This is a genomic window from Pseudoalteromonas sp. SCSIO 43095 (genome assembly GCF_023650455.1).
GTDB lineage: Bacteria > Pseudomonadota > Gammaproteobacteria > Enterobacterales > Alteromonadaceae > Pseudoalteromonas > Pseudoalteromonas tetraodonis.
In genome coordinates this window covers 346,029-403,699 of record NZ_CP087995.1, presented here as the reverse complement: position 1 = coordinate 403,699, position 57,671 = coordinate 346,029, and the positions used below count along the sequence as shown (strand labels likewise).

58 protein-coding genes, 1 other RNA gene and 2 pseudogenes (2 of these 61 cut by a window edge) are annotated in these 57,671 nt (G+C 41.7%); 26 read left to right on the top strand and 35 right to left on the bottom strand.

All coding sequences use genetic code 11. The features are described from left to right. Positions 1 to 686: the 5' portion of an enoyl-CoA hydratase/isomerase family protein gene (locus tag LOC50_RS01890; protein WP_250653514.1), read on the bottom strand. Its footprint begins 49 nt before the window's first position; the window shows 686 of its 735 coding nt (coding positions 1–686); it begins with the start codon at positions 684 to 686; the stop codon falls past the left edge of the window. 442 nt (positions 687 to 1,128) lie between these two features. Between LOC50_RS01890 and LOC50_RS01885 the strand changes: the two genes are divergently transcribed. From LOC50_RS01885 to tnpA, 5 genes and pseudogenes are all read left to right on the top strand, one after another. After that, positions 1,129 to 1,995 carry a DMT family transporter gene (locus LOC50_RS01885; RefSeq protein WP_250653513.1) on the top strand — a complete coding sequence of 289 codons (867 nt, stop codon included), beginning with the start codon at positions 1,129 to 1,131 and terminating at the stop codon, positions 1,993 to 1,995. Continuing rightward, complete coding sequence (locus LOC50_RS01880) at positions 1,992 to 2,696, top strand: glycerophosphodiester phosphodiesterase (RefSeq protein ID WP_036981359.1); 705 nt, start codon at positions 1,992 to 1,994, stop codon at positions 2,694 to 2,696. Before LOC50_RS01885 ends, LOC50_RS01880 begins: the two co-directional genes overlap by 4 nt. Before the next feature lie 58 nt (positions 2,697 to 2,754). Continuing rightward, positions 2,755 to 3,975, top strand: coding sequence for a methyl-accepting chemotaxis protein (locus LOC50_RS01875; protein WP_250653512.1), 1,221 nt, complete (start codon positions 2,755 to 2,757; stop codon positions 3,973 to 3,975). A gap of 70 nt (positions 3,976 to 4,045) precedes the next feature. Then, positions 4,046 to 5,179: a tRNA epoxyqueuosine(34) reductase QueG gene (gene queG, locus LOC50_RS01870; protein ID WP_016899494.1), complete on the top strand. Its 1,134-nt coding sequence runs from the start codon at positions 4,046 to 4,048 to the stop codon at positions 5,177 to 5,179. Positions 5,180 to 5,399: 220 nt separating this feature from the next. Continuing rightward, positions 5,400 to 5,639, top strand: a pseudogene (tnpA, locus tag LOC50_RS01865) (IS200/IS605 family transposase); the annotation flags it as partial. On the opposite strand, the gene LOC50_RS01860 reads toward tnpA, so the two are convergent. Beyond that, positions 5,640 to 5,897, bottom strand: coding sequence for a hypothetical protein (locus LOC50_RS01860; RefSeq protein ID WP_250653511.1), 258 nt, complete (start codon positions 5,895 to 5,897; stop codon positions 5,640 to 5,642). Between the two features lie 110 nt (positions 5,898 to 6,007). Beyond that, positions 6,008 to 6,496 carry a GNAT family N-acetyltransferase gene (locus LOC50_RS01855; protein WP_013464075.1) on the bottom strand — a complete coding sequence of 163 codons (489 nt, stop codon included), beginning with the start codon at positions 6,494 to 6,496 and terminating at the stop codon, positions 6,008 to 6,010. A gap of 88 nt (positions 6,497 to 6,584) precedes the next feature. Between LOC50_RS01855 and LOC50_RS01850 the strand changes: the two genes are divergently transcribed. The 7 genes and pseudogenes from LOC50_RS01850 to LOC50_RS01820 all read left to right on the top strand — a co-directional run bounded on the left by LOC50_RS01850 (position 6,585) and on the right by LOC50_RS01820 (position 12,298). Beyond that, the gene (locus tag LOC50_RS01850) at positions 6,585 to 7,154 is read left to right on the top strand and encodes a glutathione peroxidase (protein ID WP_138627708.1); all 570 of its coding nucleotides are present in this window, start codon (positions 6,585 to 6,587) and stop codon (positions 7,152 to 7,154) included. Positions 7,155 to 7,230: 76 nt separating this feature from the next. Further along, the gene (locus LOC50_RS01845) at positions 7,231 to 7,512 is read left to right on the top strand and encodes a peptidylprolyl isomerase (protein ID WP_008114778.1); all 282 of its coding nucleotides are present in this window, start codon (positions 7,231 to 7,233) and stop codon (positions 7,510 to 7,512) included. Between the two features lie 69 nt (positions 7,513 to 7,581). Then, entirely contained in the window at positions 7,582 to 7,860 is a 279-nt protein-coding gene (locus tag LOC50_RS01840) for a glutathione S-transferase family protein (RefSeq protein WP_069440108.1), read from the top strand. 301 nt (positions 7,861 to 8,161) lie between these two features. Beyond that, positions 8,162 to 8,479: pseudogene (locus LOC50_RS01835) on the top strand (glutathione S-transferase family protein); the annotation flags it as partial. Positions 8,480 to 8,490: 11 nt separating this feature from the next. Next, on the top strand, positions 8,491 to 8,841 hold the full coding sequence (locus LOC50_RS01830) for a DUF2750 domain-containing protein (RefSeq protein ID WP_013464070.1): 351 nt from the start codon (positions 8,491 to 8,493) through the stop codon (positions 8,839 to 8,841). An 89-nt stretch (positions 8,842 to 8,930) separates the two neighbouring features. Next, the gene (locus LOC50_RS01825; RefSeq protein ID WP_138627620.1) at positions 8,931 to 9,611 is read left to right on the top strand and encodes a site-specific integrase; all 681 of its coding nucleotides are present in this window, start codon (positions 8,931 to 8,933) and stop codon (positions 9,609 to 9,611) included. A gap of 113 nt (positions 9,612 to 9,724) precedes the next feature. Then, positions 9,725 to 12,298, top strand: coding sequence for a M1 family metallopeptidase (locus LOC50_RS01820; protein ID WP_250653510.1), 2,574 nt, complete (start codon positions 9,725 to 9,727; stop codon positions 12,296 to 12,298). Positions 12,299 to 12,361: 63 nt separating this feature from the next. Here LOC50_RS01820 and LOC50_RS01815 read toward each other — a convergent pair whose 3' ends face one another. Together LOC50_RS01815 and LOC50_RS01810 are read right to left on the bottom strand one after the other, a co-directional pair. After that, positions 12,362 to 12,727, bottom strand: coding sequence for a hypothetical protein (locus tag LOC50_RS01815; protein WP_036981345.1), 366 nt, complete (start codon positions 12,725 to 12,727; stop codon positions 12,362 to 12,364). 376 nt (positions 12,728 to 13,103) lie between these two features. Next, entirely contained in the window at positions 13,104 to 13,973 is an 870-nt protein-coding gene (locus LOC50_RS01810; RefSeq protein ID WP_250653509.1) for a TolB-like translocation protein, read from the bottom strand. 115 nt (positions 13,974 to 14,088) lie between these two features. Here LOC50_RS01810 and LOC50_RS01805 point away from each other — a divergent pair, with 115 nt between their 5' ends. The 3 genes from LOC50_RS01805 to yjjG are packed head-to-tail and all read left to right on the top strand — an operon-like array spanning position 14,089 to position 16,274. Beyond that, the gene (locus tag LOC50_RS01805; RefSeq protein WP_008114793.1) at positions 14,089 to 14,988 is read left to right on the top strand and encodes a phosphoribulokinase; all 900 of its coding nucleotides are present in this window, start codon (positions 14,089 to 14,091) and stop codon (positions 14,986 to 14,988) included. A gap of 60 nt (positions 14,989 to 15,048) precedes the next feature. Then, a complete protein-coding gene (gene yjjX / locus LOC50_RS01800; protein WP_069440104.1) occupies positions 15,049 to 15,588 on the top strand; it encodes an inosine/xanthosine triphosphatase in 540 nt (179 codons plus the stop codon). 11 nt (positions 15,589 to 15,599) lie between these two features. After that, positions 15,600 to 16,274, top strand: coding sequence for a pyrimidine 5'-nucleotidase (gene yjjG / locus LOC50_RS01795; protein ID WP_013464063.1), 675 nt, complete (start codon positions 15,600 to 15,602; stop codon positions 16,272 to 16,274). Between the two features lie 103 nt (positions 16,275 to 16,377). Here yjjG and lpxC read toward each other — a convergent pair whose 3' ends face one another. The 16 genes from lpxC to mraZ form a co-directional block, all read right to left on the bottom strand. Then, the gene (gene lpxC, locus LOC50_RS01790; RefSeq protein ID WP_013464062.1) at positions 16,378 to 17,289 is read right to left on the bottom strand and encodes a UDP-3-O-acyl-N-acetylglucosamine deacetylase; all 912 of its coding nucleotides are present in this window, start codon (positions 17,287 to 17,289) and stop codon (positions 16,378 to 16,380) included. Between the two features lie 106 nt (positions 17,290 to 17,395). Further along, on the bottom strand, positions 17,396 to 18,649 hold the full coding sequence (gene ftsZ / locus LOC50_RS01785) for a cell division protein FtsZ (protein WP_016899499.1): 1,254 nt from the start codon (positions 18,647 to 18,649) through the stop codon (positions 17,396 to 17,398). A 21-nt stretch (positions 18,650 to 18,670) separates the two neighbouring features. Continuing rightward, on the bottom strand, positions 18,671 to 19,903 hold the full coding sequence (ftsA, locus tag LOC50_RS01780; protein WP_250653508.1) for a cell division protein FtsA: 1,233 nt from the start codon (positions 19,901 to 19,903) through the stop codon (positions 18,671 to 18,673). 13 nt (positions 19,904 to 19,916) lie between these two features. Continuing rightward, positions 19,917 to 20,678: a cell division protein FtsQ/DivIB gene (locus LOC50_RS01775; protein ID WP_013464059.1), complete on the bottom strand. Its 762-nt coding sequence runs from the start codon at positions 20,676 to 20,678 to the stop codon at positions 19,917 to 19,919. Position 20,679: 1 nt separating this feature from the next. Beyond that, complete coding sequence (locus LOC50_RS01770) at positions 20,680 to 21,600, bottom strand: D-alanine--D-alanine ligase (protein ID WP_016899500.1); 921 nt, start codon at positions 21,598 to 21,600, stop codon at positions 20,680 to 20,682. Continuing rightward, on the bottom strand, positions 21,597 to 23,006 hold the full coding sequence (gene murC, locus LOC50_RS01765; protein WP_250653902.1) for a UDP-N-acetylmuramate--L-alanine ligase: 1,410 nt from the start codon (positions 23,004 to 23,006) through the stop codon (positions 21,597 to 21,599). Before murC ends, LOC50_RS01770 begins: the two co-directional genes overlap by 4 nt. 42 nt (positions 23,007 to 23,048) lie before the next feature. Further along, positions 23,049 to 24,125, bottom strand: a complete 1,077-nt coding sequence (gene murG, locus LOC50_RS01760) for an undecaprenyldiphospho-muramoylpentapeptide beta-N-acetylglucosaminyltransferase (protein ID WP_069440100.1) — start codon at positions 24,123 to 24,125, stop codon at positions 23,049 to 23,051. Continuing rightward, positions 24,122 to 25,297 (bottom strand): cell division protein FtsW, encoded by a 1,176-nt coding sequence (ftsW, locus tag LOC50_RS01755; protein WP_008465286.1) that lies wholly within the window; start codon positions 25,295 to 25,297, stop codon positions 24,122 to 24,124. The genes murG and ftsW overlap by 4 nt, the downstream gene beginning before the upstream one ends. Beyond that, the gene (gene murD / locus LOC50_RS01750) at positions 25,294 to 26,628 is read right to left on the bottom strand and encodes a UDP-N-acetylmuramoyl-L-alanine--D-glutamate ligase (RefSeq protein ID WP_250653507.1); all 1,335 of its coding nucleotides are present in this window, start codon (positions 26,626 to 26,628) and stop codon (positions 25,294 to 25,296) included. The genes ftsW and murD overlap by 4 nt, the downstream gene beginning before the upstream one ends. Next, complete coding sequence (gene mraY / locus LOC50_RS01745; protein ID WP_008110692.1) at positions 26,629 to 27,711, bottom strand: phospho-N-acetylmuramoyl-pentapeptide-transferase; 1,083 nt, start codon at positions 27,709 to 27,711, stop codon at positions 26,629 to 26,631. Beyond that, entirely contained in the window at positions 27,705 to 29,093 is a 1,389-nt protein-coding gene (locus LOC50_RS01740; protein WP_008110694.1) for a UDP-N-acetylmuramoyl-tripeptide--D-alanyl-D-alanine ligase, read from the bottom strand. The genes mraY and LOC50_RS01740 overlap by 7 nt, the downstream gene beginning before the upstream one ends. Next, the gene (murE, locus tag LOC50_RS01735; RefSeq protein ID WP_250653901.1) at positions 29,090 to 30,568 is read right to left on the bottom strand and encodes a UDP-N-acetylmuramoyl-L-alanyl-D-glutamate--2,6-diaminopimelate ligase; all 1,479 of its coding nucleotides are present in this window, start codon (positions 30,566 to 30,568) and stop codon (positions 29,090 to 29,092) included. The genes LOC50_RS01740 and murE overlap by 4 nt, the downstream gene beginning before the upstream one ends. After that, on the bottom strand, positions 30,561 to 32,378 hold the full coding sequence (locus LOC50_RS01730) for a penicillin-binding transpeptidase domain-containing protein (protein ID WP_036981320.1): 1,818 nt from the start codon (positions 32,376 to 32,378) through the stop codon (positions 30,561 to 30,563). The genes murE and LOC50_RS01730 overlap by 8 nt, the downstream gene beginning before the upstream one ends. After that, positions 32,375 to 32,701 (bottom strand): cell division protein FtsL, encoded by a 327-nt coding sequence (gene ftsL, locus LOC50_RS01725; RefSeq protein WP_008110697.1) that lies wholly within the window; start codon positions 32,699 to 32,701, stop codon positions 32,375 to 32,377. The genes LOC50_RS01730 and ftsL overlap by 4 nt, the downstream gene beginning before the upstream one ends. Beyond that, positions 32,698 to 33,636, bottom strand: a complete 939-nt coding sequence (gene rsmH / locus LOC50_RS01720; protein ID WP_250653506.1) for a 16S rRNA (cytosine(1402)-N(4))-methyltransferase RsmH — start codon at positions 33,634 to 33,636, stop codon at positions 32,698 to 32,700. The genes ftsL and rsmH overlap by 4 nt, the downstream gene beginning before the upstream one ends. A 28-nt stretch (positions 33,637 to 33,664) precedes the next feature. Beyond that, positions 33,665 to 34,123 (bottom strand): division/cell wall cluster transcriptional repressor MraZ, encoded by a 459-nt coding sequence (mraZ, locus tag LOC50_RS01715; protein ID WP_008110699.1) that lies wholly within the window; start codon positions 34,121 to 34,123, stop codon positions 33,665 to 33,667. A 575-nt stretch (positions 34,124 to 34,698) separates the two neighbouring features. Between mraZ and LOC50_RS01710 the strand changes: the two genes are divergently transcribed. From LOC50_RS01710 to LOC50_RS01700, 3 genes are read left to right on the top strand one after another with little or no spacing between them, the layout of a single operon-like run. Further along, positions 34,699 to 35,016 carry a hypothetical protein gene (locus LOC50_RS01710; RefSeq protein ID WP_008110700.1) on the top strand — a complete coding sequence of 106 codons (318 nt, stop codon included), beginning with the start codon at positions 34,699 to 34,701 and terminating at the stop codon, positions 35,014 to 35,016. A 5-nt stretch (positions 35,017 to 35,021) separates the two neighbouring features. Beyond that, entirely contained in the window at positions 35,022 to 35,462 is a 441-nt protein-coding gene (locus LOC50_RS01705; RefSeq protein WP_016899505.1) for a hypothetical protein, read from the top strand. Positions 35,463 to 35,475: 13 nt separating this feature from the next. Beyond that, positions 35,476 to 35,718 (top strand): hypothetical protein, encoded by a 243-nt coding sequence (locus LOC50_RS01700; protein WP_214552568.1) that lies wholly within the window; start codon positions 35,476 to 35,478, stop codon positions 35,716 to 35,718. Between the two features lie 22 nt (positions 35,719 to 35,740). Here LOC50_RS01700 and LOC50_RS01695 read toward each other — a convergent pair whose 3' ends face one another. Beyond that, the gene (locus tag LOC50_RS01695) at positions 35,741 to 36,586 is read right to left on the bottom strand and encodes a pirin family protein (protein WP_250653505.1); all 846 of its coding nucleotides are present in this window, start codon (positions 36,584 to 36,586) and stop codon (positions 35,741 to 35,743) included. 252 nt (positions 36,587 to 36,838) lie between these two features. Between LOC50_RS01695 and LOC50_RS01690 the strand changes: the two genes are divergently transcribed. Beyond that, positions 36,839 to 39,865, top strand: coding sequence for a bifunctional diguanylate cyclase/phosphodiesterase (locus tag LOC50_RS01690; RefSeq protein WP_250653504.1), 3,027 nt, complete (start codon positions 36,839 to 36,841; stop codon positions 39,863 to 39,865). A gap of 23 nt (positions 39,866 to 39,888) precedes the next feature. Here LOC50_RS01690 and LOC50_RS01685 read toward each other — a convergent pair whose 3' ends face one another. Then, the gene (locus tag LOC50_RS01685; protein WP_036981309.1) at positions 39,889 to 40,836 is read right to left on the bottom strand and encodes a YihY/virulence factor BrkB family protein; all 948 of its coding nucleotides are present in this window, start codon (positions 40,834 to 40,836) and stop codon (positions 39,889 to 39,891) included. A 123-nt stretch (positions 40,837 to 40,959) separates the two neighbouring features. On the opposite strand from LOC50_RS01685, the gene LOC50_RS01680 reads away from it, so the two are divergent. Then, the gene (locus LOC50_RS01680; RefSeq protein ID WP_250653503.1) at positions 40,960 to 42,063 is read left to right on the top strand and encodes a mechanosensitive ion channel family protein; all 1,104 of its coding nucleotides are present in this window, start codon (positions 40,960 to 40,962) and stop codon (positions 42,061 to 42,063) included. A gap of 639 nt (positions 42,064 to 42,702) precedes the next feature. Then, a complete protein-coding gene (locus LOC50_RS01675) occupies positions 42,703 to 43,686 on the top strand; it encodes an IS110 family RNA-guided transposase (RefSeq protein WP_036981290.1) in 984 nt (327 codons plus the stop codon). Between the two features lie 433 nt (positions 43,687 to 44,119). Here the strand turns inward: LOC50_RS01675 and rnpB are convergent. Beyond that, an RNA gene (gene rnpB / locus LOC50_RS01670) (RNase P RNA component class A) lies at positions 44,120 to 44,485 on the bottom strand. A 42-nt stretch (positions 44,486 to 44,527) separates the two neighbouring features. After that, complete coding sequence (gene rsmI, locus LOC50_RS01665) at positions 44,528 to 45,385, bottom strand: 16S rRNA (cytidine(1402)-2'-O)-methyltransferase (protein WP_036981305.1); 858 nt, start codon at positions 45,383 to 45,385, stop codon at positions 44,528 to 44,530. Positions 45,386 to 45,445: 60 nt separating this feature from the next. Between rsmI and LOC50_RS01660 the strand changes: the two genes are divergently transcribed. The 4 genes from LOC50_RS01660 to dolP all read left to right on the top strand — a co-directional run bounded on the left by LOC50_RS01660 (position 45,446) and on the right by dolP (position 49,012). Beyond that, positions 45,446 to 47,326 carry a penicillin-binding protein activator gene (locus LOC50_RS01660; RefSeq protein ID WP_036981303.1) on the top strand — a complete coding sequence of 627 codons (1,881 nt, stop codon included), beginning with the start codon at positions 45,446 to 45,448 and terminating at the stop codon, positions 47,324 to 47,326. A 9-nt stretch (positions 47,327 to 47,335) separates the two neighbouring features. Then, positions 47,336 to 47,707, top strand: coding sequence for a YraN family protein (locus tag LOC50_RS01655; RefSeq protein WP_036981301.1), 372 nt, complete (start codon positions 47,336 to 47,338; stop codon positions 47,705 to 47,707). A 152-nt stretch (positions 47,708 to 47,859) separates the two neighbouring features. After that, positions 47,860 to 48,453, top strand: a complete 594-nt coding sequence (locus LOC50_RS01650; RefSeq protein ID WP_008110721.1) for an SIS domain-containing protein — start codon at positions 47,860 to 47,862, stop codon at positions 48,451 to 48,453. Then, the gene (gene dolP, locus LOC50_RS01645) at positions 48,446 to 49,012 is read left to right on the top strand and encodes a division/outer membrane stress-associated lipid-binding lipoprotein (RefSeq protein WP_138623825.1); all 567 of its coding nucleotides are present in this window, start codon (positions 48,446 to 48,448) and stop codon (positions 49,010 to 49,012) included. Before LOC50_RS01650 ends, dolP begins: the two co-directional genes overlap by 8 nt. An 894-nt stretch (positions 49,013 to 49,906) precedes the next feature. Here the strand turns inward: dolP and LOC50_RS01640 are convergent. The 10 genes from LOC50_RS01640 to LOC50_RS01595 all read right to left on the bottom strand — a co-directional run bounded on the left by LOC50_RS01640 (position 49,907) and on the right by LOC50_RS01595 (position 57,414). Continuing rightward, positions 49,907 to 50,344: a ClpXP protease specificity-enhancing factor gene (locus LOC50_RS01640; RefSeq protein WP_250653502.1), complete on the bottom strand. Its 438-nt coding sequence runs from the start codon at positions 50,342 to 50,344 to the stop codon at positions 49,907 to 49,909. Beyond that, complete coding sequence (gene sspA / locus LOC50_RS01635) at positions 50,344 to 50,970, bottom strand: stringent starvation protein SspA (RefSeq protein ID WP_008110861.1); 627 nt, start codon at positions 50,968 to 50,970, stop codon at positions 50,344 to 50,346. Before sspA ends, LOC50_RS01640 begins: the two co-directional genes overlap by 1 nt. Positions 50,971 to 51,049: 79 nt before the next feature. Beyond that, positions 51,050 to 51,793, bottom strand: coding sequence for a cytochrome c1 (locus tag LOC50_RS01630; RefSeq protein ID WP_250653501.1), 744 nt, complete (start codon positions 51,791 to 51,793; stop codon positions 51,050 to 51,052). Further along, entirely contained in the window at positions 51,790 to 53,055 is a 1,266-nt protein-coding gene (locus LOC50_RS01625) for a cytochrome b (RefSeq protein ID WP_008110864.1), read from the bottom strand. The genes LOC50_RS01630 and LOC50_RS01625 overlap by 4 nt, the downstream gene beginning before the upstream one ends. Next, complete coding sequence (petA, locus tag LOC50_RS01620) at positions 53,055 to 53,645, bottom strand: ubiquinol-cytochrome c reductase iron-sulfur subunit (protein ID WP_008110867.1); 591 nt, start codon at positions 53,643 to 53,645, stop codon at positions 53,055 to 53,057. The genes LOC50_RS01625 and petA overlap by 1 nt, the downstream gene beginning before the upstream one ends. Positions 53,646 to 54,196: 551 nt before the next feature. Beyond that, the gene (locus LOC50_RS01615; RefSeq protein WP_058154141.1) at positions 54,197 to 54,541 is read right to left on the bottom strand and encodes a four helix bundle protein; all 345 of its coding nucleotides are present in this window, start codon (positions 54,539 to 54,541) and stop codon (positions 54,197 to 54,199) included. 177 nt (positions 54,542 to 54,718) lie between these two features. Continuing rightward, complete coding sequence (rpsI, locus tag LOC50_RS01610) at positions 54,719 to 55,111, bottom strand: 30S ribosomal protein S9 (RefSeq protein ID WP_024600778.1); 393 nt, start codon at positions 55,109 to 55,111, stop codon at positions 54,719 to 54,721. 8 nt (positions 55,112 to 55,119) lie between these two features. Continuing rightward, positions 55,120 to 55,548: a 50S ribosomal protein L13 gene (gene rplM, locus LOC50_RS01605; protein WP_002957960.1), complete on the bottom strand. Its 429-nt coding sequence runs from the start codon at positions 55,546 to 55,548 to the stop codon at positions 55,120 to 55,122. 542 nt (positions 55,549 to 56,090) lie between these two features. Continuing rightward, on the bottom strand, positions 56,091 to 56,900 hold the full coding sequence (gene mutM, locus LOC50_RS01600) for a bifunctional DNA-formamidopyrimidine glycosylase/DNA-(apurinic or apyrimidinic site) lyase (protein WP_214553028.1): 810 nt from the start codon (positions 56,898 to 56,900) through the stop codon (positions 56,091 to 56,093). Positions 56,901 to 56,913: 13 nt separating this feature from the next. Next, positions 56,914 to 57,414: a hypothetical protein gene (locus tag LOC50_RS01595; RefSeq protein ID WP_250653500.1), complete on the bottom strand. Its 501-nt coding sequence runs from the start codon at positions 57,412 to 57,414 to the stop codon at positions 56,914 to 56,916. 117 nt (positions 57,415 to 57,531) lie between these two features. On the opposite strand from LOC50_RS01595, the gene LOC50_RS01590 reads away from it, so the two are divergent. Then, a protein-coding gene (locus LOC50_RS01590) for a manganese-dependent inorganic pyrophosphatase (RefSeq protein ID WP_055013427.1) crosses the window boundary here: on the top strand, positions 57,532 to 57,671 show its 5' portion. Its footprint extends 784 nt past the window's final position; 140 of the gene's 924 nt are visible here — the first part of the coding sequence; its start codon is at positions 57,532 to 57,534; its stop codon lies beyond the right edge, outside the window.

The window sequence follows — 57,671 nt, the reverse complement described above, 5'->3', positions numbered from 1 at the left end:
AAAGCCGCATCTTGTGCAGCCATAACATCGAGTATTGGTTTGTTCATTTGGCTTTTATTTTGAGAGTATATCCAGCGATTTTTATTAAAGCTTTGCGCAAACTCTAACACACCCGTTTGCAAGGCTTGCTCATCAGCAAAGGTGGCCTCTACTACGTTATGTTGTAATAATTTTTGCGCATCAACACGCTCACCGGTCATGGCTAAACGATTAAAAAACTGCTGATTTATGGCTTTATTAATAATCGGAAACATAGACGGTACAAACGGCACTAATACATCGACTTCGGGGAAACAAAAGAAGCCTTTGTCTGATTTCATAAACCGAAAATCACAGGCACATGCCAACACCGAACCATTACCATAAGTGTGGCCGTTTAGCGCGGCAATAATAGGCATAGGAAAAGTAACGATACGTTTAAACAAGGCACCTATCGAGTTCATGAAATCGGCAATTATTTGTGGTGTGTTGTCAGGGTTGGCCATCCACTGTAGATCAATGCCTAACGACCAACTTTTATCGCTACTTGAGGTTAGCACCACTGCTTTAATATGCTCGTTAGCCTCAATCGTATCTAGGTGTTGATTAAACTCGATTATAAAGGTTGGATTATGGCGGTTTTCTGCTGTATTCATAGTAAGGATAGCCGTGCTTCCTTGCGTGGTAATTTCTAATAATGCTGTCATTAGACCCTCATTTAGTACTTTTAGCTGCGCTTTTAGCACTTTTCATTACTTTTATAATTGTGAACTACCCATCGACGCCGCTTCGCGTCGAACAATGGGTTTTCTCGGAAAATTTCGATAAATACAAATAACATAAAAATGCATACGAACATAAAACAATCGACATAAGTGATAGTAAAACTTAGTGTTTCTTATATCCCCGCCCTCGGATCGGGCGAGGGTTTACGGCGAAACTGCTAAAAAATCGCTAATGCTTAAGCTTGTTAAAATTAAAGAATTCATAACACCCTCCAATATAAGTAAGGTAACTATGCCAGTGGGTAAATAGATAATAGTGTGAAGTGTCATTAACTTGGCTGACATTTGTCATGAAATAGAAAAATTCATCTTCTGAGTGTAAAAGCAATGCTAATATAGCCAAAAAAAGTGACCAGGAAATTTAATGCAGTCCCAACAACAAAGCTTAATTTACTTACACATTGCCGTACTTTTATTTGGCGGCACCGCCTTATTCGCAAAGCTAATTGGTTTGAGTGCATTAGATATTACCGCTTATCGTGCGGCTATCGCTGGGCTGGCAATTTGTGTGCTACTGTCTTTGCAAAAAAAACCAATTAAGCTGCATCGCGCTAAAGATTATGTGATTGCCATTTTATTAGGCGTTGCCGTAGGTATTCACTGGGTAACCTATTTTGCAGGCATGCAATTGGCGGGAATTACCGTGGGCATGTTAGCCTTTTTTACCTATCCCGTGATCACGGTATTTTTAGAGCCCCTATTTAATAAAAGTAAGCCCAAAACAAAAGATATAATAAGTGCTGTGGTGGTGATTTTTGGCATTTATTTATTGATCCCTAACGTTAATTTAGGCGATGACATCACTTTAGGTGTTTTGACGGGCGTGGTATCAGCATTATTTTTTGCTCTTCGTAATATTACTCACAAACGCTACTTTAGCGAGTATGGTGGACCGCAAACCATGTTTTACCAAACCTTAGTCGCAAGCCTGATGCTATGTGCTTTTATTGAAGTGCCCATAACAGAAATTAATGATACTGATTTAATATTGCTGCTTATTGCCGGTGTGGTGTTTACTGCGATGCCGCATTCGTTATTTGCAGCGAGTTTAAAACATTTATCAGCAGCAACCGCTGGATTGATTTCTTGCTTACAACCTCTTTATGGCACAATACTGGCTATAATTATTCTGCACGAACGCCCCTCAGTGATGACCCTGATTGGTGGCGCACTGATTGTTAGTGCTGCGTGCTTTGAAACTTGGTCAATTTCACGGAAAAAGCAGCCATGAAAATATTTGCACATAGAGGCGCAAGCACACACTTCCCCGAAAATACGCAAAGCGCCATTTTAGCGGCGTTAAAAGCGAATGTAGATGGCATTGAGGTTGATGTACAAAGCGCGCTTGATGATTACGTTATTATTCATGATACCTACCTCGATAGAACCACTAATGGCAAAGGCAAAGTGTGCGACTTTAGTGCCCAGCAAATTAAACAGTTTGATGCCGGAAATGGCGAACAAATCCCTACTTTGCAGCAATTAATAAACTGGAATAATAACCAAACCTTACTCAATTTAGAGTTAAAACATACCTTTGAACTTGAAAAGTTTGTAACCGTGCTTGAAAGTAACATTACGAACAAAAAAATAACCGCAGACAATATTTTAGTTTCATCATTTAATCATCATCAACTACACTGGCTAAAGAGCCGTTTACCGTGGCTTAAAATTGGCGCACTTACTGCATCAATTCCATTGCAGTATGCAAAGTTTGCACAAGACTTACAGGCCTATAGCATTCATATTGACAAAAACTTTATGAACAAACCGTTTGTTGACGATGCCAAAATGCGCGGTTTACAAGTATTTGCTTACACCGTAGATGAAGTCGAAGATATTAAACTGATGCTTGCCTGTGGTGTTGATGGTATTTTTACTAACGATCCTGAACGAACTAAGCATTATTTAGCGCAATTAAATGAATTATAACTAATTATTTAATTGCCATTTATGCTATAAAAACAATAATTTAGTAGGCCACTATTTAATGAGTAGCTACATGCGTATTTATAATTTTTTAGAACAAACACTGTTTTATACTTTAACCCGAAAAATAATTGGGAATTTAAGTTTTGTTTTTTTATTTCAAGCCATTACTTTGTTTTGGTTGCACAGTAGCTTAACCGAAAACCAGCAAAGCACTGGCTTATTTTGGGTACTTGCGCTACTTATTATTGCAGGCTTTATTTTTACTATTTTTTATATGCGCTTTTTAATTGTGCGCCCGGTAAAAGCAATGCGCGATACGCTCATTAATATTAATCAACAAGATGCGAATTTAGCAGCCAAATTACCCCATTTCACGTTTGATGAATTTAGAGACTTAAGTGAGCAATACAATCAATTTACTACCCATTTAAATAGTTTATTAAGCACGACCTATACCAGCGCCCAAGAGAGTGTGCAGAGTAACAGCCAAGTAACGCAATCAATGCAACACACTGAACAATTGAGTGAGCAGCAAATTAATTTAAGCCACACCATTATTAATGCCAGTAACCAAATTACCCAAAGCCTGCAGGCTATAGTAAGCAACACTGATAACGTACATCAGGTCAATAATGAACACCTTAATTTTGTAAAGCTCTCTGCTGGTGAGCTATCAAAACTAGTTGAGCAGGTAAGGCTTATTAATGAAATGCTGGGTAGTTTTTCTAAAACGATTGCAGGCTTGAAAGAGAACAGCGAAAACATTCGCAGTATTTTAAAAATGGTTGAAGAGTTTTCGGATCAAACTAACTTATTAGCACTTAATGCAGCCATAGAAGCAGCACGCGCTGGTGAAGCGGGGCGAGGTTTTGCCGTGGTTGCCGATGAAGTTCGTACCCTATCGGTTAAAGTAAGCGACGCAACACGCCAAATTAGTGATTTTATTACCCAAATGAATGAGCTCGTTAATGAAACGAATAAAGAGTCAGAGCAATTAATAAACCACTCAAATAATGCGCAAACATCAATTAACACCACCTCTGATGGGTTTGGTAAAATGCTCAATGAGTTTGAACATAATCAACAACAATTGCAGCAAATAGCCAATGCCGTACACTTGCTCGAAGATACCCAAAACCAAACGCATGAATCGGTTGAGCAAATTGTGGCGCTAGGCGAACAAGCCAAGCAACAAATAGATACAGCACTGCATGATTCTGAACAATCACAAAAGCTAAGCCAACAAACCCAACAACAGTTAAAACGCTTTGTAGATTAGGCAATAACAATTTCACCCAAGCCGCGATTATGCTAAATTAAGCGGCTTGTCATTTAACTGTGTGAAGTATGTGAGCGACGTAAAACCAAACTATGAACAGCTAGCCCAGCAAATAAAATTATGGGGCCAACAACTTGGCTTTAGTGAAGTGGGCATTACTGACATTGATTTAACTAAGCATGAAGCACAGCTTCAGCGCTGGCTTGATGCAGGGTATCATGGTTCAATGGATTACATGGCTGCACATGGAATGAAACGCGCCCGCCCTAGCGAGCTAGTCCCTGGCACGCAACGAGTTATTTCAGTAAAAATGAATTACCTGCCGCCAGATTCAGGCTTTGCCAAAAACCTTAAAAATACCGAGAAAGCCTATATCAGCCGCTATGCGCTTGGCCGTGACTATCATAAGTTAATGCGTAATCGGCTCAAGCAATTAGGTAAAAAAATTGAACAACAGGTAGGTGACTATGGCTTTAGGCCTTTTGTTGATTCAGCCCCTGTACTTGAACGTCAACTCGCTGAAAAAGCGGGATTAGGCTGGCGCGGAAAGCATTCTTTACTGATAAATAAAGAGGCGGGCTCTTGGTTTTTTTTAGGCGAGTTATTTGTAGATTTACCACTGCCTATTGATGATGAAAACACGTTCGAAGGTTGTGGTAAATGTGTTGCCTGCATAACCCTTTGCCCTACCGGCGCTATTGTAGAACCTTATGTGGTAGATGCACGTAAATGCATATCTTATTTAACCATAGAGCATCAAGGGGCTATTCCAGAGCAATACCGAACCTTAATGGGTAACCGCATTTATGGTTGCGATGATTGCCAGTTAGTGTGCCCATGGAATCGCTATGGACAAATTACCGACGAGCAAGACTTCCACCCCCGTACGCAATTAAAAAATAAAGACTTACTCGCGTTATTTGCCTGGGATGAAACTACCTTTTTAACAAATACCGAGGGCAGCCCTATTCGGCGCATTGGCCATGAGCGTTGGTTACGAAATATAGCGGTTGGCTTAGGCAACGCAGATTTTAGCCCAGCGATTATTCATGCACTTGAAGATAAGCGCAAAACGGTCAGTGACATGGTGAATGAGCACATAGAATGGGCACTTACCCAGCAACATGATAAACAAAGACAAAAGCTGCGCAAAACAGCACGGCTAATACGGATTGTTGAAAAAGGCCTACCCAGAGACGCGTAAGCCTATTGCCTAAAAGACGCGACATAAAGTCGCTGCTACAAGCTATCTGCCTAATCGTAGCAAGGAATTTACCCCGCGCCTCGCAGCCCGTAACCCGCACCTTTAAGCTTTGTCTGAAATCACTCTCTTTACGAGCTCTTTGCCCTCTTTGTGCATAATTTACTAATATCTGATTTAACACAGAGAAGAAAATGAGAAGCCACAATTAAAGTACAGATCCGAGATGGAGGTGGACAAAGATCACATACACATATTGCTAACGATTTCTCCAAATATCAGCGTTGCGAGTTACGTTAGGAGAATTAAACAATCTACAACGCAAAGTCTATGGTCGAGATTTAAATGGTTTAAAAAGCAATTCTGGGTTAAAAAGACAGTTTGGTCTGACGGATATTTTGTTTGCTCTGTTGGAAATGCGGCTGCTGATACAATTCGAAAATACATTCAAGAGCAGGGCTAACTATTCCGATTCATCCCATCGACGCCGCTTCGCGTCGAACAATGGGTTTTCTCGGAAAATTTCGATAAAAAATGATTGAGAAGTCGCTTTCTCAACAACTATCGATACAACATCAGTTGGCACGCCTTGAGAAAATATCAACAAGTCATAAATGTCTATGTCTGTATTTTCATCAAACATAGCAAAGTGGACTAATAACACTTTTAAGCGCATAGCAATCATGCTACTGCTATCAATAATAAGTATTTTTCTCGCCATTTAGACACACTTTAAAGAGTTAATTAAACACCTTTTCAGCATAGTCTAGAATTTTTGGTTTAGCATAATCACCTACGTAAAAGTGAATTTTGCTTCCTTTTGTTATGGTACTAGGTTAAATGCTTACCAAAAATAGTTAGGCTGTACAGCTGATTGTCCATTCTTGCTACGTTAGGCAGCTCTCCCCATACTGCAAAATCAAAATGCTTAAATAATTTAATGCTCGGTTCGTTGTGACTAAAAATAAACCCAAGTAATACTTCGATATTAAGCTGCTTGGCTTGTTGTTGTGCAAATTGCATCAGCTTTTTACCCAACCCTTTTCCTTGGGCTGCTGCCGTAATGTAAATGCTTAACTCAACGGTGCCATCGTAAGCTGGGCGGCCATAAAACGATTTATAACTAAGCCACGCTAATACTTGGTTGTTCTCACAGTAAACAAAAATAGGCCGTTGAGCAGTATGGCTATCAAACCAAGGTTGTTTATCAGCGACGGTCACCTCTTCGGTATCGGCGGTGACCATTCGACTAGGGATAGTTTCATTGTAAATAGCAACAATGGCAGTTAAATCATCAGGTTTTGCTAAACGTATAGTCATAGAAAATAAAGTAAAATTGATCAAATTAGCCTATAGTAGCGTATGATAAGTTACATAAGTACTCTAATAACGCACTTAAGGTAATAGCATGATAAAAAAAATAATACTTGGTTTAACCCTCGCGTTAAGTTATGTTTCGCTAAATACATATGCCGCAGACTTGCCCACCCCTTCATTAGATGCAAACACCTGCAATGACTTCACGAATGTTTCACTTAGAAAGTTGCGCTCAACTGAAACCATTAACTTATGTGATTTTAAGAACCAGCCTCTTTTAATTGTTAACACTGCGAGTAACTGCGGTTTTACGCCGCAATTTGAAGGTTTAGAAGCACTTTATAATAAATACAAAGACGAAGGCTTGGTGGTATTAGGCTTTCCATCAGATGATTTTTTTCAAGAAGAGAACGATGAAAAAGATACCGCAAAAGTGTGTTATGTAAATTATGGTGTTACCTTCCCTATGCTGGCCACCAGCGCAGTACGTGGTAGTGACGCAAACCCTATTTTTAAGCATTTAAACGCTCAAACCAGTTCACCAAACTGGAACTTTTATAAATACGTGGTATCGGCCGATCGCAAAACGATTACGCGCTTTAACAGCCGCGTAGCACCGGATTCAGCAAAACTAGAAAGCGCAATCAAAAGTGCATTTTAACTTTGTGTTTTCAGTTTAACCTTACTAAGATGTTGCTATCAAATTTAAAAAACTAAACTTACAGGTAGGAGAACTTATGGCAGTTGCAAGTGCAAGGCACATACTCGTAGACAGTGAAGCACAATGTTTAGACCTTAAAGATAAAATTGAGCAAGGTGAAGACTTTGCAGAACTCGCTAAACTGCACTCTAATTGTCCATCAGGTCAAGATGGTGGTGCATTAGGTGAGTTTGGCCCAGGTATGATGGTGCCTGAATTTGATAAGGTGGTATTTTCAGCGCCGCTAAATCAAGTACAAGGCCCTGTACAAACACAGTTTGGTTACCATTTATTAGAAGTAACCAGCCGCTCAGAGTAAGTAAATCGATTTATTAATAAAGCCGCATCAGCGGCTTTTTATTTATGTGGAGTTGGCAAAAGCCCCATTATGCAACTATTTGGCTCTATTCCTTCCCCTTATGTTCGCCGTATTAGAATCTGGGCAGAACAAAACAATTGTGCGCTTGAATTTATTAATCTAGATATTTTTTCTAAAGGCGATCGGCCGTTGGTAGTCACAAAAAATCCAGCAGCCAAAATCCCTATATTGGTCGATGACACGCTTACCCTAAGTGATTCAAATACCATACTGCGTTATTTACTTGAAAAAACCAAGCAACCCCCACTTACATGGCCTCAAGAGCATTTTTTAATTAGGGCCTGTTGATCTTTCAAGGTTAAATTTACAGCAGTCTGTTTGGTATTTAGGCAAGGCAGAGCCTATGTGGTGTGGTTATTCCCCATAAATAGGCGATAACGTAGCATTAATGCCAAACAGGCGCTGCCCGAAGGGTTCTGCCTAGGGGCGATTAACTCTTTGTTGCCTACATGGATGTAGGTAAGGGGCGTGAGCAGGACGCGGAAGCTTTGCTCGGTTTTTACTTAGCCCACTAGGTTACAAACCTCGCGCCGCGATTAAATCGCCCCTAGTTTGAAGAAATTTTAATCCGTAAAGGTCAACAGGCCCTAGCATCAATGCCTGCAATGATTCATTGGTTGAATTACTGTTATGCCAACGTTCTGGATTTGATACGCAAGCCGATAAGCTGTTTTTTAATCTGCAAAATGAGCGAGTTGCGCAAACATTACACTATTTAAATGATCATTTATGCGATGATGAATTTAAAAGCTGTGAATGTCTCAACATCAGTTTATACTGCTTACTTGATTGGATATGCTTTCGTGAACTCACTGATTTTAGCGCGCAGCCGCAATTAGTTAAGTTTTATGAAGCGTTTAGTCAGCGTCAAGCGGCTAAAAATACCAACCCTCGACTTAAATTTTAAAAGGTGGATACATGAGCGATATCGAAATTGAATCACAACTAGTTAGCTTTGTAGAAAAAGTACGTGTTAGTGAGCAGATCTGGGCACTGGGTGCCGATGATGGTGGCTTTGTTGTATGTGAGTCAAATCAGTTTGACGACACCGATGTACTTTTACTGTGGGAATCACAAGACGCAGCACAAGCACAATGTAAAGAAGAGTGGCAAGACTACAGCCCTGTAGAAATAAACCTTGATGAGTTTTTAGATGATTGGGTTGAAGACCTTAAATCTGATGATGCTCTGGTTGGCTTAAATTGGAATGACGATCAGGTGTGTGTAGAAATTGAACCAGTTGGTTTAGCTCGCGCGCTAAGCGAATAAGTTTTAGGCGTTAGTTTGCTGACATTATCCCAACTAACAGCAATGGTTAGTTGGGGTATAAAAATAATAAAAACTGTCAAGGTAATACGTTGAAAACCCATCTTGGTCGTCGTCCATTTTCAGCTATGGAGCTGCATACGCTCTATAACGGATATATTTATAGTGATACACGGCTTGCCCGCGAACAAGCTAAACACTGGCATTTTTGGCTGCCCTTAATTGCTTATTACAGTGGCGCTTACAGTGATGAAATTGGCTGCTTAACCCTTGATGACCTAATACTTAAAAATAATATACTCTGTTTTAGTTTTCATACCCACGGTAAAATTAAGCCACGTTTAGTGCCTGTTCATCATGCCCTTATTAGTGCCGGATTTAATGACTATTTAGCTTATGTAGAAGCGCAAAACCACTCCCGTTTAATGTTTGATCTTCCCGCTAAAACAGGGCGCTATAGCGAAAAAGTGCGCATATGGTTTTCAGGAGAGGGTGAACGCGCAGGATATTTGCAAAAATGTGCAATTCCTTCGGTGGATCAATTCGGTATGAAAACCGCCATTAGTAGTTTACGGCTTAACTTTGAACAGCAAATTCGTATTTATGCCCTGCAAGCAGGCAACAAAGACTGCTTTAATTACTTAATGGGCTTTAATGATTACCCTCATGATAACTTTAACGATATAGCCTTGTTAAATAAGGTGCTACAACAGATCCGGGTTATCAATTCCCATATTCATTGGCAGCGGTTTTTAGCCCGAGATAGCCACTGACAAACTTTGTTACTCTTTTCCTTAGCGATCTGCGCTTACTCTAATAAAAAAGCTGTTAAGATGAAGAGCCGTCTATATGACTGTTTCTAACAACAAAAAATCTAGGGATAACTATGTTTTTAAAAAGCCTCTTAACCGTGAGTGTTGCGCTTGCGATGAATGCTGCTCACGCTAACGAATTCGTCATTGAAAAACTCGCAAAGCCAAGTTCACAAAAAGTCGCTTTAACGCTCGACCCAAGTCAGGATACCTTTACAGGAATGACCGAGATCAGCTTAGAAGTGCTCAAACCAACACACTACATTGAACTTAATGGTGTTGATTATGCAACTAAAATGGTGCAACTACTAGGTGAGCAAAACTGTGATTTAAACAGCGAAATGCTTAAAACAGGTAAAGTTAAATTTAGCTGTGAAGAGCAAATTCAGCCAGGTAAATACACCTTAAAAATAGATTTTTCAGCGCCTTATAACCGCCAGAGTGTGGGGTTATATAAAACCCTAGATCAAGGCGTTCCATATTTGTTCACGCAATTTGAAATGAGTGATGCGCGCCGTGCATTTCCGGTATTTGACGAACCAAGCTATAAAATTCCGTTTCAGTTAACCATTACCGCCCCCACCTCACAAAAAGTGTATTCAAATACACCTGAGCTAAAAACGACGGTGAATGGCGATATGACCACCCATTACTTTGATAAAACGCCACCAATTCCATCTTACTTAGTTGCTATGGCTGTAGGTCCATTTGAAGAGCTAAAAATTAAAGGCATGCCTATTCCTGGGCGTGTGATCACCCCACAAGGTAAAATTCATTTAGCGCAATATGCAAAAGAGAACATGCCTAAAGTACTGGGCGCACTTGAAGACTACTTTGGTATTCCTTATGTATATAAAAAGCTAGATTCAGTGGCTGTTCCAGAGTTTCCGTTTGGCGCTATGGAAAACTCAGGCTTAGTGACTTACCGCGAAGATATTCTTCTGGTTGATTTAGAAGCTGCAACGCGTAGTAAAAAACAACGTAATGTCTCTATTATTGCCCATGAATTAGCTCACCAATGGTACGGTAACTTAGTGACTATGAAGTGGTGGAACGACTTATGGTTAAACGAGGCGTTTGCAAGCTGGATGGCGGCAAAAATTACTAAGCAGCTTAATCCTGAGTTTGAATCACACCTAGATTTACCACAAAACAACGTAATGGCGTTAGATGCACGTTTAAGCACTAAGCCAATTCGTAAACCAATTAAAACCGAAGCCGATATTATGGATGGTTTAGGCCTTGCCTACAGCAAAGGCAGCTCAGTACTGGCGATGGTTGAAAACTGGATTGGCGAAGAGGCATTTCAAGCTGGTATTCAGAACTACTTAAAAGAATTCTCCTATAAAAATGCAGAAGCTGCCGATTTATGGGAAGCACTTGGTAAGGCTTCAAATAAAGATGTAGCGAGCGTTTTAAAATCGTTTATTGAACAGTCGTCATTCCCGCTAATTAACGTTAAGCAGCAAGGTAAGAGCATCACGATTTCGCAAAGTCGTTTTGCCAATGCCGGTGTTGAAGCCCCTGCTCAACTGTGGAATGTACCGGTTGCGATTAAATATGGTGCTGGCGATAAAGTACAAACAGCCAATGTATTATTAAATAAACAAAGCCAAACGCTAGCATTAGACTTTGAACCAGAGTGGATTTATCCAGATCAAGGCGCGCTAGGTTATTACCGTTGGGTAATGGATGATGCGCAATTTAATGCGCTAATAGATAATGCAGCTACGGTATTAAACGACCGTGAACGCTTAGCCCTATTATCGGCAACAGATGCCCTACTTGATGCCGGTGTCATTTCAGCGGCTAAGCTGATGCAAACGCTTGAAGTTTTTGCCAGCGATAGTCATCCTCGCGTGGCTAATACTGCTTTAGGTTATTTAGCGTCACAGCAGCGTACTTTTAAAGACGATAGCAATAAAGATTTATGGCCTACGTTTATTCAAAATGCGGTGATGCCTGCCGCTAAAAAATATGGCCTAGAAGCAAAAATGGGCGAAGATGGTGCAGTAGCTCAACTTCGTGCCGCGGTGGTATCACGCTTAGGGTTTGATGGTGAAGATAAAAATGTGATCAATAAAGCCAAACAGCAAACACAAGCTTACCTAAACGATCCACAAAAGGTAGACCCTTATTTAGCAGCTACTTATTTACGTCTTGCGGCTTTTCATGGGGATAAGGCGTTGCTAGATCAGTTTATGACAACCTTTAAAACCACCAAAGATCCACAAGTGCGAACCAATATGCTGGCAGCAATGGGTTACTTTGGTAAACCTGAACTACAAAAAGCGGTACTGGCGTATAGCTTAACAGACGAAGTAACGGCTTCTGATATGCGTACTATTTTATCGGGTCAAAGTTACACCGATGAACGCCAAGCACTGTTTATTGATTGGATTTATAGCAACTACGATAAAGTAACAGCAAGTTTGCCACCATTTTTTGTGCCTAACTTACCTTACTTTACTACCGCCAGCTGTGACGCTGACAGTTTAGCTACAACGCAAAGTTTCTTTGACGCTAAACTGGAAGCTGTACCCGGTTATGCGCGTACGTTAAGTAAACTTGCAGAGAGCACCAATGACTGTATTGCACTTAAAAACCGCGAACTGAAATCAGTCAATAGCTTTTTAAATAGTAAATAAACTAAAGGTTAAAGGTTAAAGATTTTATCTTGCACCTTTTGCCTTTAGCCCTGCACCACTCTATTAACCGCCAATAATCATCGTTAGCTTTGCTATAAACTCTTTCGCTGCTTGCTCAGAGTTAATTTTAAAGGCTACCCCATAATGAATAGGCTGCGTACTTTTATAAATACGGGTAGGAAAACGGGTCATTTCACTGCTATGAAAATAGCCTTGAGTACGCACAACCCCATCAATATCAGTAAAGTCATCGCTAAACACTTCAAATGCAGGGCGGATCACAATTTTACCTTTACCTGTTTCCGCATGGGTGTAAAACGCCTCTTTAGAGTTTACTAGCATATACTCAGCTATGTTTTTTATTTTAAAGTTACTTCTACACTCTAGTTTGATCAGCTGCTCGGTTAACTCGTCTGCACTAAATGCCACGTGACTTTCCTTTTTATTTAATAGTTAGGGTCTGATGACCTTTCAAGGTTGAATTTGCAGCAGTCTGTTTGGTATTTAGGCAAGGTAAAGCCTATGTGGTGTGGTTATTCCCCATAAATAGGCGATAATGCAGCATCAATGCCAAACAGGCACTGCCCTTCGGGTTCTGCCTAGGGGCGATTTACTCTTTGTTGCCTACATGGATGTAGGTAAGGGGCGTGAGCAGGACGCGTAAGCTTTGCTCAGTTTTGACTTAGCCCACTAGGTTACAAACCTCGCGCCGCGATTAAACCGCCCCTAGTTTGAACAAATTGTAATCCGCAAAGGTCAACAGACCCTAGACTAACTCATGCATGAGTGAAAGTCCGAAATTTATTTATTCACTACACACAAAAGCTAATTGCTGATTTTTATAACTCAACCGGCTTATTTCAGTATCGCAATATTGGCTTAAATCAAGCCACTGCGATATAGCAGAGCCACGTGTTAATTTGCGCTGGTAAACACGGTTTTTAATTGCGTAAGCAATGGTATTTTCATCTTTTAAGATGAAATCTTGTACTTGGTTTGGCAGTCTAAGTATATCGGTAACTTGCTTAGTTTGTGGTTCAAAACGCGCTAAATGATGCTGCCCGTGTTTACTATGGCTAAATAAAAACTCAGCCTGCGCTTTATTATAAATAAGCGTACGACCAATATCGCTTGCTACCACCTCACCTTTTGCCGCAGCAACCGAGGTATATTGCAGCGTGTGTGGTTCGCCTAAAATAAACATCACTAAATCGTTGTTACTTCCCCAAGCGTGATAGCCTACAGGTTCAATCCAATCAAAAATACGACTTGCAGCCAACTCGGGTGCCAACGGATATTGCCATAGCTTTTGTTTACCATCGTCTTCAACGACAATCGCCGATAAGTGCTGCCCATCCGGTGTTAAAGTGGGCGAGTATTCACTTTGTGGCGTATTAGTGACCATAGACGTTTGTTTTGATGATAAGTTGTAAAGCGCAATATCTGTTTGACTCTGGTCATTACTGATTATTTCTCGGGTATAGTATAGGCCGGTGTCGGTTAAATGGGGTTGATTGTTATAGCTCGTTTTATCACTAACAATGCTTACACGTATACCATGCGGAGTATTTAAATCGGCGAGCAAAATTTGGCTTTTAGGCATACTTGCCTGAGCAATATCTAGCGTTAAAGCATTTATAGCTATAAGCCCTAACAATGGTTTAATCAGTTTCATGCTTTCTCTCGTTTTAATTTTAAGCACCTCATGATAACGTTATTTACTGATGACGTCACTTGACCTAAGTCAGTCAACTCTTTATAACTAACGGGTCATAAAAAAGAGAACAAACATGTCAGCTAAACACCCTATTATTGCAATCACCGGCTCATCTGGAGCGGGCACAACGACCACCACTAACGCCGTGAAGCATATTTTCCGTAGCCTTGATATCAATGCGGCATTTATCGAAGGTGATAGCTTTCATCGTTATACACGTCCTGAAATGGACAAAAAAATTCGTGAAGCACAGCAAGAAAGTAAACACATTAGCTATTTTGGCCGAGAAGCTAACGACTTTGGCGCCTTAGAAGACTTATTTACTAAATACGGTGAAACCGGCGAAGGAAAACTTCGTCGTTATTTACACACCTTTGATGAAGCCGTGCCTTATAACCAGTTACCTGGGACATTTACCCCATGGCAAGAACTTGAGCAAAATACAGACCTGATGTTTTACGAGGGTCTACATGGCGGTGTAGTTGATGAAGATCATGATGTTGCTAAACATGTTGATTTACTCATAGGCATGGTGCCTATTATTAACCTTGAATGGATCCAAAAACTCATTCGCGACACCTCAGAACGCGGCCATTCTCGTGAAAAAGTCATGGATTCTATTGTGCGCAGTATGGATGACTACATTAATCATATAACGCCGCAATTTTCTCGTACCCATATTAACTTTCAGCGAGTCCCCACCGTTGATACTTCCAACCCATTTAGCGCGAAAGATATCCCCTCCCTTGATGAAAGCTTTGTTGTGATTCGCTTTAGAGGGATTGATGATGTTGATTTTCCGTATTATTTGCGGATGATTGAAGGCAGTTTTATGTCGCGTATAAACACCTTAGTGGTGCCTGGTGGTAAAATGGGTCTCGCGATGGAACTGGTGCTCACGCCTCTGATAAAAGATATTATTTTGAAAAAACGCGCCTTAGCAAAGTTAGCACCGCCTGAAATTCCTATTTAGACTCTTTTTTGTGAACTCTAACTCACGTACACTGCTGATTTTAAGTATGACGAGTTTAATATGTCGCAATCAATTAAAATTATTGTTGGGTCTAAAAACCCAGTAAAAATCAATGCCGCTAAACATATTTTTGCGATGTATTTTCCTGAGCATGTAATCGAATGTAGTGGCGTTCACGCGCCCTCAGAAGTACCCGATCAACCCTTAGGTGAAGAGCAAACTTGCTTAGGGGCTCAAAATCGCGTTAATTACTGTAAAAGCCACTATCAGGCAGACTACTATATGGCGATGGAAGGTGGTGCAGCGCAATTTAGTTATGGTGCAGCAACCTTTGCCTATGTAGTTATTGATAATGGCACACAGCAAGTTACAGGCCGAAGCAGTAACTTACCCCTGCCCGCTGTGTTTTATAAAGCATTGCTTCAAGGTGAAGAGCTTGGTGACGTGATGGATAAAGCTTTTAATACCACCAATATTAAACAGCAAGGGGGTGCTATTGGCTTATTAACTGATCATCATGCAACACGAGAAAGTACCTATACTCAAGCGCTGACACTCGCCATGGCGCCTTTCCTTAATCCCACTCTATATAATCAATAACGGATGTTTTAATGAAGTATAACTACGTATTATTTGATGCCGACGAAACCTTATTTAGCTTTAATGCCTTTGCTGGCCTTAAAAACATGCTAGCAACCTATGACATGGATTTTACCGAGGCAGATTATGCCCATTATCAAAACACCAATAAGTCACTATGGATTGCTTATCAAAACAACGAGATCACCTCAAGTCACTTACAAGTAACTCGTTTTAGCGAACTGGCAAATAAACTAGATGTGCCAGCTCAACAGCTCAATGACGATTTTTTATCAGCAATGGCCGAAATTTGTATGCCTTTACCTGGCGCCGTTGAATTATTAAATGCCCTTAAACCCCATGCCAAGCTGGGCATTATTACCAATGGTTTTTCTCAGTTACAAGCACGTCGCCTAGCGCATACGGGGCTGCAAGATATGTTTGACTGGTTAGTTATTTCTGAGCAAGTTGGCATTGCTAAACCTGCAAAAGAGATATTTGAGCACACCTTTAACTTAATGGGTAATCCACCGAAAGAGCAAATTTTAATGGTCGGTGATACCGCCAGCAGTGATATTCTTGGCGGTCAAAATGTGGGCATTGACACTTGTTGGCTGCAACATCCTGGCGTGAACTTGCCTGAGGGAATTAAACCAACATATCAGGTAACCCAGCTTAAACAGTTGCAAACTATATTAGGACTTTGATAATAAAAGCCTGAGTGTAATTTAGCTGTTTAGCTAATTAACAAACAAAAAAATGACGCTAATAAGCGTCATTTTTTATAACTGTATATAAGTAATTAACTAATTAGGCGTTAGCTAGCTCAAGGCCGGGTGCAGGCATGGTCACAGGCGTTTCAAAGGTTGCCCACTCCCATGCTGACTCAGTTGCCATAATTTTGCGTAGTAACTTATTATTTAAATCATGACCTGATTTAAATGCGGTTACTTTGCCTAAAAGATTGTGACCTGTCATAAACATGTCACCTACACAGTCTAGTATCTTATGCTTGACGAACTCGTCTGCGTAACGCAAACCGTTCGGATTTAAAACTTTAAATTCATCAAGTACCACTGCGCTATCCATGCTGCCACCTAGTGCTAGGTTGTTCGCATGCATGTATTCAATGTCTTTCATAAAGCCAAAAGTACGCGCACGGCTTATCTCTTCAGTAAAACTTTGTGCCGTAATATCTAAACCAACACGTTGGCGGCTTTCATTGATTGCAGGGTGATCAAAAGCAATTTCGAAATCGATGTGGAATCCGTCGTAAGGTTCTACTTCGGCCCATTTATCACCTTCTTCAATACGTACTTTTTCTTTTATACGAATAAAGCGTTTTGCAACATTTTGCTCTTCAATGCCGCCTTTTTGTAATAAATAAATGAATGGCAATGCACTTCCATCCATTATTGGTACTTCTGAGCTATCAAGTTCAACAATTAAATTGTCGATACCCATTGCCGCAACCGCCGCAATTAAGTGCTCAGTAGTCGATAAGCGAACGCCATCTTTGTTAATTAAACAGGTACACAATTGCGTATCACCAACGGCTTCAGGTGTTGTTTCAAAATCAACAACCGGATCAAGGTCGACACGACGAAATACAATCCCAGTATTTGCGCTCGCAGGTCGGAGAGTTATTGTGACCTTCTCACCTTTATGAAGTCCAATTCCTATGGCTTTGACTACTTGTGCAATCGTACGCTGTTTAATCATAGGTTCGCTCACTTTAGTATATATTACAGTTAGACGGCGCAGTGTAACATGAATACGGTATAACTACAATATTCGTTCACATTTCGCACAAAAATACTGTTTTTTATTAATCTGCTTGTTTACGTAAAAAAGCAGGGATGTCGAAATAATCGCCACCTTCAGACTTATCTGTTTTCTTAGCGCTGCTTGACGACGTATTCGCTGAAGAACTTGAAGAGCTCGTCGATGTGCTTTGCTCTTTTGATTCTGTTTGCGTAGTCGTTGCAGGCTCTTCTGTACTTGCGCCTTGGCTTGCAAAGCTAGGAACATACATGCTGCTGTTTGTTTGCGTGCTTGAACTGGCTACATCAGAACCTGATGCTTTTTTAAAGCCGTTATCTACAATACCAAACTGTGGACGACGATCGCCGCCTAAGCCAGTTGCAACAACCGTTACACGTAGCTCATCTGTCATTTCAGGGTCGATTACCGCACCCACAACTACCGTTGCATTTTCAGACGCTAACGCCTTAACGTGATTACCTACGATTTCAAATTCTTCAATCGCGATATCCATGCCGGCAGTAATATTGACCAAGATACCTTTAGCACCGGTTAAATCAACGTCTTCTAGTAATGGGCTTGAAATAGCCGCTTCTGCTGCTTCTTGTGCACGATCAGGACCCGAGGCAGATGCAGTCCCCATCATGGCTGTACCCATTGCAGACATAACAGTACGTACGTCGGCGAAATCCACGTTAATTAGACCCGAGCGTGTGATTAGCTCAGCAATACCCTGTACCGCACCAAATAATACGTCATTTGCTTTAGCAAACGCATCCAGTAAAGTTGTTCCTTTACCTAATACTTTTAGTAATTTGTTATTTGGAATAGTAATTAACGAGTCCACGATTTCAGACAATTCGTTAATCCCCTGCTCTGCAGCAGCGGCACGTTTTTTACCTTCAAAATCAAATGGACGCGTTACTACTGCCACGGTTAGAATGCCCAGCTCTTTAGCTATTTTAGCCACGACTGGCGCAGCACCGGTCCCTGTACCGCCACCCATACCTGCCGCTATAAATACCATATCGGCGCCTTCAAGGCTGGCACGGATGGTTTCGGCGTCTTCTTCAGCCGACTGACGGCCTACTTCAGGGTTTGCACCCGCACCTAACCCAGAGGTTATTTGCGTACCTAATTGTACCGTTACATCCGCGGCTGAATTACGTAATGCTTGTGCATCCGTATTCGCTGCAATAAAACGAACGCCTTCTATTTGTTGTTTTACCATGTGCTCAACTGCGTTACCGCCGCCGCCACCAACACCGATTACTTTTATTACAGCTTCTTCGCTGTGTTGTTCCATTATATCAAACATATTTACTCTCCGACTTGAGTACTAAAACTCGCCTTGAAACCATTTTGTGATGCGGTTCCACCAATTATTATTATCATCCGCTTTCGACTTTTGTGCATTCATCGACTGCATAGTACGCCCGTATTGTAACAAACCTACAGCGGTTGCGTACGATGGATCATCAACATAATCAGTTAAACCTACTACACCAATTGGTTTACCTATTCTTACTGGCATCTGAAAAATATCTTCAGCCACTTCCATTGCGCCAGTCATTTTAGCAGTTCCGCCAGTAATGACGAGACCTGCTGCAATTTGGTCTTCTAATCCTGAACGACGAATTTCTTCCATCGCCAGTTCAAATAATTCTCTAAAACGTGGCTCAACCACTTCTGATAACGTGTGCCTAGACATCAGTCTTGCTGGCCGCCCACCTACGCTTGGCACTTCAATCGTGTCTTCGCTGCTCGCCATTTGGCTACTTGCACAAGCATATTGTACTTTGAGTGACTCAGCATGTGATATAGGTGTACGAAATATTTTTGCAATATCACCGGTTACTTGGTTACCTGCCACCGGAATAACCGCTGAATGACGCAGCGCACCATTAATATAAATAGTGATATCCATAGTACCACCACCAATATCAAGCACCGCAACACCTAACTCTTTTTCGTCATCCGTCAGTACGGAATAACACGAAGCAAGCGCTGTGAATATAAGTTGGTCAACTTCAAGCCCGCAACGTTCAACACATTTTTCTATATTTTTAGCCATGTCGTTGGAGCAGGTAATAATGTGCGCGCGTGCTTCCATGCGCACACCGCTCATGCCGAGTGGGTTTTTAATCCCCTCTTGCATATCAATGCTGTACTCTTGCGGCAAAGCATGCAACATTTTGCGTTCAGCTGAAATTGGCACTGAACGAGCAATGTGTATTACATTTTCAATGTCTTCATCGGTTACTTCGGTGTTATTAATAGCCACAACACCGCTTTCGTTCTGACACTGAATATGCTTGCCAGAAATACCCAAATAAACCGAGCTAATACGACAATCAGCCATCAATTCGGCTTCATCTATAGCGCGGCGAATAGACTCAGACACTAAATTTAAATCGTTAACACCGCCTTTATCCATTCCATGAGATACTTGGCTCCCCACGCCAACAATGCTGAGCTTGTTATCTGTGGTGATTTCACCTACCGTGGTCACTACTTTAGAAGTGCCAACGTCTAATCCAATCACTAGGTTTCTTTCTGCTGACTTAGTCATGCCTTACTCTTTATTATAATTGCTGTTCTTGCAGTGGCTTATAGCTCACTGCAAGGCCGGTATCGTAGCGTAAATCAATTGCATCTATCTGTGCATCAGCACGTTTTTCTATACGTGAATAAACGTCTATAAAACGTTGTACACGTTTGGCTTTATCTTTGCGTCCTAAATTTAAACGCACACCGTTATCTAACCAAAGTTGCCACGAAAACCGCTCAGATAGCGCAAGGCTAGTGAGCGTTAATGCATTGACTTTGAGCATTTCATCAAACTGTTTAAACGCTACCCATGCTTCTTTTTCACTACCCTCTGGCCCATATAGTTGGGGTAAAGTGGCACTTAATTTATCACTTTTTGCTTCAAACGCGTCACCGCTTTGATTAATCAGTAAGTCACTATTCCAGTGAGCAACCGCTTGATGTTCTACCACGTAAACTTGAATGGTATCAGGCCATTGCTTTCTTACCGATACCGTTGCAACCCAAGGCAGCTCTTGTACTAAATGCTGAACTTGCTTTACGTTTAGCTCAAAAAAACTGCTTAAATCTGCTTTTTTTATTGCCGCTGTTATTGCTTTTTCATCGGTGTACTTAGGGTTCCCCAGCACCGTTAAATGCTTAATTTGTGCATCTTTATTTTCAACTAACCAGTGCGAAACCCCACTGGTTATTTCAATTAACCCTATCACCACGGCTAGAAAAAAACTCACTCCAAAAATCAGCGACCAGTTAAGTTGCTGTTTTAGTTGCTGCGCTTTCTCTAAAAAGGGATGCATATTAAAGGGTTTGCTCCAAAATGCGAACAACTAATTGCTCAAAACTTGCCCCGTTGGCTTTTGCTGCCATTGGCACCAATGATTTTTCAGTCATGCCTGGTACGGTATTCACTTCTAGTAAGTAAAAGTGTCCTTGTTCATCTTGCATCGCATCGACTCGCCCCCAGCCACTTGCCCCCACTAAATCAAACGCATCAAGCGCCATCGCTTGTAATTTTTGAGTATCCAATGGTGATAAATCAGCAGGGCAATGATATTGCGTACTACTTGACTGATATTTAGCTTGGTAGTCATAAAACCCATTTGGGGTGCTCATTTCAATCACAGGTTGTACTTCATCACCTAATACCGTAATGGTAAATTCGCGACCCGTGATCCACTGCTCTACCAATACTTGGCTGTCGAACTTAAATGCATTAGTGAGCGCATCTTCAAGTTCTTCTGCAGAGCTTGCTTGCGCCATACCGATACTGGAGCCCTCGTGCGATGGCTTAACCATTACCTTTTTAAATTGCGCCATAATGGCATTGGCATCAAAGCCTTTTTTAGCATCAACCACGGCATAAGGTGCGGTGCTTAAGCCTGCCGATTTAAACAAATGCTTACAACGAATTTTATCCATAGCCAGTGCCGAACCCAGAACATTACTGCCGGTATACGGCAGGTTCATAAATTCTAGAGCACCTTGTACCGTGCCGTCTTCACCACCACGACCATGCAAAGCAATAAAAACGCGATCAACGTTTAACGACTTTAATTCCCATAACGAACGATTTTGTGGATCAAACGCTATCGCATCAATGCCAGCGTCTAACAGCGCATTTAATACCGCTTGACCAGATTTTAATGACACGTCACGCTCTGCTGAATTTCCACCTAGCAGCACCGCTACTTTACCAAACTGGGAATTTACCTGTGTCATACTTCACCTTGCTTTAATTGTTCTATCGACATATTCGTGGCTGCTAAATTTTTAACGAGCTGACCTATGTTACCCGCTCCTTGTGTGAGCACTAAGTCGTTATTTTGTAGGCAGTTGGCAAGTACGCCCGCAAGCTCTGAGCTTGAGGCTACATGTAATGGCTCTTTGCCACGCTGGCGCAAACTACGGCATAAACTTTTACTATCAGCGCCAACAATCGGCTCTTCGCCTGCACTGTAAACATCGAGTAATAAAAGCTGATCAACCTCAGCCAATACCTTAACAAAATCTTCGTATAAATCGCGAGTACGCGTATAACGGTGCGGCTGATACACCATCACTAAACGCTTATCAGGCCAGCCTTCTCGTGCTGCGGTGATAGTAGCGGCCACTTCTGACGGATGATGACCATAGTCATCAACAAGCATCACGCTACCGCGTTCATTTTCAAATTCACCGTAGTGCTGAAAACGACGGCCAATACCTTCAAAAGTATCTAAAGCCGCTAAAATTGCATGATTCGCAATATTTTGATCTTTAGCCACGACAATCGCTGCGGTTGCATTAAGGGCATTATGTTTACCCGGCATATTCAGCTTGGCGGTTAAACTCTCACCTTGTTTATTAGTCACCTTAAATTGGCATGTGTTCGCTGTTTGGCTAAAGTCACTCATTCGATAATCAGCCTCGTGTGACTCACCGTAAGTGATCACCGGACGACCAAAACGGGGGATCAATTCAGCAGCAACGTCTGAATCAATACACACCACCGCTAACCCGTAAAACGGCAGATTATGAATGAATTCAACATAAGTATCTTTCATTTTTTCTAAACTACCGCCGTAGGTTTCCATGTGATCTTCTTCAATATTAGTGATCACCGACACCATAGGCTGTAAATGCAAAAATGAGGCATCGCTTTCATCTGCTTCGGCAATTAAAAAGTCACTTTTACCTACCTTAGCATTGCTGCCAGCGCTGTTAAGCAAACCACCAATAATAAAGGTTGGATCGAGCCCGGCTTGTGCATAAATGCTGGCAATTAAGCTGGTTGTGGTCGTTTTACCATGGGTGCCCGCAATGGCGATACCGTGGCGAAAGCGCATCAGTTCAGCTAACATTTCTGCACGGCGAACCACCGGGATACGCGCAGCTTGCGCGGCTTGAATTTCAGGATTTGTTTTATCTATTGCACTTGAAACCACCACCACATTGGCGTCTTTTACGTTATTTTCATGATGACCAATAAATACTTCAGCACCGGCTTTAATTAAACGCTCAGTCATTGCGCTGTGAGCTATATCTGAACCAGTAATACGGTAACCTTCAAAAGCAAGTACTTCTGCAATGCCGCCCATGCCTGCACCGCCTATTCCTACAAAGTGAATAGTTTCAATGCGGCGCATCGCTGGGCGTGTATATTTTTCTTTTGCTAATGTCTGTTTCACTTATGTTCTCTTATTTGTTACTTGCTCACAGTGCATCGCTACGCTTGCTGTGGCATCTAAAATAGCTTGCTGTTTTGCTTTGCCAGCCATTTTAGTTATTAATAAAGGTTCGGCTAAATAGGGGCTTAAAAGTTCAACAATACTGCGCTGATTAAATTGCCCCTGTGGCATTAATAACGCCCCCTCTGCCATTACTAAATACTGTGCATTGGCTGTTTGATGATCATCAACTGCGTGTGGAAACGGCACAAATACCGCCATTTTACCCGCTGCGGCAATTTCACTTACCGTAAGCGCACCAGCACGACAAATCACAATATCTGCCCAGCTATAAGCGGTATCCATATCATCAATAAATTCAGCAACGGTCACTTGCTCATTGCCCATTTGTTGCTGCTGGTAACTTTCACTTACACTAGCAAGGTGCCCTTTACCGGTTTGATGCCAAATATTAATAGCACTGGTGTCATTTAAGCGCTTAAATGCTTCAGGTAGTGTTTGGTTGAGCACTTGCGCACCTAACGAACCACCCACCACTAAAATATTTATAGGGCTGGTTACTTCGCGCTCAGTAATTTCAATCACGCTCTGGCGTACAGGATTACCTACCAGCTCTGCTTTGCCATTGGCAAAAGCACTGGGGAAAGCCGCTAACACGCGATTAGCACATTTAGCCAACCACCTATTACTCATGCCTGCTACGGCATTTTGTTCGTGAATCACCAAAGGAATACCCAGGCTTTTTGCCGCAATACCTGTTGGGCCAGTTACATACCCCCCCATTGCTAAAACGACGTCAGGGCGTTGTTGTTTTAATACCTTACGCGCTTGCAATATTGCATTAATAACCATGAATGGCGCTTTAATAAGGCGTTTTAAACCATTCCCTCGCACGCCTTTTACATCAATAAAATCAATTTCTATGTTGTGCTTGGGCACGACACTGGCTTCCATTCTATCTGGGGTGCCTATCCAGCTAACTTGCCAACCTTGCTGTTTGAGATAATCAGCAACGGCAATCCCTGGAAAAATATGTCCACCTGTGCCCCCTGCTACAACGACTATTTTTTTACTCATCGCTTAGCTCCACCTGACGTGGCTTGTTTCGTTGCCATCTTGGTCTCAAAATCTACACGTAATAAAATACCGGTTGCTATGGTCATCATTAATAAACTTGAGCCACCATAAGAAATAAACGGCAAGGTTAATCCTTTGGTTGGTAAAATACCGGCACTGGCGCCCACATTCACCATAGTTTGAAACGCAAACCAAATACCAATTGCTAAGGCTAAGTAGCCTTCATATTCTTTGCCGTTTTTAAGCGCGTTTTGGCCAATGAGTAAAGCTCTAAATACTAAAGTACCCAGTACCATTAAAATGCTAAGCACTCCCATAAAACCTAACTCTTCAGCAATAACAGCAAAAATAAAGTCGGTGTGCGCTTCTGGTAAATATTGTAATTTTTGTACGCTGTTTCCTAGGCCTTGGCCAAACCAATCGCCTTGACTATAAGCCATTAGTGATTGCACTAATTGATAGCCTTTACCAAAAGGGTCATCCCAAGGTTCTAAAAAGCCAACCACACGCGCCATACGATATGGCTCTAACACAATAAGCCCAACCACTAGCGCAATACCGGTTAAAATAAGTGCAAAAAACTGCCAAAGCTTGGCACCGGCTAAAAACAACAAACCAACCGTAGTAACAAACATCACCACCACAGTCCCTAAATCGGGCTGCATTAAAATAAGTGCTGCATAAACTGCAAATACCGCTATGGGTTTAGCAAAGCCTTTTATGTTTTCTTGAACTTCATTGCGCTTACGTACTAAGTAGCCTGCGATATAACTAAAAAAGAACAACTTAGCGAGCTCTGAGGCTTGAATATTAAACGGTCCTACGGGTATCCAGCGGGTCGAACCATTGACTTCACGTCCTACAATGAGTACCACTAATAACAGTACTAAACCGATTAGTAATAAATAGGGGTTAGCTTTTTTCCACCACGACATAGGTACTTGAGTACTAATGCAAAATAAACAAAACGAGAGCCCTAAAAAAATGCCATGGCGGATAGTAAAATGATAAATATTACCAAACAGTCTATCGGCTGTCGGCATTGAGGCACTGGTTACCATCACAAAGCCCACACCAATCAGCATTAGCATGCAATAAAGCAGTGGCACATCATAAAGCTGCGCTGAAGGTTTAGGGGTGAGAGCCTCTTTAATATCCGCAAAAGCAATCATGACTGCCCCTGCAATACACATTGCACAAAATCATCGCCGCGTTGCATATAATTGTTATACATATCAATGCTGGCACAGGCAGGTGCGAGTAAAACGGTATCGCCCGATTTACTTAATTGCTTTGCAAGCGTCACAGCCTCAGACATATTATTGGTTAAATGACCTTTAGCACTGAGTGCCACTAAATCTTTGGCATCTTTACCAAAACAAATCAGCGCTTTTACATGCTTTTCAATATAAGGCTTTAGCACCTCTAAATCAGCACCTTTTGCATCACCACCAGCAATAACCACTAAGTTTTGTTGTTCACCCGCTAAACTATCTATTGCCGCCACTGTTGCGCCTACGTTGGTGGCTTTAGAGTCGTTAAAGTATTTAACGCCATTAAACTCACCCACAAACTGACAACGGTGCGCTAAGCCATTAAATTGAGATAATGCGGTTTTGTAATGCGCCTTAGTAATTGTAAATGGGCTGAGTAACGCCATCACTGCCAACGTATTTAAATAGTTATGCTTACCCACAACGGCTAAAGTACTTACTGGTAAATAAGCTTCGTCCTTTACCATAAAGTGCGCTTCGCTATTGTGCTGTGCTAAGTGGTAATCGCCTTGTGTTTCACCAAAGCTCAGTTGTGGTGTTAACGTGCGACTCACAGGGTGTGTTTGCTTATCGTCAGCATTAATCACTACGTGTTCAGCACCGTTATAAATACTTAGTTTTGAGTCTATATAGGCTTGGTAACTATCATATCGATCGAGATGATCTTCTGAAATATTAAGCACGGTTGCACTAGTCGTTTTTAGGCTGCGTGTGGTATCAAGCTGAAAACTTGATAACTCCAATACAAATACATCAAAGTCACCGTAAAGTAAATCCAGTACCGCTGTGCCAATGTTGCCACCGAGTGCCACTTTATAACCTGCGGTTTTTAATACTTCGTAGGCAAGTGTCACTACGGTTGATTTACCATTAGAGCCGGTTACAGCAACGACTGGTTTGCTATTAATGCGCGCAAATAACTCAACATCACCAATCACTTCAACGCCTGCGTTAATTGCCTTAACAATTGCTGGTGTTTTTAAGCTTAGACCGGGACTAATAATAATCATATCGCAAGCACTGAGCGCCGCATTTTCTAGGTCACCAAAGTGCGTTTTTAATTGAGGTGCGTGCTGATTGAGCCAATCAACACCTGGCGGATTCTCTCTGCTATCGACCACATAAGGCTGTATTGATTGAGATAATAAAAAACGCACAATGCCCAGACCGGTTACACCGAGTCCGAGCACTGTTATGTGTTTATTTTTTATCTCGTTTAAATACTGCATTTATCGGATCTTTAATGTCGCAAGGCCAGCGAGTACCAGCACAATAGAAATTATCCAAAAGCGCACAATAACGCGTGGCTCCGGCCAACCTTTAAGTTCGTAATGGTGATGAATAGGCGCCATTCTAAAAATGCGTTGCCCACGTAATTTGTAAGAGCCAACTTGTAAAATTACCGATAGCGCTTCCATTACAAACACGCCCCCCATAATAATCAGTAACAGCTCTTGGCGAACAAGTACGGCAATAATCCCCAATGCACCACCCAGTGCTAATGAGCCTACATCGCCCATAAATACTTGCGCCGGATACGTGTTAAACCATAAAAAACCTAACCCAGCCCCTACAATAGCGGTACATACCACAACCAACTCACTCGCCAGTGGTAAATGTGGAATATGCAAATAAGCCGAAAAATTAATATTACCCGTTAAGTAAGCGATAATGGCCAGTGCTGCAGCCACTAAAATGGTAGGTACTATGGCCAAACCGTCTAGACCGTCGGTTAAATTAACCGCGTTTGACGTGCCCACCAACGCAAAGTAGGTGATCACGATATAAAACAGCCCCAGCTGTGGCAGTACATCTTTAAAAAATGGCACAACAAGAGATGTTTCTGTCGCTTGTGTGCTGCTCATGTAAAGCGCAGTGGCTACAACCAGTGCAATTACCGATTGCCAAAAGTATTTCCACTTTGCAATAAGTCCTTTTGGATCTTTGCGGATCACCTTACGGTAATCATCAATAAAGCCCACAATACCTAATGAGCCAATTACAAATAAAGTGGCCCATACATATTTATTAGACAAGTCTGCCCATAATAATGTGCTGGTAAAAATAGCCCCTAAAATAAGTAAGCCACCCATGGTCGGTGTACCCGATTTAGATAGGTGCGATTGCGGACCATCATCACGTACTGTTTGCCCTATTTGCATGCGTTGCAGCGCACGAATTAACTTAGGACCAAAATACAACGACATCATCAATGCGGTTAAAATACCTAAAATGGCACGCAGGGTTAAATACGAAAAAACATTAAAGCCACTATAATATTGAGTTAAATACTCAGCCAGCCAAACTAACATGATGATACTCCATTGATGGCTTGTTGCTGGCCATTAACTAAATCGGTTACTAAAAGCTCCATGCGAGAACTGCGTGATCCTTTCACGACAAGGGTAATTTTTTTATCTACTTTGCTAATGCTGTTTTGAATTTGCTGCAGCATTTGCTCACGATTAGAGAAATGGCGATTTGGCAGCCCAAATACATCACTGGCACATTTACTTAATACTCCGAGTGTAAATAACTCATCAATGCCTTGCGCTAATGCGTATTCACCGACTTCTTGATGATATTTACGTGCATCTTCGCCAAGTTCACCCATATCACCGAGTGCCAAAATACGATGACCTTGAATATCACTAAGTAAATCAATCGCAGCTTTCACCGACTTTACGTTGGCATTATAGGTATCATCAATAATAGTGAGTGAATCACTGGCTTCAATTAGGTTAACCCGTCCTTTAACTTCACCCATGGTCGCTAACGCGCTGGCAATGTCCTCAAGTGACACGTCAAACTCACTGGTTAACGCCGCAGCAATAAGCGCGTTACTAATATTATGTTTACCTGGCAGTGCTAACTTAACCGGCACACTGTGTTGCTTGGTGCACAAAGTAAAGCTTGCGCGAGCTTGTGCATCTAGGCTGATGTCTTCAGCCCAAATATCGAGCTTTTCACTACTCGAAAAACATTTAATATTGCGCGTTGCTAACTTATCAAGCCAATATTGACTAAAGTCACTATCGCAATTGACGATGGCGATGCCATCCTCTTTTAATCCGTCGTAAATTTCGCCTTTTGCTTGTGCCACACCTTGCAGGCTACCAAAGCCTTCCAAGTGGGCAGCAGCAACATTACATACCACAGCTACATCCGGTTTGGTCATCGCGGTGGTGTACGCAATTTCACCTATGTGGTTAGCGCCTAATTCAATAACCGCAAAGCGATGTTGTGGCTCTAATCTGAGTAAAGTTAACGGTACGCCAATGTCGTTATTAAAATTACCTTTAGTGGCTAATACATCCCCTTTACTTGATAAAATAGCGGCACACATTTCTTTAACTGTGGTTTTACCTACGCTGCCAGTAATAGCGATAGTTTTAGGTGCAACTTGCGCCATCACTGCTGTACCAATTGTGCCTAATGCAATCCGGGTATCGGCAACTACAAATTGAGCAATATCGGTATCAACAGCGTGATCGACAATCACGCCTATAGCGCCTTTTTGTTTTGCCTGTTCAATAAATTTATGGCCATCAAAATTTGGGCCCTTAAGCGCCAAAAACACTTCACCATCACACAAAGTACGGGTATCGGTGTTTATATTTATCACCTTGCGATTATCACCTTGATAATCGGTTGCTAGCACATTAGCTAGCCAATCAAAATCCATTGGGATCATGCTCGAGACCCTCTTACTGCTTTTTTTAATTGTTGTTGTACAAATTGGCGGTCGCAAAAATCGATGCGTGTATCGCCTATAATTTGATAGTCTTCATGGCCTTTACCGGCAATTAAAATAACCTCACCGGCTTTTGCGTTATCTATAGCAAATTGTATCGCGGCACCGCGTTCGGCCTCTAAATGAGCGTTTTCTGGATGCTCTAATCCCGCAGCTACATCATTAATAATTACCTTTGGGTCTTCAGAGCGTGGGTTATCACTAGTAATGATCACTTTGTCTGCAAACTGCTCAGCAGCTTGTGCCATTAGTACACGCTTTCCTTTATCTCTGTCGCCGCCACAACCAAACACACAACTCACGCCACCTGGTACATGTTGCTGCAGCGCTTGTAAGGCTAAAGCCAACGCATCTGGCGTATGCGCGTAATCAACAACGCAAGTAGGCATACTTGGCGCTGTAAATGCTTGCATCCTACCGGCTACCGGCTGTAAATACTCACATCCTGCTACTAACTGTGTTAATGGATAGCCTAGCGCTAATAGCGTTGCTAACGCAGCCGTTAGATTATAAAGGTTAAATTCTCCAAACAGCGGTGATTTTATGGCAACATCACCCCAGCTAGTAGTTAATTGCGCCGAAATACCGGTTGCTGAATACTGAACATCTGAAAAATATACAAACTGTGAATTTTTAGGGGCTAAGTTTTTACGGCCATAACAAATAAGACTATTAAAGCTGTATTTTTCAATCCATTGTTCTGCTTGTCCGTCATCCTGATTAAGAATGACATGATCAGCATCAAAATCACGAAACAGCATCAATTTAGCATCACCATAGCTTTGCATATCGCCATGGTAATCTAAGTGATCGCGCGACAAGTTAGTAAAAACCGCCGCTTTAAAATGGCATTGATCAACACGGTTCTGTACCAAACCATGCGATGACACTTCCATAGCAACCAATTGGTGTTGCTCATTTTTTAAGTCGCTTAAAATACGCTGTAAATCGACTGCTGAAGGCGTAGTATTTTGCAGTGGTGTTAAGTTATCTGGATGGCCGTAGCCTAAAGTGCCAATAATAGCGGCTTGGGTATGACAAAATTGCGCTAAATGAGCAATCATTGCTGTGGTAGTCGATTTACCATTGGTGCCCGTTACGCCAACTAAATCTAAGTGCTTGCTCGGTTGTTGGTAAAATTGACTCGCCAATACAGGCAGTTTCTTATTCAATTCTGAGACTAAATAAAGCGGCTCAAAATCACTTTCAAATTCACACAGTCTGTCGGCAATAATTGCACTGGCACCATTTTCAATTGCTTTACTAATAAAGTGCCCACCATCTAACTGGTGCCCTTTTATCGCCACAAACACATCACCTGGTTTTACATCGCGGCTATCTAAACGCAGCTCGTTTACCATTAAACGTGCTGCATCTATTTCTAAATGTTTTAAAATTGTGTGTAAATCACGCACCATCATCTTTGCCCTTCACGTATGCCACCGAGTCTTTGTCTGGGGCAACGTTTAAAATTCTTAATGAATTAGAGATTATTTCTGCAAACGCTGGACCTGCCGTTGCGCCGCCATAATAAACATCTCCACCGGGCTCGTTGATTAATACCACAACGGCTAATCGCGGGTTACTCGCAGGGGCAACACCCGCAAAATAACCCACATATTCGTCACCATAGCCCCCTGCGGCGGCTTTTTTAGAGGTGCCTGTTTTACCAGCAGCGCGGTAACCATCCACTTTAACGCGGCGTGCGGTACCGCCTTCTTCAAATACGCTTTCCATCATATGTACAACGGCTTCAACATCTTCTTGTTGAAAGATACGCTCACCTTCAGGTATAGAATCTTGCTTTAGTACAGTAAGCGGACGATTAACTCCGCCTGCCCCTAACATGGCGTAAAAACGTGCCATTTGCGCGGTACTCACGGCAATATTGTAACCAAACGAGAGCGCTGCAATTTCATGATCTGACCAACGGCGGTTAGGGTAAAATAGGCCACTACTTTCGCCTACCATGCCAGTACCACTATCACTGCCAAACCCCACTTTTTGATACAAGTCCACAAAGTACTCTTTGGGTACTGTTTGGCTTATTTTGGTTACTCCCATATTACTGGAGTATTTTAAAATTTCGCGCAGCGTCATTTCGCCATGATTACGGGTATCTTGTACTAAGCTGCCCCCTAAACGCATCCAGCCTGGGTAGGTATCAACTTTGTCATCCGGTTGGATTGTGCCGTAGTCTAATCCAGCTAAAATGGCTAGAGGCTTAACAGTTGAGCCAGGTTCAAACAAATCGGTAATAGCGCGGTTACGACGTTTATGAGGAGCCGCCCCGCTTAAGTTGTTAGGATTAAATGATGGGCTATTGACCATGGCTAAGACTTCACCGGTTTTAACATCTACTACCATGGCAGAACCTGAGGTCGCTTTATAAGTTAATACCGCTGATTTAACTGCTTTATAGGCAATGGCTTGAATTCGCTGATCAATACTTAGTTGAATGCTTTCAGGCTCTACTCGCTCGCGCTCATCAAGTACTTCAACTTCACGCCCTTGCGCATCTTTGCGAATGGTACGGCGACCTTCTTCACCGGTTAACGCGTTTTCATAAAGCTTTTCTATGCCCTCAATGCCTTTACCATCAATATTGGTAAACCCAATAACATGCGCACTTACTTCACCAGCAGGGTAATAACGTTTTGATTCATCTAATAAATGAATACCAGGTAGGCGTAAATCACCGATGTAATTAGCCACGGCGGGAGTCACTTGGCGTTTTAAATACACAAAGCGACGAGTAGGATCATCAAGTAGTCGGGTATTAATTTTGCTCGGTTCAATGCGCAGTACATCGGCTAGTTCACGCCAGCGCAAATCGTTTTTATAATACAGGGCGGTACGCTTATTTAACTCAGCAACATTTTCACGAAGCGTTTGCTGATCTTCACCGTTTTTGCGTGCTTGCCTAAGTACTTTACTCACCAGTGATTTATGCAGGGCTTTAGGATCCGCATACACGCTTACAACAGGCACACTAACGGCAAGCTCTTTACCGTTACGATCGAAAATCATCCCGCGTTGCACATGCAGTTTTTCAATCCGTACCGTACGTTTATCGCTTTCAGAGCGCGCTTTATCAGGTTCAATTACTTGCAAATACGCAGCACGCGATACCAAGGTCACAAACACTAAAAAAATCACCGCGCACACTAAAATAAAGCGCCATGCGATTAGGTTATTGACTGGTTTTTTGCCTCGCATTCTCATTGTAATATAATTACCTGCTCATCTTGGCTGGTTGGCCGCTTCATTTCGAGTTGTGACGTTGCCACTTCTTCAATGCGCGCATGTTGTGAATAAAACTCTTCTTCCACTAAAAAATAACGCCATTCTAAATCCAATTCGTCACGCTCTTGGAGCAACGAATCTTGCTCAATTAATTGCGCTCGAGAGAGATGAGTTACTTGCACCACACTCAAACTTGACGCGAATATCACAACCAACAAGGCCAAGGTGATCTTGTTCGCACCTAGGCCTTTAATTATTTCAAGAAATAAATTGGGTTGGCGATAGCTCGCTTTTTTACTCATCCCAACCTCTGTGCGATCCTTAGCACTGAGCTGCGAGAGCGTGGATTACGCGCCACTTCATCAGCACTTGGTTTAATAGCTTTACCCACTGTTTTTAACGTCAGATTTTTATTTATTTGTGCGTCGGTTAAAGGCAGACCTCTGGGTATCGCTTCTCCCTTACTCTGTTTTTTAATAAATTGTTTAACTATGCGATCTTCTAAAGAATGAAACGAAATAACCACTAAGCGACCACCCGGCTTAAGAACTTTAATCGCCGCTTGTAATGCCGTTTGAATTTCCTCTAACTCGCTATTGATATAAATACGAATAGCCTGAAAAGTCCGCGTTGCAGGATGTTTAAACTTATCTTTCACCGGTACGGCTTCATCGACTAAATCAGCGAGCTGCTTAGTGGTAGTGATTGGCGTGTGTTCACGCACTTCTAAAATTTTGTGCGCAATGCGCTTACCAAATTTTTCTTCACCTAGCTTTTTGATCACATGAGTAATGTCATCTAATTCAGCCTCAGCTAACCACTGCGCTGCGCTGCGACCTGTACTTGGATCCATTCGCATATCAAGCGGGCCATCTTTCATAAAGCTAAAGCCACGCGCTGCGTCATCTAGCTGCGGCGACGACACACCAATATCAAGTAAAATGCCATCAACCTGACCAATAAGATCGTTTTGCTCAGCTACCTCGTATAACCTTGAAAAACGAGAATGAGCAATTGAAAAACGCGGATCATCAGCAAACTTTTCAGCAGACTTTATCGCTTGTGGATCTTGGTCAATGGCCTGCAAACGACCGCTTTCACCTAAGCGCGCTAATATTTGCCCTGAATGCCCGCCACGTCCAAAGGTACCATCCATGTATATGCCGTCTGGCTTAATTGCAAGTGCATCTATGGTTTCGTCCATTAATACGGATACGTGTTCAAATTGCGCTGTCATTAGCTGTTATTTGCCTTTTATTTTGCTGCTAGAGGGTGAAGTTATCTAAATCGTCATTCGGTTCAAAATCACCGAGCCTTTCAAGCTCAGTGTCTTGGCGCATCTGTTCGTGCCAACGTGCTTCATCCCAAATTTCAAATTTATTCATTAAACCCACCAGCATAATTTTTTTGCCTAGTTCTGCATGTGAGCGCAATGAAGGCGCCAACAAAATTCGACCGTTTTTATCAAGCTGATACTCTGTCGCATTACCTAACAACATACGTTGCATCCGTCGTGCTCTGGGATTCATATTAGATATTTTTGCTAAACGGCTTTCTATTTCTAACCATTCAGCAAGAGGGTATAACCAAAGGCAAGGCTCATTGAGTGCAACGGTGCAAATTACCGTTCCCTGATCTTCAGACAATAGCGTATCACGGTACTTAGTCGGTACCGCAAAACGTCCTTTATCATCCAAACTCAGTGAACTTGCGCCACGAAACATAAAAAGCCTATCGTAAATTTATTTTAATCAACTTTTTGATTAACCCGATCCAGTTTAATCCACTAAACACCACTTTTTACCACAGTGCTCCAGTTTAGGGCTTGACAAGCCTTTTTGTCAAGTAAGTCACCCAGCTTTAGCACCCCGCGAAGCCTGAAAAAATAAGGCTCCGATTAAAGCGATTGAATTGTTTAATAAAAAATCTGATCAGCCAGTAAAAAATTTTTTATCGTGCTTTTTATCAGCTTGTTGGCATTATTTGCGTAATGAATAAACAGTGAATAATTACAATTTATTTGAGCCCTGCTGACCTTTGTGAATTAGAGTTTGGTCAAACTAGATGCGGTTTAATCGTGTCGCGAGGTTTGTAACCGAGTGGACAAAGAAAAAATCAATCTCGAATGATCAACACGTCCTAGTTTGTAAAAATTACAAACTGTTGTCGCAATAGTTACAGCTATAAACCCACTCAAAATTCGTAAAAAAAAATACAATTCATATAAAACAACAGGTTAAAGGCTGGTTTAATCATTGCAGCTAAATAATTACTTTTAAAAAACTATTAAGGATTGATTATGGCTACGGCAACGAAGAGCAAAACTCCTATTGATGCAAAACAAGAGATTGAAGCACCGCTAACAGATAAAGCGACATCAGCAGCGCATGACGCAGTTGATGCATTATCAAGTAAAGCGGCGGCAGCAGAAAGTGGCGTTCGTAAAGGCGCAAGCAGCTCAGCTGAAACGCTTAATGAAAAGCAGTTAGCCGCTCGTGAGAAACTAGCAGAGTGTTCGTCTAAAACCCGTCAACTCGCATCAGAAAACCCATTAGCAACGGCAGGTCTGGCGTTTGCTGCTGGTATGTTAGTTACAGCACTGTTTCGTCGTAAGTAATACTAATGCAAAACCAACACTCAACACCAAGTGAATCACAAGGGACAGATTCGCCATCATCGGCAAAACACGCCGATGACTGGCAAGATCATGTTGCTAAGCTTGCTGATTATGCAGCGCAGCTCAAGGATGATTATTACCAACAAGGAAAGTTAACGCATCAGCTGGCTACAGCTGAGTGGAAGTTGTCGTTAAGATCCTTAGCACTGATCACCATTCTACTAGGATGTTTTGCCAGTGGCTTGGTGTTACTGTGGGTGGGGTTTTTAGGTATTGTAGGCTTTGCCACCTTTGATCTGTTTAGCTCTATCTGGCTGAGCATTGCAGTAGTGATCAGCCTACAAATTTTATGCTTAGTTTGGCTGTGGCGAAATGCCGTTTATCTGAGCAAAAAAATTGGCTTTACTAAAACGCTAAATAGTCTAAGGCAGCTGCTTAAATTATAAGGCACACACTATTATGTTAATCAATTATTTGATCAACTCACCGAACGCTCGCGTGCAACAGCTAGATAAAGAAGTTGTTATGCGATCAGAGCTAAAACGTCAGCATCTTGCAGCTATAAAATACAGAGCAAAACGCTTTGCAGCAACAAAAGTGGGGCTCGCCAGTGCGTTTGCAGCTGGCGCTGTAGTTGAGTCTGCTAAAGGTGATGCTAACATGATAAAAAAATACACTTGGTTATTAAAGCTACTTGCTTAAAAGTCATTCGCGCATCGATTCATCACGACAATGAGCCAAAAAAACCATTTTGATAATCGCTAACAGCCTGGCGAATTTCAGCCTCGGTGGTCATTACAAAAGGTCCCATGTGCGCAATTGGCTGGTTAAGTGGATCGCCTGCTAAAATAAGAACCCCCGCCGCTTTCTTTGCCTGTAATGCAATGTCACTCAATGGTTCTAATATAAGCAACTTACCCGCATTAAACACGTCACCGGTCTGAGATATTAATGAGCCTGTATGAATATAAATCATCACTTTTTGCTGTTTTAAAGCCGGTAAATTAAGCCCTTCACCCGCAGGCAAAGCTACATCGGCTATAGCGCAATTAGCAGCTAAATTTTGTAAGCTTGCAGCCAATTGGTGTGATTCAAATTGCCATGTCCCTGCTAAGGCTTTAAGTGAAACACCTTGTTGATTAGTAAAACTCGGTGCTGGATGCTCTGTGGTATCTTGGTATTGAGGCTCACGCATTTTTTGAGCACTTGGCATATTGAGCCAAATTTGAAAGCCATGTAAGCCTTGTTCAGCATCGGCAAGGGGCATTTCACTGTGCATAACACCGCTACCGGTACTCATCCATTGTACGTCACCCGCACGAATCGCCTTTTTGTTACCCATTTGGTCTTGATGTTCAAACCCGCCTTTTAAAATATAGGTAAAGGTTTCAATACCCCTATGAGGATGAGGAGGAAAACCACCAATATAGTCACTCTCATCATCAGATTTAAGCTCATCTATCATTAAAAATGGATCTAAATATTTACCATCAAATCCTGGAATACGACGAATATTAACACCATCCCCATCTTGGGTAGCATAAGCAGTTAGTACTTTGGTTATTTTCATTTTTTGCCTAAAATAGGTTAAGTAAAAGTATAAAATATTAATTTATTATTACAACTAGACCCGAAAATTAATTAATAAATTTCAGTTATATACAATAAAAGTAAATTTAATATTTGCGATATAATTTTAGTACATTAAAGGTTATTTATAGTAGAATTATTGGCCATAGTTTCACCCCATACTTATTTGGATACGATTATTTTTACTGCATCATTAAAACATCAGCTTTATCGCCTACTTATGCTAATTTGCATGCCTGGGATCGCTGTGATCTTAATTACCTTATGGTTTAGTCGCGACGCAGCACTTAAAGAAAGTGAAAAAAAAGTAATGCATATTGCTGATCATTTAGTTTTACAGCAAAAAAATATTATCGATGACGTACAACGCCTGACCCTATTCTTAGCAAACAAGCACATAAATATTACCAAAATGTCGGTCAATTGCCCGCCTTACTTTTTAGACTTACAAACATTGTATAGCAACATTGCAAATGTGAGTGTTTATGATCGACAAGGCAATATTATGTGTGCAACCAATGGCAATAACCAAAATATAAATATTAGCGATCGTCAATACTTTCAACATGCCCTCACAACTAAAGCGCTTTCAATTGGCTCTTATCAAATTGGTAGAAGTATTAATGCGCCCAGTCTGAGTTTTGCTTCGCCAATATCAAATGAAAATGGCGAAATTACAGGTATGTTAGTTGCCGCAATTGCTTTGCAATGGTGGAATTCAGCGCTTAATAATTTAAATCTGCCCAATAATTCACGCGCAGTGATTACTGATTCTAACGGCCTAATTTTGGCTAATTTTCCTTTTTCAGCCGATCGATTAGGTAAAAAAATAACGAATGAAGACCTTGATCATAGCCAACAGGCCGGAATAATTTACAGAGGGAATGATGGAGCGAGCCGAATTTACAATCACACAACGCTTTATAAAGATACTAGCGGTAATCAACTATCAATTTATATTACTCAGCCAGTTGATAAAGCGATTGAGCAGATAGATATTAACTTTGTAAAAATGGTTTTAGGGTTTTTAATTACTATTCTTCTTTTAGCTGTATTGGTCAAACGACTAATCAATAAAAGTATTTTAAATCCGGTTAAAAGTTTAACGCAGGCGGTTAACCACTTAGCGGCCGGTAATATGCCTCATGACGATGAGCAGCCCAATAGTCCTGAGCTAAATAAACTTTACCATCGTTTTAAATACATGGCCGAAACTCGCTTAACGGCTGAAGCATGCCTTAAACATAAGCATGACGAGCTCAATAGCTTACTTAATGCATTACCCGATGCTTTTTTACGCGTAGATGCCAATGGCAATATTCTTGATACCGGTGGACATATTAAATCGTTAAATTATAGCCATTCAACACCCCCTAAAAAATTATCGTGTTTATTCTCTGATGCTAATTTAAAACAAGTGCAAGGGTACTTAATACCCCTGAACGCCCCTGTCACTGTTGAGCTTGAACAAAAACAAGACAATCAGTTTTATGAAGCTAAAATTAGCCCAATGAAAAAAGCCGATGAGTTTATTATCGTTATTAGTAACATCACGCAACGAAAGCAAAATCAAGAATCGTTGCATTTAGCGTCATTAGTTTACAACAACAGCAGTGAAGGCATGGCAATCACGGATGAAAATGGGGTTATTTATGATGTGAACCCTGCGTTTTGTGAAACAACTTTGTATTCTCGAAGAGAAGCTCTCAATCAAACTATTAGTATTTTATCATCGGGTAAACACGATAAGCAGTTTTATAATTACATGTGGCAATCGCTCAATAAAACAGGGCGTTGGCAAGGTGAAATAACCAATCGTCGTAAAAATGGCGAGCTGTATGTTGAATGGTTAACCATCGATACTATTTACGATAAAAATAAAGCCCCGATTAGTCGTATTGCTATTTTTACCGACCTAACCGAGAAAAAACAAGCAGATGAATTAATTTGGCGACAAGCGCATTTTGATCATTTAACCGACTTGCCTAATCGATTAGAGCTAAAAGAGCGATTAAACCAACGATTCGAAAACCTGTTCAGTGAAGATCAAAAACTGGTCATTATGCTATTAGATATTGATCATTTTAAAGATATTAACGACACATTGGGCCACCATTTCGGCGATAGATTACTTAAGTTAGTATCTGAGCGAATTGTACAAACGGCCAAAGAGGCTGACTTTGTAGCACGAATTGGCGGAGACGAGTTTGTTGTTGTGTTTAGTGATTTACATGGCAGCGAAAACATCGAGCAAATGGCAAAATCACTTTTGCTTAGCCTTGCCTCCACTATTTTTATTGAAGATGAAAAAGTGTATATCAGTGCCAGTATTGGTATTGCCTGCGCGCCAGATGATGGCCAAAATCCAGAGCAATTACTTAAAGCCGCTGACCAAGCTATGTATAAAGCAAAAAATAGCGGTCGCAATGGCTTTGAATTTTTCTCACATGATATGCGTAAAGATGCAAACGCAAGAATGCAACTACTCAAAGAGCTTCGCTCAGCTATAGAGCTAGAACAGTTTGAATTGTATTACCAGCCTATCGTATCGCTTGATGATTTACACATTCACAAAGCTGAGGGGCTTATTCGTTGGCAACACCCAGAAAAAGGCCTGATCAGCCCTGCTGACTTTATTCCTCTTGCTGAAGAAACCAGACAAATAAATGCGCTGGGTCAATTTGTATTTGCTGAGGCACTACAAACACTTAATGATATTAAAAAACACATTCAAGATGAATTTCAAATAAGCATTAACGTTTCACCAGTGCAATTGGCAACCGTCGATAGCGGCATAGACGAATGGTACGATATGCTAGCAAAGGCAAATATACCAGCCTCAGCGATTGTGGCCGAAATTACTGAAGGCTTAATGGTTAATCCTGAAGAGCTGACCCAAAGCCGCCTAAAAGCCTTGGTTAAATCAGGGATGCAATTGGCCCTTGATGACTTTGGCACCGGTTACTCATCGCTTGCTTACTTGCAAGAAATGGATACCGACTACCTAAAAATAGATAAACGCTTTGTTGATAATATTCAAAAAGGCAGTCAAGAGCTGGCTTTGTGTGAAGCAATTATCATGATGGCTCATCAGCTTGGTTTAAAAGTGATTGCCGAAGGCATAGAAACAAAATTACAAATGGATTTATTATTTGAGGCCGGTTGTGATTATGGTCAAGGCTATTTGTTTTCAAAGCCGCTGCACAAAGCCTCGTTTATGCAGCTGATAACAACAAATCAAGCAATTAGTTTAAAATAAAAGTCATTTAGCCCTAATACTGGTTATTTTGTGTCGAGGTGGTCTGCTACATACGCACCTCGCTGCCCTCTTTTTTTATCTGGTCCAATGGTGCTGTCTTGAGCAGTTTGCTGCTCTAACGCTGCATTGATTGTGGCTCCTAAAATAATGATATAAGCGCTAATAAATAGCCACATAAGCATAATAACCACCCCACCTAAAGAGCCATATGTTTCGTTATAACTAGCAAAATGAGATACATAAAATGAAAAGCCAAAAGATGCCACAATCCATAATACGGTGGCGGTGAATGAGCCCACGGTAACCCAGCGCCATTTAGCTGCTTTTCTGTGAGGCGCATAACGGTATAAAATTAATAATGCAAAGTTAAAGGTTAGTGCCAGTAATGGCCATGAGATAAGCATGATTAAAAAATCAATACTCTCTTTTATTCCTAACAGGTTAAGCGCTAGCGGTAATATACCTATAATTACCAGTGCTATTACAGCCACCACAATTGCACCTACTGAAAATAATAAACGTACAAGTTGCGCCTTAAAAAATGAACGCTTTTCGTATTCGTGATAACTAATATTACATGCTGTGATCAACGCTTGGCTGCCCTTAGAGCTACTCCAAATAGTGAGCAGTAAAGTAGCCAGCGCACTAAGGCTTAAACTAGTTTGTGACTTTTGCGCAAGACTTGAAACTTGAGATAAAATAATTTCTTGAGTGCTTTGTGGTAATAACGCCATAAACTGACTTAAATACACACTAATATCATTCGGTGATGCAAAATAAGCATACACAGACACCAATGCCGCAATGGCGGGAAAAATAGCCAGTAACGCATAAAATGCCACGCCAGCCGCCACTAAAGATAAATTATCACGGCTCATTTGTTTTACTATTCGCCTTATAATATCCCACCAGCCACTCAGAGGGATATGGTTAGGCTGCTTGGCTCTTTGGCCACGCTTAAAGTCACTCATAGTTAACTCCCTTTTCCTAATTAATTAGCAAAATGTTTGCCAAAAAAATACTGCTTGGTATTAGACTTGCTGCTATTGTTTAACACAGACCCTAATTACTTCGACCTAACACGGATGACCTCTATGCTCAATGCTTTAATTGCAACACTCGCTAATAACACATCAATTCCAGCAATCGACACCGTTAAACCAAACTCTATTTCTTGGAGCTTTTTAAAAGATCAAAGCGTGCAATTACTACACACATTCATGCAATTACTGCCCACTTTATTATTAGGGATTGTTATTTTGGTGATTAGTTATTTAATTGCCACACCATTATCACGCTTGTTAATAAAGCCTGTTACTTACATGACCAAGAGTAAATTAGTACATCTAGTTGCTAGGCGAGGTATTAGCACCTTAATTATTTTACTCGGGTTTTATCTATTTTTACGCTTGGCAGGACTCACCGAATTCGCGGTCGCAATTATGAGTGGCACCGGATTAATTGGGCTTATTTTAGGCTTTGCCTTTCGGGATATTGCTGAGAACTTTATTGCCAGTTTACTTTTGAGTGTACAGCGTCCATTTAAAATAGATGATGTAATAGAAGTTGATGGCAGAATTGGTATTGTTAAAAAAGTAACTGCGCGGGCAACCACTTTAGTTGACTACGATGGTAATCATATTCAAATACCCAATGCGACTGTGTATAAAAATACCATTAAAAACTTAACCGCTAATCCAAAAATGCGCGGTCATTTTTCAATCGGTATTGGCTACGATAATGATATTCGCGACGCACAAAGTCTGGCAATTAGTATGATATCACAGCAAACCTCTGTGCTTAGCGATCCACCTCCCCAAGTATTGATTGATAACTTAGGCTCCGCCACTATTAACTTTACCGTTTACTTTTGGGTCAACGGCGAACAATACAGCACGGTAAAAGTAGCCTCACAGCTTATGCGAGAGTTAATCAATAATTTTACGCAACATAATATAAGCATGCCAGACAATGCCAGAGAGCGTATATTGCTCAATAGCCAAGGTGAAGATATTTATCCCATAACAAGCGAAGCTAAAACAGAGACAACTGAAGAAATTAACGAGCAATCACATATTCAAAAACATAAAACCACAGAGCATGAACACAGTATTGATGATGTAAGTAGTGATACGGATGATATTCGCGAGCAAGCCGATGAATCACGCGACCCAGAGCAAGGTAAAAATATTATATAGAGAGGTTCGAGGTTCGAGGTTCGAGGTTCGAGGTTCGAGGTTCGAGGTTCGAGGTTCGAGGTTCGAGGTTCGAGGTTCGAGGTTCGAGGTTCGAGGTTCGAGGTTCGAGGTTCGAGGTATTTAAAAACCTTGCGGTTAACATTGCAAGGTTTTTATATCCGTAGCAGCGGGTTCATCCCACGTCGTTATTAGGTTTTAGGTATTAAGCCCGTCACCCGTCACCCGTCACCCATGAACTTAAACCAAACCTGCGAGGCATAAAGCCCCGCTTTAAAAATCATTTTGAACCACAGAGTACACCGAGACGCTTCGCCTACACAGATAAGATAAAGAAAATAAACCATGTCTTTAATCATTTCCTCTGTGTGCTCTGCACCCTCTGTGATAAATAGAATCACTAAAAGACGCGACATAAAGTCGCTGCTACATTTGCGCGGCATAAAGCCCCGCCTTGTATCTCTCTGTAATAGATGATTAGCTATCATTTATTACATCGGAAGTTAGTGAGCTTGTAGCCCCGCCCAGTACTTGATACTGAGCCGTAGATTAAGCCCTAGCTTCCAATTCTCAACAAACTGAATGGTATCCAAGCACTCTTAGATTAAGTTGATGCTGTATGTACAAGGGGAGTAAGTAGAGATGATGTTTATTGGTTTTGATATCAGTAAAGATAAAGTTGATTTATGTTGGCTGAGAGATCCAATCACTAATAAAAAGAAAACAAAAGTATTTAAAAATAACCACCTAGCTTTCAAGGAAATTAAGCAGTGGCTTTTAAGTACAACCAAAACTATAGCTGAGGAAATCGTTATCACGGTAGAGCCAACCGGTGTTTACCATGAGCCGTTAATGTACTTTTTATACCAGCAAGGATTCAATATTATTCTCGCTAACCCTAGCAAAGCAAAAAAATATGCTGAGGCTCTAAATGTTGTTCATAAAACAGATAGGTCAGATGCGATAATGCTTGCAAGCTACGGTTATGCTAAGCAATCAACCGTTAACTTCTGGCAACCTGAAGCAAAGGAAATTAGAGAGCTTAAATCCTTACTGCGTCGACTTGATGCATTGGAGTCCAATAAACAACGAGAGCAGAATCGATTAGAAGCAAGTGAGTTTAATGCGACATCTGAGCGAGTCACTCAATCATTAAAAGAAACGATTAACTTTCTAGATGATGAGATAAAAAAACTTAAGTCAGATATTGATAGTCACATAAATAGCTTTCCTGACTTAAAGAAGAATAGAACGTTACTAGAAACAATCCCCGGTATTGGGCCTGTTATGTCTCGGGAGCTGACGTATATATTCGCCGCTAAAAATTTCAGCAGAGCTAAGCAAGCTGCTGCCTACTGTGGCTTAATACCGCGGCTGCATGAGTCTGGGAAAATGAAGGGCCGTACAACTATGAGCAAGCTAGGGCCCTCAAAAATAAGAAGTAAACTTTATATGGCAGCAGTAGTCGCTGGGCAGTGGAATTATAAGATACAACAGCAAAAAATAGCCTTGCTGAATAATGGCAAAACGTCGATGCAAATCATTGGCGCCAATATGCGTAAACTCATTCATATATGTTTTGGTGTAATAAAAAATCAAGAAGCGTTTAAGCTCCAAGAAAGTTAAATACGATCTTGAAGCCTATAAAGAGAGATGGTATCTACGTTCAATAAAAACACCGTGCTCAGGCCTGCTCTTCACTTTTGATCAGACGCGGGGTAAACCCGCTGCTACACCAATCAACCTTAACCCGCCTCTCGCAGCCCATCGCCCGCTGCCGTGAACCCAAACACCGTGCTTGGCTTAATCTCTACCTAGAACCTTGAACCTAGAACCTTGAACCTAGAACCTAGAACCTTGAACCTTGAACCTTTATCTTTAACCAAACGCGGGGTAAACCCGCTGCTACACCAGTCAACCTTAACCCGCTTCTCGCAACCCGTCACCCGCTTCTCGCAGCCCGTCACCCGCCGCTCGCTGACGGCTGACGGCTGACGGCTGACGGCATATTCCAAACACAAAAAAGCCCGCAGCGTTAACTGCGAGCTTTTTTATTGAATGAGTGAGTCAGCCGGTAAGCCGGGTTCTGTCCTTTCCGAAGAAAGTGATAATCATTCGTCTAGGCCATAAATCGCTCTATGGCTCAAGCAACCTACCCGGTTCCAACGTGGGCCACGCCATAAGGAACCCTATTTGGTCTTGCTCCGAGTGGAGTTTACCTTGCAACCGACTATTACTAGCGGCCCGGTGCGCTCTTACCGCACCCTTTCACCCTTACCAATCCGAAGATTGGCGGTCTTCTCTCTGCTGCACTTGTCGTGGGCTCACGCCCCCCAGCCGTTAACTGGCACTCTGCCCTGTGGAGCCCGGACTTTCCTCCCCCTGCGCATTTTCGTTGCAGGCAGCGATTATCTTGGCTAACTCGGCGCGCAGTATACATGAGAGCACCACACTACGCAGTAAACATTTACTGTTTTTCTTCAATAATTGTTTTATAAAGCGCGTTTTTCTTCATACCAAAGTAATCGGCCACCACGCCACAGGCTTTTTTCATTGGCATTTCGTTTTCAAGTAGCGCTAACATTTTACGGGCTTCAGGCGGAATATCGTCAACTACCTTAGGTTTACCCGGCAGCATGAGCACTATTTCACCGCGCTGTTTAGTAGGATCGTCAGTTAAAAACTGCTTTAACTCAGCTACGGTGCCATTAAAAAAGGTTTCAAATGTTTTAGTGAGCTCTTTGGCAAATACCACTTGCTGCTCACTACCTAGCGCTGCTTCTAAATCGTCAAGGCTTGCCATAATACGGTGGGTACTTTCATACATAATGCTGGTGATGCTTGAGTTAACTGCATCTATAAAAAAGTCTTGGCGTGCTTTACTTTTAGCGGGCGTAAAACCAATAAACTGAAAACGGTCGGTTGGCAGCCCTGAACAACATACCGCAGTAATTGCAGCGCATGCACCTGGTACAGGTGTTACAAGTGCGCCCTGCTCACGGCATAAATTAACAACCGCATAACCAGGGTCGCTTATAAGCGGCGTGCCGGCATCGGATACTAATGCAATATTTAACCCTTGATTAAGTTGATCGATAATTTGCTGCGCTTTTTGCTTTTCATTATGGTCATGTAACGCAAAGGTTTTAGCCTTAATACCAAAGTGGCTGAGTAGCTTGCCAGTATGGCGAGTGTCTTCAGCAGCGATTAAGTCAACCTGCGATAATGTCGCGATTGCACGCTGACTTAAGTCGTCATAATTGCCGATTGGGGTGGCAACAACGTAAAGAGTGCCAATTTTCTGTGAATTCTCCTCATTTAACATTGAGGTCTCCTGCGTCAGTCAGTAATATAAGCAAATCGCGTTAACGTATGGGAAATCATTGTGCGACTTAAACTAGTTAGTCTATTAATTATATTGTCAGGGTTATCGGCGTGTAGCACAACCGAAAAACCAACTAAAACCAGCGATAACTTAAATAGCAGTGCCAATACGCTGAAAAATGAATCACTGAACGCGCAATCGATTTATCAATTAGCGCAAAACCGTTTTGGTGCAGATAAAATTCAACTGCTTTATAGTGCCCGTGATAGCGCCATTACTGAAGAAAACTGGCCGCTACTCGAAACAATATGTAGCGAACTTGCACTTACTGCCAGTGTTGATCAAATTCAAAACCGTTTATATATTGCCTTTGCACAAAAAGAGCAGAATAAAAATCAGCAAGCACTTGAAGTATTAAACTCACTTGAGGGACAACTCAAGCAACCCGAACATTTTGCCTGGCACCAATTTTTAACTGCCAGCATTTTTGCTTCTCAAAACTTGCCAAAACGTGCTGCACCCTATTTTTTTGCGGCGTCAGAATCTGCAACTAAAAACACTATTTCAATTCCTCAGCTTAGTGATGCACTTTGGAAAAATTTAAAGCAACTCTCATCTTACGCATTAGAACGATTTAACCGTGGTTCTGTTATTCAACAAGGTTGGGTTAACTTAGCTTTGTATCATCAAGTTTACGCCAACAGCTCGGTTGATTTAGACCAAGCCATTAATAATTGGCGCCGCCGTTACCTTGGGCATCCTGGTAACAATGTACTGCCAAAACAAGAAACGTATGCTAATGAATTAGCGCCAATTAATATTGAGCGTTTGGTTGTTTTACTGCCTCAGTCAGGTGCTAATAAGCGCCTTGGGGATGCCTTAAAAGCCGGTATATTGGCAGCGCTTGATAAAAAAGAGATCAACGAAACACTGTTTATAGATGAAAACACTGAAACAGAAGCGTTGAGCGCACAAATTTCTCAGTTACAGCCTGACTTTGTTATTGGCCCACTATTAAAAGCCAATATAGATAAGCTCGCTAATACCAATACATTACTCGATATACCCACCTTACATTTAAATACCTTTGATGGCGAAAGAACCTCGCTGCAACATTACTTTTTTGCGCTTAATCCTGAACATGAAGTACAGCAAACGCTAGAGCACTTTTTAGCACAGGGTTATCAAAAGCCGATGTTGTTAGCGCCAAATAATACCAATGGCCAGCGCTTAGTTGACTACTTTAATCTGCAATGGCAACGCTATAGTGAAACAACCACGCAAGTTGGTTTTTATAACGATAACAAAGATATGCCCAATACCATTACTAGCTTGTTAGAAGTTGATAAGTCAAAAGAACGTATTAAATCGGTTAAAGCACTTTTTAATAAAGAAGTTGAAAGCGAAACACGCTCACGTGGCGATATTGATGCCATTTACATACTCGGCGACGCCATTGAAACCCGATTAATTAAGCCTTACCTTGATGTTAATGTGAGTACCTTTGCCGATAGAATTCCTATTTACGCCAGCTCTAAAAGCCACAGTAAGCAAATAGATACCACTGACAAAGGTGATTTAGACGGACTCTACTTTACTGAACTGCCTTGGATGTTAGACTCACAAATTAAGCAACATAATCTGCGTCAGCAATACAATGATTTATGGCCTGAACAAGCCGATATAAGCCAACGTTTATTTGCGATGGCTTATGATTCCGTCACCATGCTTAACGATATTAGACAATTGAGTGTTACACCCGATAAATACTTTTCAGGGTTGAGCGGTAAATTGTCGATTAATAGTGCCGGTGATATTGAACGTTCACTGCAATGGGCTCAGTACAGCAACCGCCGAATAAAACCGGTGGAGTTAAAAACACAACGCCCTGTACCGCTATTTATGCAATCAGCTAACGATGGCATAACCATAATTAACTAAGGGGTCGACATGTCGTGGTTTAAACAGCTGTGGCAAAATAGTCGTGAAAAAGGCCAGTATTATGAGCGCCAAGCGCAAAAGTATTTAGAAGCACAAGGCTTAAAAGCCATTGAGCGTAATTATTACTGCCCCTATGGCGAACTTGATGTCATTATGAAAGACGGTCACACCTTAGTGTTTGTTGAGGTTAAGTTTCGTAAAAATAATATAAAAGGCGGCGCTAATTATGCTTTAAGCCCGCAAAAGCAAGCAAAATTAAGACGAACTATTTATCATTACCTCGCGGCTAAAAATTTAAAAAATCAGCCATTACGTATTGATTATGTTGCTATAACAGGCGAGCCATCACTACACATAAACTGGCTAAAAAACGTATTTTAATACCGAGCACATACAAATGAGTGAGCAATTATTACAACAGCTAAATTGCAAAATGCGTAGTTAAAAATTAACAAGCTGCTTCTAAAAAATAATCATCCTTAATAAAGCGGGTGTGAGCTCACACAGAATTAGATATTAATTGTTGGTAATCCATGCAAGACACAATAAAAGAAATTTTTAAAGAAAGTATTCAAGTTCAAATTGCAGCAGGTGAAGTACTTCCTAGCGCATTGGAGTCAGCGGCATTCACCATTGCACAAAGCCTGATCAATGGTAATAAATTGATATGCTGCGGTACTGCAAATTGCCACATGTTGGCGCAACACATGGCAGGCGTACTGGTAAATTTTTACGAAACAGAACGCCCTTGCTTACCTGCAATCGCTCTCTCGCAAGAAAATATTAACCTAGGTCAAGGCAATCAAATAGATGACCACGATACCTTTGCGCGCCAAGTACGTGCCTTTGCTCAGCAAGGTGACTTATTATTGGTACTTGCCATTAATGGTAATGAAAAACACATAATTTCTGCTGTAGAAGCGGCACTAACCAAAGATATGAAGGTCATAGTAATGGTAGGTGATGATGGCGGTGAACTCGTTGGCCTGCTTGGCCATAACGATGTAGAAATTCGTACGCCGTCTAAGCGCCCGAGTCGCATTATTGAATCGCATTTAGTGAACCTTCACTGTTTAAGTGAATTGGTAGATTTAACCCTTTTCCCGCAGGACGAAAATTATGTTTAAACGCTCCCTGATTATTTTAGGCACCGTTGTGTTATTACAAGGTTGTGCTGCTGCTGTAGTGGCCGGTACAGCCAGTGCTGTTACTGCAGCAAACGATAGACGAACCATTGGCTCGCAAATAGACGACAACAACATTGAAATAAAAGCCAGCATTGCTATTAGCGAAGATGAACGCCTTAATAAGTTTGCTCATATCAGCGTTATAAGCGTAAATGGCGTGGTTTTAATGGTAGGGCAAGTTCCTAACCAAGAAATGAAAAACCAAGCGTTTAAAGCCATTGAGAACCTATCTGGTATTCGCAAAATTCACAACCAGCTACGCATTGGCTCTAATATTGGTATTACCACGCAAACACACGACTCATGGTTAACCTCAAAAGTAAAAGCGCAGCTTTTAGCGGCTGAAAACATCAGCAGTAATAATATAAAAGTAGTGACTGAAAATGCCGAAGTATACTTAATGGGGCTAGTATCTGACGCTGAAGCAAACCAAGCTGTAAATATAGCTCGCAACATCTCTGGCGTAGAGCGGGTAGTTAAAGTGTTTGAGTATTTGTAAAAGTCTCAGGTTCGAGGTTCGAGGTTCGAGGTTCGAGGTTCGAGGTTCGAGGTTCGAGGTTCGAGGTTCGAGGTTCGAGGTTCGAGAAATTTAAAAACCTTGCGGTTAATATCGCAAGGTTTTTTTATACCTGTAGCAGCGGGTTCACCCCGCGTCGTTATTAGGTTTTAGTATTAAGCCCGTCACCCGTCACCCGTCGCCCGCTGCCGTGAACCCAAACACCGTGCTTGGCTTAATCTCTACCTAAAACCTAGAACCTAGCACCTTTGCCTTTAACCAGATGCGGGATAAACCCGCTGCTACACCAGTCAACCTTAACCCGCTTCTCGCAGCCCGTCGCCCGCTGCCGTGAACCCAAACACCGTGCTTGGCTTAATCTCTACCTAATACCTAATACCTAGAACCTAGCACCTAGAACCTAGAACCTTTGTCTTTAACCAGACGCGGAATAAATCCGCTGCTACACCAGCCAATCTTAACCCGCTTCTCGCCGCCCGTCACCCGCTGCCGTGAACCCAAACACCGTGCTTGGCTTAATCTCTACCTAATACCTAATACCTCGAACCTAGAACCTTTGTCTTTAACCAGACGCGGGATAAACCCGCTGCTACACCAGTCAACCTTAACCCGCTTCTCGCAGCCCGTCGCCCGTTTCCGTGAACCCAAACACCGTGCTTGGCTTAATCTCTACCTTATATCTAGAACCTTTGTCTTTAACCAGACGCGGGATAAACCCGCTGCTACACCAGTCAATCTTAACCCGCTTCTCGCAGCCCGTCGCCCGTGAACTTTCACCTTTCACCTTTCACCTTTCACCTTTCGCCTTTAGCCTAATATTTTCATACAGACATAAAAAAACCGCTTCTTAAGCGGTTTTTTTCTAACATTTACGGGCTATTTTATAACGCGTAAATGAGAGCCTTTTTTCTTTTCAGGCTTGGGAGCTGGCGTTTCATCAACTAGTTCAGGTGATGAATCGACACTTTCAAGCTCTGGAGCAAAATCGTCTTCGTCCTCTAAAAACTCATCTGCAGTAAAGACTGTGCCTTCGCCATTTTCACGTGCATATATTGCAAGTACAGCCCCTAAAGGCACGTACACTTGCATTGGCTGGCCGCCAAAGCGCGCGTTAAAGCTAAGCTGAGTATTATCTAACGAAAACTGCGTAACCGCCGAAGGGCTTATGTTCAATACAATTTGGCCATCTTGAACAAACTGTGTTGGCACTTGCACTGCAGGAAAGTCAGCATTAACCACTAAGTGTGGCGTGCATTCGTTATCAACAATCCAATCAAAAAAAGCGCGTAGTAAATAAGGACGATTAGAAGTCATTATAAACGGATCTCACGCTCTGCTTCAGTTAAAGAAGCTTGGAACGATTCACGTTCAAATAAACGGATCATATACTCTTTAAGTTCTTTAGAGCCTGCACCATTAAGCTCAATACCAAACTCTGGTAAACGCCATAACAGTGGAGCTAAGTAGCAATCAACTAAGCTAAACTCTTCACTCATAAAGTAAGGCGCTTCACTAAAGATGGGTGCTATTGCAAGTAATGCTTCGGTAAGCTCTTTACGCGCTTGCGCGGCATCAGAAGTGTTGTTAATGATTTTTTCAGCTAGGCTGTACCAATCAGTATCAATACGGTGCATCATTAATCGACTACGACCACGCATGACCGGATATACAGGCATTAGTGGAGGATGAGGAAAACGTTCATCAAGGTATTCCATGATGATGTTTGCCTGATATAAACCAAGCTCACGGTCAATCAGTGTTGGCACTGTGCCGTAAGGGTTAATTTCGTGAAGTGCTTCTGGCAGGTTATCCTTTTCAGCCATATGAATATCTACACTTACACCTTTTTCAGCAAGTACAATGCGTACTTGGTGGCTATACATACAGTTAGCACCAGAAAAAAGGGTCATTACAGGGCGCTTATTGGCAGCTACGGCCATGCCTACCTCCATTAAATAACTAAAACAGCAATAGGGGCTTAAGCCCCTATTGCAAAATTACCTTTAAATATGTTCAAACTTAATGAACATCTCTCCAGTATTCTTTCTTAAGCATAAATGCCAAGATAAATAGAATCACTAAGAATCCAAGTACCTTAATACCTAGCGCTTCCGACTCGAGACGTGTAGGTTCGCCTACATACTCTAGGAAATTCGTTAAATCACGAACTGCTTGGTCATATTCATCTACACTTAATTCGCCCGTACCATCTGTTTTTGTACCAGTAATATGAGTGGTTGTTACACCATCTACTGTTACTTCTTCAGTAACTGCAGTAGGAACACCTTGCAACTCTTGAAGAACATGTGGCATACCCACCGATGGGAATAACGTATTATTTACGCCAAACGGACGAGATTCATCTTTGTAAAACGATTTTAAATAGGTGTAAATCCAATCACTGCCACGCACACGCGCAACATTTGTTAGATCCGGCGGAGCCGCACCAAACCATTTTGCAGCATCTTCTTTAGCCATAGCATTATTGATATGACTACCTACTTTTGAACCATCAAAAATAAGTTGCTCTTGACCAATCTCTGTTGGAATACCAATATCGCGGAAAGTACGTTCATAACGTTGATACTGCATTTGGTGACAACCAAGACAGTAATTCATGAACAACTTTGCGCCACGTTGCAAAGAAGGTTGATCAGATATATCGTTACCCGCTTCCATTAGAGGAACTGACGGGCCTGCAGCCATTGCAGGTAACACGTTTACTGATAAAGCAAATAAACCTATTAGTAGCTTTTTCATCATTTCGTTAACCTCTCAGGCAATGGCTTAGTTTTTTCATTCTTACTGTAAACGAATAACAGTACGAAGAACATAAAGTAAGTCACAGTACAGATTTGCGATACAAGCGTTTTAAAATCAGTTTGTGGTGTAGCACCAACCCAACCTAAAAGAACGAAAGTAACAACAAAACCTGCAATGTTCCATTTGTGGAAACCACAACGGTAACGAACTGAACGAACCGAACCACGGTCAATCCAAGGTAATAATGCTAATACAACAATTGATGCACCCATTGCAGCAACACCCATTAGCTTGTCAGGGATTGCACGTAAGATTGCATAAAACGGCGTAAAGTACCAAACAGGGAAAATATGCGCTGGTGTTTTAAGTGGGTTTGCCGGTTCAAAGTTTGGCGCTTCTAGGAAGAAACCACCCATTGCAGGCATAAAGAACACCACCCAACAGAACAAGATTAAGAAGCCAACCACACCCACAATATCTTTTACTGTGTAATAAGGGTGGAACGGAATCGCATCAATAATGTCTTTTTTATCTGTGTAGTATTCATGGAACTTAAATTTAGGCTTGTCTTCTTCAGCCACGGTTCCTTTTTTACGTTTGTTATCAATACCGTCAGGGTTGTTAGAACCCACTTCGTGCAATGCAACAATGTGTAAAAATACTAAGATAACAATAACCAGTGGTAATGCTATTACGTGTAATGCAAAGAAGCGGTTAAGCGTTGCACCTGAAATTACATAGTCACCACGAATCCACAGTGTTAAATCATCACCAATTACCGGAATAGCGCCGAACAGTGAAATGATTACCTGTGCACCCCAAAACGACATTTGACCCCATGGTAATAAGTAACCCATGAACGCTTCAGCCATTAGGGCTAGGAAAATAAACATACCGAATAACCACAGTAATTCACGTGGTTTTTGGTAAGAACCGTAGATCATGCCACGGAACATGTGCATGTAAACAACGATGAAGAACGCAGATGCACCCGTTGAATGCAAATAACGTAATAACCAACCGTACTCTACATCACGCATGATGTATTCTACTGATGCAAACGCACCTTCAGCAGATGGTACATAGTTCATAGTTAACCAAATACCGGTAAGGATTTGGTTAACTAGTACTAACATAGCGAGTGAGCCAAAGAAGTACCAGAAGTTAAAGTTTTTTGGTGCTGGATACTGTGCAATGTGCATGTTCCAAACACGTGTCATTGGGATACGGTCGTCTATCCACTCAACAATTTTTCCAAACATTAGGCCACCCCTTGTTCTTCGCCCACTAAAATAGTGGTCTCATCAAGAAAAGTATATGGTGGAACTTCTAAATTTAATGGTGCAGGTACCGATTGAAATACACGGCCGGCCATATCAAACTTAGAACCGTGACATGGACAGTAAAAACCGTCATCAGTCCCTTCCACTTTCTCACCAAAGCCACCTTGTAAAAAGCTAGGTGAACAACCCAAATGCGTACAAATACCTACAGCGACAAAAATCTCTGGGCGTAATGAACGGAAATCATTGGTTGATGATTCTAATTGTTGTGGCTCTTGCGATTGCGGATCACGAAGTTGACCTTCATGTTCTTTCATCTGCTCAAGCATTTTTGGGGTCCGTGATACAACCCATACAGGTTTACCACGCCACTCGACACGTATTAATTGTCCTGGCTCAAGTTTGCTGATATCTACTTCTACAGGCGCACCCGCAGATTTAGCTCGCTCACTTGGATTCCAAGACGCAATAAAAGGAACAGCAGCCCCAGCCGCACCAACACCACCAACAACAGAGGTAGCTATGGTTAAAAAGCGACGTCGGCCATTGTCTACAGGCGCATTGCTCATCCACTTATCTCCACTATGATTCTCAACACTTGCTATATTGAGAACATCAGTTACAGCAGGTTAATTTTTCGAATTTTAAAAGAGAAACGATCATAATTAAAACCCTTGTTTAAAACAAGGTTATTCACAGCCTCCTGCTCGAATAATCCTGACTTGCTCAAATAGTTGATTAAGTAAGCTCGAGTATGAAACCAAATGACTATAGTATCGCTTCCGTAAAAACAATTTGTAAACAAGTACAATCTCACCAACTAAGTACAGTAACCACTGAATTTGGCGACATTAAACTCATTCACTTTATTTGCCCGCCAATTGTAGCAAAAAAATTCACCAATTAACTGATGGATTTAAACTAATTGCGATAATTATTTAACTTTTTTTGCGTTAGTCGGTCATTTTCAAGCTTTCGCTCAATAAATACGCATACTTTGCCGATTCTGATCAAGCTAATATCGACATTAGTCGTAAGGGGAAAAGGTTCGGGGTTCGGGGTTCGGGGTTCGGGGTTCGGGGTTCGGGGTTCGGGGTTCGGGGTTCGGGGTTCGGGGTTATCATGCATTTTTAATCATAGAAATCAATTTACCAAGCATTTTCCCAATACTCTCACACTCATTTAAAGCGTATTCTGTTTGTTCATAATTAATGTGACCTAACTCAAAAGCAATCATTAGCTGAGTTTTTAATTCACCGACAGACCCTTTAGCCACAGAAAGAAAATAAGCTCTTTCTTTATCAGAGTAACGCTCATAACCCTCTGCAATATTGCTAGGCACTGAAACTGCGCTTCGACACATTTGATCTTTTAAGCCGAAATCCCTCAAAGCAGCAAAGGTTTGGTATACAAACAAACTTAATGAGAAAGACTTTTTCCATACATCTAAACTTTCATACCTCACAACCACTCCTTAGCCTTAATCCCGCATTCATCATAAATTATAGTAAACATATAATTTAACGCACGGAACTTAATCTCTTTCGCAGCTCGGTTCTCGTAGCCCGTTACTCGAAACTCATTATCTAAAAACAAAAAACCCAGCATAAGCTGGGTTTTTGAATTCTTGATAACGTAAAAATTAACGTTTTGAGAACTGTGGACGCTTACGCGCTTTCTTAAGACCCACTTTCTTACGTTCAACTTTACGTGCATCACGAGTAACGAAACCTGCTTTACGAAGTTGTGGACGTAGTGACTCGTCAAACTCCATAAGTGCACGAGTGATACCGTGACGGATAGCACCAGCTTGACCAGTAGTACCACCACCGGCAACGGTGATGTGTAAGTCAAACTTTTCAGTCATGTCTACAAGCTCAAGAGCTTGACGAACAACCATGCGTGCTGTTTCGCGACCAAAGTACTCTTCTAAAGAGCGCTTGTTGATTACGATGTTACCAGTGCCTGGGCGTAAGAATACGCGAGCACTTGAACTTTTACGACGACCTGTACCGTAGTATTGATTTGCCATGATAGTGCTCCTTAAATGTCTAGAACCTGAGGCTGTTGTGCAGCATGATTGTGCTCAGTACCCGCGTAAACTTTAAGTTTACGGTACATAGCGCGGCCTAAAGGACCACGTGGCAACATGCCTTTAACAGCTTTTTCGATGATCATTTCAGGCTTTGCAGCTTGAAGTTTATCAAAAGTAGTAGACTTAAGACCACCTGGGAAACCAGAGTGAGCATAGTACACTTTGTCTTTGAATTTGTTACCAGTAACAGTAACTTTCTCAGCGTTAATAACGATGATGTAATCACCAGTATCTACGTGCGGTGTGTACTCAGCTTTATGCTTACCGCGTAGGCGATGAGCGATTTCAGTAGCGATGCGACCTAAAGTTTTACCTTCAGCGTCAACTACGTACCAGTCACGTTTTACTGTTTCTGGTTTAGCAACAAACGTTTTCATTTATAAAAATCCAATGTTTTTCAATTAAAACCACAGGTAGTTATGTTTAACTACCGCTCTAAGTTTGCTACAACCCCTTCGAGTTTTAGACTTTTGCGCCGCTCACAAGTGGCTAAACTATATGAGGACATAGAACGCAACGTGGCAGACGCGGGAGTATACCAGCACTTAAATCACATTGCTACCGGCCGGTTGTTTTTTCCTCAAGAAAAGTTTGGGTTCGGGGTTCGGGGTTCGGGGTTCGGGGTTCGGGGTTCGGGGTTCGGGGTTCGGGGTTCGGGGTATTTAAAAACCTTGCGGTTAACATCGCAAGGTTTTTTTATACCTGTAGCAGCGGGTTCACCCCGCGTCAGTATTTGGCTCAAGGTGTTAGGGCCCGTTGCCCGTTGCCCGTTGCCCGTGAACTTTAACCTTTAACCTTTAACCTTTAACCTTTAACCTTTAACCTTTAACCTTTAACCTTTAACCTTTAACCTTTAACCTTTAACCTTTAACCTTTAACCTTTAACCTTTAACCTTTAACCTTTAACCTTTAACCTTTATTATTTCTGACACACCTCACAAAAAATGGTGCTGCGTTGACCTAGGCGAATTTCGGTTAGTTCGCTCTCGCAATTTACACAGGGCAGGCCTTTTCGGCCATACACTAATAGCTGCTGCGCAAAGTAGCCAGGCTTACCGTCACTTTGGGCAAAGTCTTTTAACGTTGTGCCGCCTTGGGTAATTGCAGCGGCTAAGGTGTCTTTTATAATTGGGATTAACGCTTGGTAGCGCTTAAGGCTTACCTTACCGGCTTCTTTTCGCGGATCGATACCTGCTTTAAATAATGATTCGTTAGCATAAATATTACCAACCCCCACCACCACGGCGTTATTCATAATAAACTGTTTAACGGGCACTTTTTTATTGCGAGATTGCTCATAAACACGTTTAGCAAAAAAGTCATCAGTAAGTGGCTCGGGGCCTAATTTAGCTAGTAGCTTGTGCTCTTCATTGGGTGCTTGCCATAAACAACAACCAAAGCGGCGCGGATCGTTCAAACGCAGTGCTTTGTCGTTCGCTAAAATAAACTCAACATGGTCGTGTTTTTTAAGTGGCTCGGTTTTATTTACAACGCGCAAGTTCCCTGACATCCCTAAGTGCAATATAGCCGCCCCAAGCTCACATTCTAATAGCAAGTATTTTGCGCGGCGTTCAATACTGCTAACCACCAACCCCTCAAGTTGGTATACCTCATCGGGTACAGGCCAGCGCATACTGGCATTATGAATGTTTACCTTAGTCACAACTTGGTTTAGCACATGAGGGGTAATGCCCATGCGGCTAACTTCTACTTCTGGTAATTCAGGCATTTATAATACTCACTTATGAAAAGGTAAAACTAGGAAATAATTGCTTAGCAGTGCTTAAATCAAGCAACATTAGTCGCTGACTGGTTTTATCGAGCAGATAATACTGACCATTTGCTTCATATAATAAGTACACCCAAGGTAGGGGCTCACCGGCGAGTTCAAGCGTGGCTGCCGATAGTGGCTTATTCATATCAAGCGCATCAGGTGTGGTAGTGGTCATCAGCGCGGTATTTTGCCATAAATAAACAAGCTCACTAAGTTGCTGCTCTGAGCCTTGCCAACTAAGCGGTACATTTTTTTGCAAAGCAGTAGTACGCCAACTAGTGCCAATACGCTCAATTTTTTGGTCGCTAAATTTAAGTGTTAATACAAAACTTTGCACAGGAAGTAGTGGCTGCAATTGCGCCTGTGTTTCATCATTCCCTATGTTTTTATGCAGTCCATTTAAAAAGAAGATCATAATCAACATCGAAAAAATAATAACATTGTTCCAACCTTTGCGGCCGAGTTGCATGTGGGTCTTCCAATTAATAATATCGATTTAAAGTGTAACCAAAACTTAATTACACTGTCTATATGTTAAAACCCAAAGACTTTGCTAGAATATCGGCAAATTTTAAGGAGTTTAGTCATGTCAATGTATGTAGTGGGCCATAAAATCCCAGATTCAGATTCAATATGTGGTGCAATTGCACTGGCGTATTTAAAAAACCAAATTGATGAGCCAGCAATCCCAACTCGCCTAGGCGAAGTGTCACCTGAAACACAATT

Bases quoted from the DNA above. Each gene is read 5' to 3' on its own strand.
- ftsZ (WP_016899499.1), bottom strand. From the start codon at position 18,649: ATGTTTGATATAATGGAACAACACAGCGAAGAAGCTGTAATAAAAGTA.
- sspA (WP_008110861.1), bottom strand. From the start codon at position 50,970: ATGGCCGTAGCTGCCAATAAGCGCCCTGTAATGACCCTTTTTTCTGGT.
- LOC50_RS01730 (WP_036981320.1), bottom strand. From the start codon at position 32,378: ATGAGAATGCGAGGCAAAAAACCAGTCAATAACCTAATCGCATGGCGC.
- LOC50_RS01805 (WP_008114793.1), top strand. From the start codon at position 14,089: ATGTCAGCTAAACACCCTATTATTGCAATCACCGGCTCATCTGGAGCG.
- LOC50_RS01850 (WP_138627708.1), top strand. From the start codon at position 6,585: ATGATAAAAAAAATAATACTTGGTTTAACCCTCGCGTTAAGTTATGTT.
- LOC50_RS01855 (WP_013464075.1), bottom strand. From the start codon at position 6,496: ATGACTATACGTTTAGCAAAACCTGATGATTTAACTGCCATTGTTGCT.
- LOC50_RS01810 (WP_250653509.1), bottom strand. From the start codon at position 13,973: ATGAAACTGATTAAACCATTGTTAGGGCTTATAGCTATAAATGCTTTA.
- murD (WP_250653507.1), bottom strand. From the start codon at position 26,628: ATGCAGTATTTAAACGAGATAAAAAATAAACACATAACAGTGCTCGGA.
- rsmH (WP_250653506.1), bottom strand. From the start codon at position 33,636: ATGACAGCGCAATTTGAACACGTATCCGTATTAATGGACGAAACCATA.
- LOC50_RS01845 (WP_008114778.1), top strand. From the start codon at position 7,231: ATGGCAGTTGCAAGTGCAAGGCACATACTCGTAGACAGTGAAGCACAA.
- LOC50_RS01770 (WP_016899500.1), bottom strand. From the start codon at position 21,600: ATGACACAGGTAAATTCCCAGTTTGGTAAAGTAGCGGTGCTGCTAGGT.
- rplM (WP_002957960.1), bottom strand. From the start codon at position 55,548: ATGAAAACGTTTGTTGCTAAACCAGAAACAGTAAAACGTGACTGGTAC.
- yjjG (WP_013464063.1), top strand. From the start codon at position 15,600: ATGAAGTATAACTACGTATTATTTGATGCCGACGAAACCTTATTTAGC.
- ftsW (WP_008465286.1), bottom strand. From the start codon at position 25,297: ATGATTGCTTTTGCGGATATTAAAGAGGCTCTCACCCCTAAACCTTCA.
- LOC50_RS01840 (WP_069440108.1), top strand. From the start codon at position 7,582: ATGCAACTATTTGGCTCTATTCCTTCCCCTTATGTTCGCCGTATTAGA.
- LOC50_RS01685 (WP_036981309.1), bottom strand. From the start codon at position 40,836: ATGAGTGACTTTAAGCGTGGCCAAAGAGCCAAGCAGCCTAACCATATC.
- mutM (WP_214553028.1), bottom strand. From the start codon at position 56,900: ATGCCTGAATTACCAGAAGTAGAAGTTAGCCGCATGGGCATTACCCCT.
- LOC50_RS01700 (WP_214552568.1), top strand. From the start codon at position 35,476: ATGTTAATCAATTATTTGATCAACTCACCGAACGCTCGCGTGCAACAG.
- LOC50_RS01880 (WP_036981359.1), top strand. From the start codon at position 1,992: ATGAAAATATTTGCACATAGAGGCGCAAGCACACACTTCCCCGAAAAT.
- dolP (WP_138623825.1), top strand. From the start codon at position 48,446: ATGTTTAAACGCTCCCTGATTATTTTAGGCACCGTTGTGTTATTACAA.
- LOC50_RS01695 (WP_250653505.1), bottom strand. From the start codon at position 36,586: ATGAAAATAACCAAAGTACTAACTGCTTATGCTACCCAAGATGGGGAT.
- LOC50_RS01595 (WP_250653500.1), bottom strand. From the start codon at position 57,414: ATGCAACTCGGCCGCAAAGGTTGGAACAATGTTATTATTTTTTCGATG.
- mraY (WP_008110692.1), bottom strand. From the start codon at position 27,711: ATGTTAGTTTGGCTGGCTGAGTATTTAACTCAATATTATAGTGGCTTT.
- LOC50_RS01650 (WP_008110721.1), top strand. From the start codon at position 47,860: ATGCAAGACACAATAAAAGAAATTTTTAAAGAAAGTATTCAAGTTCAA.
- LOC50_RS01675 (WP_036981290.1), top strand. From the start codon at position 42,703: ATGATGTTTATTGGTTTTGATATCAGTAAAGATAAAGTTGATTTATGT.
- yjjX (WP_069440104.1), top strand. From the start codon at position 15,049: ATGTCGCAATCAATTAAAATTATTGTTGGGTCTAAAAACCCAGTAAAA.
- mraZ (WP_008110699.1), bottom strand. From the start codon at position 34,123: ATGTTTCGTGGCGCAAGTTCACTGAGTTTGGATGATAAAGGACGTTTT.
- LOC50_RS01630 (WP_250653501.1), bottom strand. From the start codon at position 51,793: ATGATGAAAAAGCTACTAATAGGTTTATTTGCTTTATCAGTAAACGTG.
- LOC50_RS01885 (WP_250653513.1), top strand. From the start codon at position 1,129: ATGCAGTCCCAACAACAAAGCTTAATTTACTTACACATTGCCGTACTT.
- lpxC (WP_013464062.1), bottom strand. From the start codon at position 17,289: ATGATTAAACAGCGTACGATTGCACAAGTAGTCAAAGCCATAGGAATT.
- murC (WP_250653902.1), bottom strand. From the start codon at position 23,006: ATGCGCCGCATTGAAACTATTCACTTTGTAGGAATAGGCGGTGCAGGC.
- LOC50_RS01830 (WP_013464070.1), top strand. From the start codon at position 8,491: ATGAGCGATATCGAAATTGAATCACAACTAGTTAGCTTTGTAGAAAAA.
- LOC50_RS01710 (WP_008110700.1), top strand. From the start codon at position 34,699: ATGGCTACGGCAACGAAGAGCAAAACTCCTATTGATGCAAAACAAGAG.
- ftsA (WP_250653508.1), bottom strand. From the start codon at position 19,903: ATGACTAAGTCAGCAGAAAGAAACCTAGTGATTGGATTAGACGTTGGC.
- LOC50_RS01680 (WP_250653503.1), top strand. From the start codon at position 40,960: ATGCTCAATGCTTTAATTGCAACACTCGCTAATAACACATCAATTCCA.
- LOC50_RS01655 (WP_036981301.1), top strand. From the start codon at position 47,336: ATGTCGTGGTTTAAACAGCTGTGGCAAAATAGTCGTGAAAAAGGCCAG.
- ftsL (WP_008110697.1), bottom strand. From the start codon at position 32,701: ATGAGTAAAAAAGCGAGCTATCGCCAACCCAATTTATTTCTTGAAATA.
- petA (WP_008110867.1), bottom strand. From the start codon at position 53,645: ATGAGCAATGCGCCTGTAGACAATGGCCGACGTCGCTTTTTAACCATA.
- LOC50_RS01640 (WP_250653502.1), bottom strand. From the start codon at position 50,344: ATGACTTCTAATCGTCCTTATTTACTACGCGCTTTTTTTGATTGGATT.
- LOC50_RS01705 (WP_016899505.1), top strand. From the start codon at position 35,022: ATGCAAAACCAACACTCAACACCAAGTGAATCACAAGGGACAGATTCG.
- LOC50_RS01860 (WP_250653511.1), bottom strand. From the start codon at position 5,897: ATGGCGAGAAAAATACTTATTATTGATAGCAGTAGCATGATTGCTATG.
- LOC50_RS01875 (WP_250653512.1), top strand. From the start codon at position 2,755: ATGAGTAGCTACATGCGTATTTATAATTTTTTAGAACAAACACTGTTT.
- murG (WP_069440100.1), bottom strand. From the start codon at position 24,125: ATGAGTAAAAAAATAGTCGTTGTAGCAGGGGGCACAGGTGGACATATT.
- LOC50_RS01775 (WP_013464059.1), bottom strand. From the start codon at position 20,678: ATGCATCCCTTTTTAGAGAAAGCGCAGCAACTAAAACAGCAACTTAAC.
- LOC50_RS01740 (WP_008110694.1), bottom strand. From the start codon at position 29,093: ATGATCCCAATGGATTTTGATTGGCTAGCTAATGTGCTAGCAACCGAT.
- LOC50_RS01820 (WP_250653510.1), top strand. From the start codon at position 9,725: ATGTTTTTAAAAAGCCTCTTAACCGTGAGTGTTGCGCTTGCGATGAAT.
- LOC50_RS01625 (WP_008110864.1), bottom strand. From the start codon at position 53,055: ATGTTTGGAAAAATTGTTGAGTGGATAGACGACCGTATCCCAATGACA.
- LOC50_RS01690 (WP_250653504.1), top strand. From the start codon at position 36,839: ATGCCTGGGATCGCTGTGATCTTAATTACCTTATGGTTTAGTCGCGAC.
- rsmI (WP_036981305.1), bottom strand. From the start codon at position 45,385: ATGTTAAATGAGGAGAATTCACAGAAAATTGGCACTCTTTACGTTGTT.